Below are 57,320 nucleotides of genomic sequence, written 5' to 3' on the forward strand. Positions count from 1 at the left end.
GTGCAGGCGCCGTTCCCGCGCAGCACAGTATGTGCTTCGTTCTGAAACACTGTGTCACCCGGCCGCTACGCGCTGCAACACCCCGCTTTGCCCATGCATTGCACGCCGCTCGCCCCCAGCGTGCGTGGCACGGATATTGTGTCGTGCAGATGCGCTGGCCCAGGAGCGGCGTGGCGCGCGGGTCCGCGCGACACAGGCCTCTATCTCACCTGCAAGGATGACCTCCCGTGACCAAGCTGTTTGTGTACGAGTATCTGACTGGCGGCGGCATCGATCCCGATCTCGCCAGCGAAGGCAGTCTTGCGGACCTGAGCGCACTGATCGTCGAAGGCCGTGCCATGCGCGACGCGCTCGTCGCGGACCTGCGCGCGCTCGCTGGCGTGCAGGTCACGTTCGCCAGTTCGCGTTTCGAGCAGGTCGACGCGGCGCTTGCGCATTGCCGCGCCGTCCCGGGCGAACCCATGAGCCACTTCGTTTCGCGTGTGGCGCGCGAGCACGACTACGCGTGGGTGATCGCGCCGGAATGCGATGGCCTGCTGCGTCAGCTGCACGACGCGGTCGGCGGCGCGCGCTGGCTCGGCTGCACGGCGCAGGCCATCGATATCGCGTCGGGCAAGCGCGCGACAGCCGAATGTCTAGCGGCCCACGGCATCGCCGTGACGCCCGCGCTTTCGCCTGAACGCGGCAACGCGCCCGCTGACGCTGACGCCGCCACGAATGCTGCACGGCGCTGGGTCGTCAAGCCGGACGACGGCGCGGGCGGCCTCGACACGTTTGTCTTCGACCGCTTCGACGATGCCTGCGCCGAATACGGCGCGCGCCTTGCAGCCGGGCGCAATCCGGTACTGCAGGCCTGGGTCGACGGCGAACCGCTGAGCCTTTCGCTCATCTGTGGCGAAACGCGGGCGGAACTCATCAGCATCAACCGCCAGCAGATCGGCGTGCCGGAGCAGGCGGCGCCGGGCCGCGCGGAACGGGTCGTCGAGTTCAGCGGCGTGCAGGTCGACCAGATCGGTTTGCAGAGCGACAGGGGGCGCGTGCTCGAAGCGCTCGCACAACGGGTATTCGCCGCGCTACCGGGTTTGCGTGGGTTTGCCGGTATCGATCTCGTGTGGCATCCGCAGCGTGGTCCCGTCGTGATCGAGGTGAACCCGCGTCTGACGGCGGCCTATGCCGGTCTCTCCGCGCGGCTCGGGCGCAATCTTGCTGGCGCGCTGTTGCAGGCGCATGGCGTCACGGTGGGCGCGTCCGGAAGAGAAGACACCGCGGCGCCGGTATTCCGTACCGGCACGCACGCATGCAGGGCCGCGTCATGACGGCCGCGCGCACCGCTTGCGCGGCCGGCTCAGCCGTATTCGGCTGGGACGTCGGCGGTGCGCACGTGAAGGTGTCGCTGGCGGATTCGTCCGGCATGCTGCGCGATGTCGCGCAATGGGCGTGTCCGTTGTGGCAGGGGCTCGAACACCTGGAGCGCGCCATCGACCACGTCTTCACGCGCTGGCCGCAAGCGAACGATGCTGCCGCGCAGCACGTCATCACGATGACGGGCGAAATGGTGGACCTCTTTCCTGATCGCGCCGCGGGTGTGCGTGCGCTTTCCGGTGCGCTCGCGGCACGCCTCGGCCCGCAGACGCGCTTCTTTGCCGGCGCCGATGGCTGGCTCGATGCCGCCGCATGCGGCGACAGGTGGCGTGCAGTGGCGTCGGCGAACTGGCTCGCGACCGCGCAATGGCTCGCGACGCGCGTGCCCGATGCGCTGCTCGTCGATATCGGCAGCACGACGACGGACATCATTCCGGTTGTCGGCGGCAGGGTGGTGGCGCAAGGCACGAACGACGCCGCGCGCCTTGTCTCCGGTGAGCTTGTCTATCAGGGCGTGGTGCGCACGCCGTTGTGCGGCATCGCGCATCAGATCGTGTTTCGCGACCAGACGACGAACGTGATGAACGAATGGTTCGCGACCAGCGCCGACATCTACCGGCTGACGGGCGAACTGTGGCCCGCGCACGACCAGCATCCGGCCGCGGACAACGGCCCGAAAACCGAAGCCGCGAGCCGCGTGCGTCTCGCGCGGATGATCGGCTTCGACGCGGCCGAGGCCACCGAAACCGAATGGCGGCGCTTCGCGCAGCGCTGGCGTCACGAGCAGCTCGCGATTCTCGCGACGAACCTGTCGCGCGTGTGGATCGCGCATGCCGAGCTTGCCGGGGCACCGATCGTCGGCGCCGGATGCGGGCGTTTTCTGGCCGCGGCGCTCGCGCAGCACGACGGGCGCGATTACATCGATTTCGCCGGGCTGGCTGGCGTGACGCCGTTCTGCGCCGGCCAGGCGGATCTCGCGGAATGGGCCGCGACGTGCGCGCCGGGCGTGGCGGTCGCGCTGCTCGCGGGCATGGGCGCAAGCCGGGAGGCCGCCCAGACTGCATGAAACCCAAAGGCAGCACAGAATACGTAGCGCGCCGGCCGGGCGGAGAAAAGGGGCCGTCGATGGCATCAACCAGGAGCGAGGGCACGGGTCATGTGGGTGGTGAAAATCGGCGGAAGCCTCAGCCACGACCCGCTGTTGCGTGAATGGCTGACGCAACTCTGGGAGCTCGGCGGCGGTCGCGTGGTGATCGTGCCGGGTGGCGGCGATTTCGCCGACAAGGTTCGCCAGTACCAGAGCGAATGGTGTTTCGACGACCTGGCAGCCCACAACATGTGCCTGCTCGCGATGACACAGTACGCGATCCTGATGCAGGGGCTGCGGCCCGAACTCGTGCTGGCTGCAAACGAAGAACGCATCCGCCGCGCATTGCGTGACGGACATGTCGCCGTGTGGGTGCCGACCGGCCTGATGCGCGACGCACCCGACGAGATGACCAACTGGGACACCACGTCGGACAGCCTCGCCGCGTGGCTTTCGACGACGCTCAACGCAGAGCGCCTGATCGTCGTGAAATCCTGCGAGGTGGAGGCGGGCGCGCCGCTCGCCGCCCTGACGCAGGACGGCGTGCTGGATACGCGCTTTGTCGATCACGTCACCGACGCGAACTACGTGGTGGAACTGCTGAACCGCCGCGATGTGGCGTTGATGCGCGACCGGCTGCTGCACGTGCCGGCCGCCTGACGCGGCATATGGCGTGCGAGGCGCGTGTTACTGCGGCGCGCGATGCAGCGCATCGGCCCAGCGCGCGACGTGCCCCGGATCGAGTCGCGCCGAGCGGCCTTCGGTGCAAAGCGCCGTGCGAAAACCCGCGATATCGGGCTTGAGCGCATGGATCTGCGCGAGCTGCGCCCAGCCCAGCGAGCCCGCCACACCCGTCATCGCGCCATGCGCGCCGATCGTCGCAAGACAGCGCGCAAGCGTGGCCATATCGACGCGATCGAACAGCGCGCGACCGTCCTTGTTCGCGGTATCGAAGACGATGCCGGCAAAACCCAGCCCCGCCGCATAGTCGGACAGCGCGGCGTCGACGCCTTCATCGCACAGCAGCACCGGTACCACGGCGGCCGGCAGGTTCGCGAGATGCGCGAGGCACGCCCGCGCCGAAGGTCCCGCCGTGACACCGACCTTCACGTAATCGACGCCCGCATTGCTGACGTCGATTACGCGCGCGGCGATATCGTCGAGCGCATCGTTGGGCACGTCGCCGATTGTCGCGCTGATCGGCTTGACCGGAAACCGGCCGCGCAGCGCCTGCACGATGCGCGCGATTTCGTCGACAGGTATGCCGCCCAGCGCGCCCTCGCGGGGCTCTTTCAGATCGATGAGCTCGGCGCCGGCCCGGGCGGCATCGTGCGCTTCGTCGTACGAGCGGACGCTCGCAAGCAGTGCGGTCATGGAAGTCTCCAGAAAACGGCTTTGCTGCGGTGCATCAGGCGGCGCGCGAAGTATCCGGTGATGCGTTCGACGTCTTGCCTGCCTGCGCGCGATAACGCGCAATCGCATCCATGATCCATGCCCACGCGACACGTTCCGCGTCGCCTGCGGTTTTATCGATGGCGATCTTCAGATACGCGACTTCGTTATCGACCTTCCCGGCCGGCAGCATGAAAAGCCGGCTGACGAGAATCGCGCCTTCGACAACCGCCGCCTGCGCGCGGTTAAAACCAGGAAACGGTGCATGCGTTTCCTGATGCACAGGGCGCATGTAGAGCGTGGGGCGCTGGGTATCGTCGCGGACTTCGTCGAGTTCCAGTTCGGTGTGCGCGAGCGCGCCGTCGAGCCGCACGCTCGCCACGCGCGTGGCGGGCGAAACCGGCCACTCATACGCGTAGCCTGTCACGCAGCCCGCGAATACCCGCACGTCGGTCGTGAAGTTGATCACGGCGGCGCGGGTGGCCAGGATGTTCTCAAGCGTGGCGGAGGGTCTGAACGGCGCGAGGATCGCGCGCCCGTTTTCGAAGCGCACGCCCATGGGTGCAATGTGAGGCCGGCCGTCGCGCGCCGCAGTCGTAACGATCGTTTCGAAAATCATGGCGGGGAACGCTGGACGTTGCGGCGGACTACGAGCCGGCGGTTTGCTAACAGAAAGTTAACTGACTGACTGCAATGCCGCACGGCAGCCGCGCAAAGGCGGCGCGTGCGGGATTAACGGGTTGCGATATACATCGTGATTTCGAAACCAAAACGCATATCGGTGTAACTCGGTGTCGTCCACTGCATAGTCATCCTCCAAGGTTGGTTGGGGCTTTCGCCGCCGACACATGAAACCGCGCCGGAACGGATCAGCACCGGAAATCACGCAAGCGCCGTGCCAGAAACAGCACAGTGAAGCGGACACTGGGAACTTCGTTGCGTGGCTCGACACCCTCCGTGCCTTACTGTCGCAGAAACGCAGCAAAGTGTTTCACCATCATACGAGTTTTTGGCGGTTGTGCACGCATCGATCGCGACGCGAGCCAAAGAATCGCTTAGGGATGGCGAAGAAATTCGTGAATTCCCTTCGCGGAGGGGCACGCCTACATTGCAGACAGGGATGCGGATCGAAAGCATTGACCGCATCACGTTTCGGTCTGCATCGCCGGGTGCGTCTCCAACCATCGAGGACAGTTCATGAACGACTTCAGCAAGGCCGCCGTCGAGCCCGCAACGCGCGAACGCAATGCAGCGGATCCGCGTTCCCGCTATGCAGCCGGTGTCATGAAGTACCGCGAAATGGGGTACTGGCAACCGGATTACGCACCGAAAGACACGGACGTGATCGCGCTCTTTCGTATCACGCCGCAGCCCGGCGTCGAACCGGAAGAGGCGGCGGCCGCCGTCGCCGGCGAATCGTCGACCGCGACGTGGACGGTCGTGTGGACCGACCGGCTCACCGCGTGCGACATGTATCGCGCAAAGGCATATCGCGTGGAACCCGTGCCCGCTTCGAGCGCATCCGAGCCGCAATTCTTTGCTTACATCGCGTATGAACTCGATCTCTTCGAAGAAGGCTCGGTTGCGAATCTCACTGCGTCGATCATCGGCAATGTGTTCGGGTTCAAGCCGCTGAAGGCGCTAAGGCTCGAAGACATGCGCATTCCCGTCGCCTACCTGAAGACGTTTCAGGGGCCGCCGACAGGCATCGTGGTCGAGCGCGAACGGCTCGACAAATACGGGCGTCCGCTGCTGGGCGCAACGGTCAAGCCGAAGCTCGGCCTTTCGGGCAAGAACTATGGCCGCGTGGTTTACGAAGGGCTCAAGGGCGGCCTCGATTTTCTGAAGGACGACGAGAATATCAACTCGCAGGCATTCATGCACTGGCGCGACCGCTATCTGTTTGCGATGGAGGCGGTCAATCGTGCGCAGGCCGAGACCGGCGAAGTGAAGGGCCATTACCTGAACGTGACGGCCGGCACGATGGAAGACATGTACGAGCGGGCCGAATTCGCGAAGCAGCTGGGCTCGTGCATCGTGATGATCGATCTCGTGATCGGCTGGACGGCGATCCAGTCGATGTCCAAATGGGCGCGTCGCAACGACATGATCCTGCATCTGCATCGCGCGGGGCACGGCACGTACACGCGACAACGCAATCACGGCATCTCGTTTCGCGTGATCGCGAAGTGGCTGCGCATGGCGGGCGTCGATCACGCGCATGCGGGCACGGCGGTCGGAAAACTCGAAGGCGATCCGCTTTCGGTGCAGGGCTATTACAACGTGTGCCGCGCATCGCACAACGCGGTCGATCTGTCGCGCGGCATCTTCTTTGACCAGCCGTGGGCCGGTTTGCGCAAGGTGATGCCGGTTGCGTCCGGCGGCATTCACGCGGGACAGATGCATCAGCTGATCGATCTGTTCGGCGACGACGCCATCCTTCAGTTCGGTGGCGGCACGATCGGACACCCGGGCGGCATTCAGGCGGGCGCGGTGGCAAACCGCGTCGCGCTTGAAGCGATCGTCAAGGCGCGTAACGAAGGGCGCGACATCGTCAATGAAGGCCCGGAACTGCTCGAAGCCGCTGCGCGCTGGTGCACGCCGCTCAAGCAGGCACTCGATACGTGGCGCGACGTCACGTTCAACTACGCGTCGACCGATACACCCGATTTCGCCGCAACGCCGACCGCGGCCTGACCGTTATCTGAACTGAAGAGACCATGCCATGCGAATCACTCAAGGGACTTTTTCGTTTCTGCCGGAACTCACCGACGCGGAAATCAGTTTGCAGATCGACTACGCGTTACGCGAAGGCTGGTCCTGTTCGGTGGAATTCACCGACGATCCCCATCCGCGCAACACGTACTGGGACATGTGGGGTCTGCCGATGTTCGACCTGCGCGATGCGGCGGGCGTGCTGCAGGAGGTGAATGCGTGCCGCAAGGCGTACCCGCAGCACTACATCAAGGTCAATGCGTTCGATTCGGTGCGCGGCTTCGAGACAATGCGCATGTCGTTCATCGTCAACCGGCCGGCGGTCGAACCGGGTTTCCGGCTGGAGCGCGCGGAAGCGCAGGGACGGGTGCAGCGTTACAGCATGAAGACCTACGCGTCGGATCGCCCGGCAGGCGAGCGTTATCCGTCGTCGCAGTGAATACCGTAACCGCAGGCAACTGGAGAAGCGCACATGACCGTCGATGCCGAACTCGATCTGCCCGCGACAGTGCAGTGCGCGCAAATGCCCGCTACGCATGAGACGGTCGACCTCGTCGGTCTTTTTCGCGGCTCGGGCATTGGCGACGTGCTGGCCGAACTCGATCACGATCTGGTCGGCCTCACGCCCGTGAAAACCCGCATCCGCGAGATTGCCGCACATCTCATTGTCGAACGCGCACGCGAAACGCTGGGGATTGCAAGCGGGGCGCCGACACTGCATATGTGCTTTTCGGGTAATCCGGGGACGGGCAAGACGACGGTGGCGCTACGCATGGCTGAAGTGCTGCACCGCCTTGGCTATATCCGACGCAATCATCTCGTTTCGGTGACGCGTGACGATCTCGTGGGCCAGTACATCGGTCACACCGCGCCGAAAACCCGCGATGTGCTCAAGCGCGCGATGGGCGGTGTGCTGTTCATCGACGAAGCGTATTACCTGTACCGCCCCGAGAACGAACGCGATTACGGGCAGGAAGCCATCGAGATCCTGCTGCAGACGATGGAAAACCAGCGTAGCGATCTGGTGGTGATTCTCGCCGGCTATGAAGCGCGGATGGAGACCTTCTTTCAGAGCAATCCCGGTTTTCGCTCGCGGATCGCGCATCACATCACGTTTCCCGACTACGACGCGGCGGAACTGCTCGACATCGCCGAACGCATGCTGGCGAAGATGCACTACCGGCTCGATGACGCATCGCGCGCCGCATTCAGCGAATACCTGGATCGCCGCATCCGTCAGCCGAACTTCGCCAACGCGCGCTCGGTGCGTAACGCGCTGGACCGCTCGCGTCTGCGCCAGGCTAACCGGCTCTTCGCCCGCGCGCTGGAAGGCGGCGCGCCTGCGGATGCGGCCGCGCTGACGCTCCTCTCCGCGGAGGATATCCGGGCGAGCCGCGTGTTTGCCGAAATGACGGCAGCGCGGCCGTTGCCGGCCTGAATCGTTTCCTGAGGAGATTGCCATGCAGGACGGACGCACCACGCTCTCGAAGTTTCTTATCGATACGCTCGACCGCCAGCCCGCTTCCGTATCGGCGCCCGGCCTGTCCGCGCTTCTGATCGACGTCGCCGCATCGATCAAGACGATCTCCGGCGCGCTGACCAAAGGTGCGCTGGGCGGCAATTACGGCGCGGCGCAGTCGGTCAACACGCACGGGGAGGAGCAGCAGAAACTCGACCTCATGACCAACGAGATCTTCCTGCAGCACTGCGAGTGGGACGGCCTGCTGGCGGGCATGGTGTCGGAGGAAATGGACGAGGTTTACGCGATACCGGAAACGTACCCGCGCGGCGACTATCTGCTTGCGTTCGATCCGCTCGACGGCTCGTCGAATATCGACATCAATGGCGTGGTGGGATCGATTTTCTCGGTGACACGTGTGCGTGACGACCAGCGCGACGCGCCTGTCACGGAAAGCGCGTTCCTGCGGCCCGGCAACGAGCAGGTCGCGGCCGGCTACGCGATCTATGGACCCTCGACGATGCTGGTGCTGTCGGTCGGCACCGGCACGCATGGCTTCACGCTGGAGCGCGAAGTCGGCAACTTCGTGCTGACGCATTCCGATATCCGCATTCCAGAGGACACCGGCGAGTTCGCGATCAACGCATCGAACGAACGCTTCTGGGAGCCGCCCGTGCGCCGCTACGTGCAGGAATGCAAGGCGGGCCGCAGCGGCTGCCGCGCGCGGGATTTCAACACGCGATGGATCGCCTCGATGGTGGCGGAGGTGCATCGCATCCTGATGCGCGGCGGCGTCTTCATGTATCCGCGCGACTTCAAGACGCCCGCGATGGAAGGGCGCCTGCGTCTCCTGTATGAGGCGAGCCCGATGAGCTTTCTGGTCGAGCAGGCGGGCGGCCAGTCGATCACCGGGCGCGAGCGGATTCTCGACGTGGTGCCGGCCAGGCTGCATCAGCGTGTCCCGGTCATTCTCGGCTCGCGCAATGAAGTGGCCCGCATCGGCCGCTATCACGACGAATACGACCGCGGCGAGGACAAGCCGTTCAGCTCGCCGCTCTTCAATGAACGCTCGCTCTTTCTGCCTGAAACACCCGCGTAGCGATCGGGCAGAAACGCGCTTGCGATTCGTATGAGCAGATTACAGACTCAGGGAGACGCGCATGTCAGTCAGACATCCGATCATCGCGGTGACCGGTTCGAGCGGCGCCGGTACGACGACCGTCATGAAGAGCTTCACGCACATTTTCCGGCGCGAACGCATCAACGCGCAGATCGTCGAAGGCGATGCGTTTCATCGTTTCGACCGCAAGGGCATGCGCGAAGCGCTCAGGCAGAGCGAACGCGATGGCGCACTGAACTTCAGCCACTTCGGCCCTGAAGCGAATCTGCTCGAAGAGCTTCAGCAGCTGTTCGCGAGTTACGGCGAGGCGGGCAATGGCAAGTTTCGCCGCTACGTGCACGATGACGCCGAAGCCGCCGCATGCAACCAGGACGCGGGCACCTTCACGCCCTGGATGGACGTGCCGGAAAAGACCGACCTGATGTTCTATGAGGGCCTGCACGGCGCGGTGGTGACGGAAAAGGTGGACGTCGCGCGGCATGCGGATCTGCTGGTGGGCGTCGTGCCGATCATCAATCTCGAGTGGATCCAGAAGCTGCATCGCGACCAGACGATGCGTGGTTATTCGCATGAGGCCGTCGTCGATACGATCCTGCGGCGCATGCCCGACTACGTGAACTACATCTGCCCGCAGTTCTCGCGCACGCATGTGAATTTCCAGCGCGTGCCGACCGTGGATACCTCGAATCCCTTCACGGCGCGCGAGATTCCCAACGCCGACGAAAGCTTTGTCGTGATCCGGTTCGCGCGGCCCAAAGGCATCGATTTTCCGTATCTGCTGACGATGCTGCGTGACTCTTTCATGTCGCGCCCGAACGTGATCGTGGTGCCCGGCGGCAAGATGGGGCTCGCGATGCAGCTGATTTTCACGCCGATGATCCTGCAGCTGATCGATCGCCGCGCGCGTGCCTGACGACAGATTTCCGGTTAACTTCAAGGAGGGTGTGATGGCTTTCATCGCATTGCGACAGCTGCTGGATCACGCGGCAGAGCACAGCTATGGCGTTCCGGCGTTCAACGTCAACAACATGGAGCAGATCCAGGCCATCATGCAGGCCGCCGATGCAACCCGCAGCCCGGTGATCCTGCAGGCGTCGGCGGGCGCGCGCAAATACGCGGGCGAACCCTATCTGCGTCACCTCGTGCTGGCCGCGATCGAGGCGCATCCGGATCTTCCGGTGGTGTTGCACCAGGATCATGGCGCGAGCCCGTCCGTGTGCCAGCAGGCGATCCGTTCGGGGTTTACGTCGGTGATGATGGACGGGTCGCTCCTGCCCGACCAGAAAACGCCGGCTACGTACGACTACAACGTCGAAGTGAGCCGGCGTGTGGTCGAGGCGGCGCATTCGGTCGGTGTTTCGGTCGAAGGCGAACTCGGCTGTCTGGGCTCGCTCGAAACGGGTGAAGCGGGGGAAGAAGACGGCGTCGGTGCAGCGGGCAAACTCACGCGCGACGATCTGCTGACCGATCCGGAGCAGGCGTGCGCGTTTGTGGAAGCGACGGGCGTCGACGCACTCGCCATCGCGATTGGCACCTCGCATGGCGCGTACAAGTTCAGTCGCCAGCCGACCGGCGACATTCTGGCGATCGATCGCATCGTCGACATTCACAGGCGCCTTCCGGATACGCATCTGGTGATGCACGGGTCGTCTTCCGTGCCGCAGGAATGGCTCGCGACGATACGCGAATTCGGCGGCGAGATTTCCGCGACGTGGGGCGTGCCGGTTGAGGAAATCCAGCGCGGTATTGCGAACGGCGTGCGCAAGGTCAATATCGACACCGATATCCGCCTCGCGATGACGGGCGCGATGCGCAAGGCGATGGCATCGGCGCGCGCGGAATTCGACCCACGGCACGCGCTGAAGGCCGCGACGGCCGCGGCACGCGATCTCTGCATCGACCGCTTTCAGGCGTTCGGATGCGCGGGGCAGGCCGACCGCATCAGGCCGCTTGCGCTCGATGCGATGGCGCGGCGTTACCACTGATCTTTCGAACCGCGCAGTGCGAAAGCGGGCGTCATGCGCCAGGGCACGTGGCGCCCTGAAGGAATGGACGAATGTGCGTATTCTGGCGGTTCAGGATCCCGCTGGCTTGACTGGAACAGGAGCGCACGATGGCAACTGAATCTCCCGCAGGTGAACTGGGCGCGTTTGCGCCCGCCTTTTCGCTGCCCGCCACGGACGGACGCACGCTGACACTCGATGACGTGCGCGGCGAGCAGGGCCTCGTCGTCGTATTCATGTGCAATCACTGCCCGTACGTGCGAGGTGCGCTGCCGCATCTGGTACGGGACGCGCAGGAACTCGCGGTGCTCGGCGTCAACGTGGTCGGCATCAGTTCGAACGATGCCGCGGCGTATCCAGACGATGCGTTCGAGCGGATGGTGGAATTCGCCGCGCAATGGAAGCTGCCGTTTCCGTACCTGTACGACGAATCGCAACAGGTCGCGCACGCTTACGGCGCGGTGTGCACGCCGGAGTGCTTTGGTTACGACGCAGCGTTGAAGCTGCGTTATCGCGGGCGCGTCGACGCGTCGCGCAATGCGCCGGTTCCGGATGCAAGGCGCGATCTCTTCGAAGCGATGCGCGAAATCGCGAAAGCCGGTGAAGCTGAGGGGCCGCAGTTTCCTGCGCTGGGATGCTCGATCAAATGGAAAGCGGGCCGATAACCGCTGACTGTTAGCGTTTTTTGACCGTCACGCCGGGTGCGTGCCATGCGCTGAGGTCTTCTTCGGGGCGATCGACTTCGCAGCCCCAGTCGAGCGCCTTGTCCTGATCGAAGCGCTTGCCGAGTTGCCACGCGATTTCAGCGCGTGCGAGCTGCACGCCCATATAGAACGCGTGACCGCCGTCGGCTTCGAGCTTGAGCCCCGGATAAAGCGCAAACGGATCGCAGGCGGTTTGATGGCCGTCGCGGTTGTAGACATGGATGCCGTCGGCCGCGACCTGCACGCGGAAATTCGGATCGCGCACGGCGCTCGCCACTTCGTCGATTTCCCTGGCGTCGTACGGGAATGGGCGCTTTGCGTGCAGCGCGGAAAGGTCGCCGGAAATGCCCTTGGGCAACACCTGCGCCTCGCGGGCCGCATACATCACGCGCCGTGCAACATCGGCTTCGCGGATCGCGCGGCGCGCGTGCAGGCTGACGGACGTCGTCAGGATCGCGCTCACATGAAGTTCCGCCGCCATGCCGAGTAGCACTGCGTTGATCCCGCTCGTATCCGCTTCGGTCAATTCCGTGACGTTGCCGACGCCCATCATGATGTCGATGTGCGGATAGCGCTCGCGCAGCGCGACATAGCGTGCAATCGACGCGGCAAGACCAAACGGTATCGGATCGAGAATGGGATCGGCGAGAAACGCGCGGCCACGCTGGATCATCGCTTCAATGGCCGCATCGAGCGAAGCCGGATCGCGCGGCTCGCGTGCGACCAGAATGGGCGTCGCGGGGACTTCGTCGGCGACCCACAGTGTGTCGAGATTCAGGCTCATCAGATAATCGGCCCCCGCGCGCCCGCCGCGCACGAGTTCGTCGGTGTGCATCGAATCGACGCTCACGCGATAGCCGCGTTCCTTCAGCATGCGCACGGCGTCTTCGAGATGCGGGAACGGCGTCTCCGGCAGGCAACCGATGTCGATCACGTCCGCGCCCTGGGCCGCGTAAAGCTGCGCGCGCGTCGCGATGCCGTCGAGATCGAGCCTCGGCGCATCGACGATTTCCGCGAAAATCGCCGTGTCGTGGCGGCTCAGATCGAAGCGCCGGGCTTCGCGGCCGAAGAACTGCGGCAGGTCCTTGACCTCTTCAGGGCCGCGTTCGACGTGCACATCAAAATGCGCACGCAACGCGTCGAGGTCGCCGCGGCAGCGGCCCGGCACGACCATCCGGCTCGCGCGAAGCGGCTTCGGCACGCGGCGCAGGATCATGTCGGTGGTCATGAGGCCGGCCACCTGCAGGCCGATTTCGCGGATTTCCCACGTGAACGGCGTGGGCGCCATGCCTTCCAGCACCTGCTTCAGGCTTTTCTCGGCCAGTCTGCCCGTCAGGAAGACGATGTGATCCATGCAAGCTTGAGGTTGGACAGCCGTTGTTCGAGCGCCGCCCTGAGTTCGTCGAGCGAGCGCGCCACCGTCGTGTACTCGATCCGCGCGAGGCGCTCGACGTTCTCCAGTTCGATCGCCCGCGGGCGCACTTCGACCCACTCATGCGGGGTCTGTGTGATGACGCTCGGCGCCGTATCGCATGCGAAAACAATGCCAGGTACACATTGCTTGCCGGCCTGCGCGAAGAGATTGGTCGGCAACGTATCCGAAATGCCGAACGCGCACTTCGCGACGGTATTGCTCGTCGCGGGCGCGATGATGACGGTGTGATACTCGCCGTTGTAGATCATGCCGACGGGCACGCTGCTCGCGCTGTTGTCGCGCACCACGCGAAAATGCTCGCGTAGTTTCGCGATGGTCCAGCCGTAGAGCGGCAAGACCTCTTCGCCGGCGGCTGACAGGAACAGATCGACGCCCGGCAGTTTGAGCGCGAGGTCGATCGATTCTTCGAGCATGTGACCCGAGCCGGTCACGCACCACGCAAACCGCGCGTCGGGCTTGAACTCGTCGAGCCGGCGAGCGGGGGTGGGTGCGTTCATGCGTCGGCAGGCGAAGACCCGTCGTGAGAGAGCCGGATCTGCAGACGGTGCATCTTCCGGTACAGCGTGTTGCGGCTGATGCCGAGCCCCTTCGCGACGTTGCTGACGTTCCAGCGATGTTCGTCGAGAAGCGCCAGCACCGTTTCACGCTCTTTCAGCTGGATCGCATTGAGCGTCGAGATGTCGGCGTCGTCGCTGACATGCGGCGGTGCGGCAGCGCTGGAAAGCCCTGTTGCACGCGCATTGCCCGATGGGCTCTGCGTGCCTGTGGCGTCCATCGCGCTGGCAACACCGCGGCAGATCTCCGCGGGCAGATGTGCGCAGCGGATTTCGCCGCCATCGCACAGCGCCATCGCCATCTGCAGCACGTGACGCAACTGCCGGATATTGCCTGGCCACGCATAAGCGAGGAGCGCGCGCTGGGCTTCCGCGCTGAGCGTGGGCGGCGCGTCCGCTTCGCTTTCGAGGATGTGATGGATCAGCGCGAGCGCATCGGCGCGATCGCGCAGCGCGGGCAGATTGATTTCGATGCCGTTCAGCCGGTAATACAGGTCTTCGCGGAACTGGCCGTTCTGCACGAGTTCCATCAGGTTGCGGTGGCTCGCGCTGATCAGCTGGAAATCCACCTTGACCGTGACTTCCGAGCCAAGCGGCGTGACTTCCTGTTCTTCGAGCACGCGCAAAAGCCGCGCCTGCAGCGCCATCGGCATGTCGCCGATTTCGTCGAGAAAGAGCGTGCCGCTGTTTGCCTGCACGATCTTGCCGCGCCTGCCTTCGCGCTGTGCGCCCGTGAACGCGCCCGCGCGATAGCCGAACAGCTCGCTTTCGATCAGGTTTTCCGGCAGCGATGCGCAGTTCACCGCGACGAACGCGCCTGCGCTGTTCGGGCTGATGCTGTGCAGCGCGGTCGCGAACACTTCCTTGCCGGTGCCGGTCTGCCCACGCAGGATGATCGGAATCTTTCGCTGGATCACGCGCGCCGCGAGCTGGATCTGCGAAGCCATGCCGGGGTCGCCGAATTCCAGATGCGAGAGCTTGTCGAGCCGGCTTGTCTGGTCGCGGGCGCCGCCTGCATCTCGCGCTTCGCGCGTGTCGCGTGTCTTGACGCTCCGGTTGCGTGTGCCGGCCGGATAGTCGCGCGTGGACGGATCGGTCATCAGGATGCGTGTCGCCGTGTCGGTGGCGTCGCGCGGCGTCTGCGCGATCAGGAAGAAGCGGTTGTTGGCGCTCGCGCTGTACACGGTCACCGGATGGAACGAGCCGCGGATACTGCGCGCGATCATGTCTTCCAGCGACGAATTGAACGCTTCCTCGATGCGCTTGCCGACGAGCTCCGCGTGCGAGCGGTAATCGAGCTGGAAGAGGGCGCTGCGGCTCGCTGCCAGCACGACGCCCTGGTCGCTCACGGCGAGCTTGCCCGCATGCAGGGTGCCGACGAATTCGGGGCGGCTATGAAAATGGATCATGTGCGCGCGACGGTAGCGCGCATCGATCAGCCGGTTTTCGATCATCTGTCGCGACATGCCGACGAGCACCAGCGAATGCTGCTGCAAGAGCTTCGAGCGGCTCGTCACGTCGAGCACGCCTGCCACCGCGCCGCGATCGTCGAAGATCGGTGCGGCCGAGCACGTGAGCGACGTGTAACGCGGGTAGAAATGTTCGTGCTGGTAAACCGCAATACATTCGCGCTCGGCGAGACACGTGCCCATGCCGTTCGTGCCCGCTTCGCGTTCGCTCCACAGCGCGCCGACACGCAGGCCGTCGGCGGCCACCGCTTCGCCGAACGGAACCGACGACACCTGATGCACGATCACGCCTTCGGCATCGACCAGCACGACGGATAGCTCGGGATCGGCCAGTTGCTGGTACAGCGTGGTCATTTCGAGCTTCGAGCAGGCGATCAGGTCGCTTGCGGCATCGCGCCGCGCGGCCAGTTCCTGCTGCGTGAGAATGGGGGGCATCACGAAATGCGCGGGATCGAGCCTGAACTCGTTCAGGCAGCGCGCCCATGACTGCGCCACCGAGGCACTGGTGGGCCGCGTCGCCACCTGGTGATGGACGGTACTGAGCACTTCCCTGACATGCGTGTTGATGTCTGCAAGCGACGACATGGGGCCTTGTCTCCGTGGCGTCCGGCGCATGCGCCACGCCCGTTGCGTGACGCCTCCCCGGCGCGTATCTGTATTGGTTTCCCCCTCGCGCTGCTGTGTCTCGAGGCACGCATGCGCGTCAACCAGGCCAATTCTGTTCGGCATTCACAGGTGAACGCGCGCTTTCCAGCGAGCGTATACATACGCTGACGTCACCCTGTCAAAACTCTACAACCGATAGCGCCTGTGTTCAATAAATAGTCGTACCAGTGTGCGCCAGCGCGCCCGGAATTTGCTTGGGCTAGCAGCACGCTTCAGGGCGCGGCACGATTTCCGCGCAGTACGTTCCGTTTATGCGCCGCGTTATGCGCCATAAACGGCGCATTGTGTCCGGCGCACTGCTGAGCAATCGCCCCATCCGCGGGAACGCGCGGGTTCTAACACGTTAGAGGACACACCATGGACCGTTTCGACGCAATTCGCCATAGCGGTTTTTCCGCAGTTTCCCGCATTTCCGATGCCGCAGTGCAGCATGCGGTTGACGGATTTTCCATGACGGATGAGGTCGCGGCACCGATGGATATTGTCTATATCGAAGGATTCACAGGCCAGACGGTGATCGGCATCGACACATCGGAACTGCATGCACCGCAGCCTGTGCGCATGAGTCTCGCGATCGGCGTGCCGTCGATCCGCGCATGTGTGACGGATCGCATCGACGACACGATCAACTATGCAGCCGTGCGCGAAGCGCTGCACGGTCTGCTCAAAACGCACGGTGTGCAACTGCTCGAAGCGCTCGCGGAACGGGTCGCGCAACTGCTGATCGCGGATTTCGGCGCGCACTGGGTGCGGGTTTCGCTCGCAAAACCCGCCAAATTCGACGACGTCGAATCGGTCGGCGTGCTGATCGAGCGCAGACGTGACCGTGGCGCACGTGCCGCGGCGTTCGCGACGTGGACTTCGCTTGGTGAAGGGCTGATTCCCGACTGAGCATGAGATCGCCGGCCGTGTCATGAACGACACGGCAGCGACCGGTCCGCGAGGCCGCGCGCCTCAACGCTATTTGTTTGCCGGCGCCGCGGCTGCCGCGGTCTTGCTGACGCCACAGACCTTATAGGCCTCGGACTGCAGCGTGAGGAATTTCTTCGACTGCGCCCGCGCCCGGTCGACGCGGAATTCGGCGCCGCCTTCGCCGCCGAGCGTCGCATACTTCGCGAACGTGGACTGCTCAACGAAATCGTCATACGGCAGCGCGGCCGCGATATGGTCGATGGCGCATGAACACTTGTAGACGTTGGCGAAGTCGTGGCCGTTGTCGTCCATGCAGCCGAGCACGTATTCGACCCGTCCCTGGGTGGGATAGTCGTGACCTTGCGCCGCGTTCTGCGCGGGCGAAACCGCCGGCGCCACAGCCAGCACGCAGCACGCGAGCACCAGCAGCGCGCGACAGGGTGAAGTCATGCCGGAACCTCGTTGTCAATGCATCGATCTGCGTTCGCCGCGGCGAGGCTCGATGCGGGTCTCGCCGCCGCTCTGGCGGGTTTTGCGCCTAGTTGGCCGCGAACGGATGGGCGGCGCCGGCCTTCTTCGCGACTACCTCCGCCGCGCTTGGTTCGCCGGCTACCGCGCGCTGGATCGCTTCGCGGGTCGCCTTGTAGTTGTACTCCTGAATCTTCTTGTCGTCGTCGGCCTGCCAGTGGATGAAGACGCCGACGCATACGAACAGGTCGTCTGCTTCGTCCTTCGGGATCGTGCCGTCTTCGACGCTGTCGGCCACCGCGAGCGCGACCGCATGCTGCGCCGGGCCGAACATCTGCACGGCCTGTTTCGCACCCTTGATCGTCACCTTGTTGAACATCACGGTGTTCGGCTTGGTAAGCAGGTTCGGCGCGACAACTGCCAGCAATGACGTGAAGCCGTCTTTGTTGTTCGTTAGCGCGTGGCAGAACGCGGTCTCGGCAGCAGAACCTCGCGGTCCGATCAGCAAATCGATGTGCGCAACCTCGTTGCCGTCGCCGACCAGCGACTCTCCTACCATGACGCGGTTGATCTTGGCCATGCTGTTCCTCCAGTGATTGTGTACAGGATGTGTCGGACTGCGTTCAATTCGCGACGCCGCAAAGACGGCCGCGCAAGACGTGGAAGAGCGCCACGCTAAGCCAGGTGTTCCTAACATGTTCCGTGCCAATCGGGCCCACGATGTGTGCCGCACTGCATCACGTGCGTGTGTCCGGGCGTACCGGTTGCCCTTCAGATGCCGTTGAGTACGCCGTCGATAAAGAGCGTCGCGACCGTCAGGTCGGCGCTCGTGCCCGGATTGATGCCGCGCGCTTTCAGTTCCGTGTCCCAGCGGGCGAGCGCTTTCGCTGCCATTGCGTTGTTCGCGTGGGGCGCTTCGCGGCGCTCGAGGCGCCATTGCGCGTGCAGACGCTGTGCTTCGCGCGTGACACTTTGCGCCACCGTCTCACCGTGCTTGCGCACAATGTGCGAATCGGGCCAGCGGCTCAGGTACGTGAGAAACACATCGAGTGTGACGACGGGTGCCGGCGTTTCGTGCGGCCATTCACGCGCCGCGGCGCGGTAGATGTCGAACACGTCGCGAAAGCCTTCGGCGTATTGACGCGCGATGCTGTCGCGCGCGGCGGCGAGCATCATCGCTTCGCGCAGCGACACCGTGGGTTCCGCGTGGACCGTCTGCTCGGGCGCGTCGCCCAGACCGCCCGGGTTCGCAAGCGCGATCGCGCGGTACGCCGCGCGTGCGTCGTCGATATCGAGCGCGGCGAGGGCCGCCCCGGTGGCGGCCTGCCAGGAAGCGGCGTCGGGCGGGGCGGGCGTTGTTTCGAGCGCGGCCGCGAGCGGCGCGATCAACAGCACGATGCCAAGGTTCGTATTGCAGGCGACGCGTGCGCGCGTCAGCGTGACCGCCTCGAAAATGCGCGCGCCGATTGCTGCACTGCGGCTAAACAATGCGTTCGCTGCCGCCGTCGCGCTTTCGATGAAAAGCACCGATGTCATGCCGTGTCCTGCGCTCTCGACGCTGACGTTGCCGGGCTTCGCCGTTTCGACGTCGAGCCGGCAGGCGCGCAGGAACGCGGCCCGTGCGCGTGCGTCGGTGACTTCGTCAGACGCCTGCATGACCGCCGCCTGCGAGCGGCACGGCGTTGAGCGCTCCATCACGCGAAGCGGCGAGCTTGCGATCCAGCAGATCGTCGACGAGCAACGCGGCGATATCCTGCGACGTCACCGATTGCAGGCCGCGCCACGCCGCGACACCGTTGACTTCCAGCACGAGCGGGCACGACGCGTCGTCGGGATCGGGGATCAGATCGACACCCGCATAGTCAAGGCCGAGCGCGATCGTTGCGCGCACGGCGATGTCGGCGAGCGGGTCGTCGAGCGTAGCGGGCACACACGTGGCGCCCTGCGCGAAGTTGTGAATCCAGCCTTTCCCGCCGGTTCGCCGCATGGCCGCGACGGCACGCCCGCCGACCACGAGCACGCGCCAGTCGAAGCCCTGCGGCCCGCCATCGACATAGCGCTGCAGATACGCCACATGCCGGTACGCGCCAAGCGGCGGCAACGGTATGAGCGTGCCGCCCGCGTGAGCGTGTCCGCGCCCTCGACCAGCCACGGCGCCGAGCCGGCGCAGGCCTTTGCCCTGCGATCCGAACAGCGGCTTGAGCACGACCTGACGGCCGGCGGCGGCCTCGCGCATCAGCACGCGCTGCGCGCAGGCCGTCGATTCGGCGGCCCACGTCGCTGGCGTGGGTACACCGTGACGGTTGAGCAGGAAACTCGTCATCGACTTGTCGACGCTGCGTTCGATCGCGCGCGCGTCGTTGTAGACCGGCACGCCGCATTCGCGCAGCGCGTGCAGGATGCCGAGACGCAGCGTCACCTGTTCGAACGTGCCGCCCGCGATGCCGCGCACGAACACCGCGTCGGGCAGCGTATGGCCGAAGCCGGGCAGCGCGAGCCCGTACGGCGCCCACGTCGTGTCGATGCGGCAATCCGCGAGATCGACGCAGCGGGCTTCGACGCCGCGCGCGCGAAACGCGCGCCTGAGTCGCGTGGTGTGCCAGCCGGTCTCGTCGGTCATGATCGCGACGCGCAGGCCGGTTGACGGCACAAGGTCAGGCATGCTGCTCATGGCGTGCCCCTCGCGCCCCATTGCGCCTGCAGCAGCGCCGCGTTGACGCGTCCGCCGTGATGCGTCGCGCCGCTTTCAAGGCTGCTGACCCACACTTCCGCCGGGGCAAAGAGCGCCGCGTCGATCTGGTAGAAATCGTAGTTGAACGACGCGAAGATCTCCGCGAACGGACGCCCGTAATCGCGTGCATTCGAGGAAGGCAGTTCCGCCGCCAGACGTCTCGCAACCGCATCCTGTCGCACGGTGAGATGCACGCGCCCGCCGTACAGGATGGCGTCGTTGGTGCGGCCCATCGCCTGAATACCGTCGGGCGCGGGCGGCGGCAGCGGCGCCGCGCCGCTTGCCTCGACGACCTCGTGCAGATCGACACCGAGTACGTGCGTCTTGTGCAGCGCAACTTCGACGACGCGCGCAACGACCTGTACCGTCCCCGCTACAGCCTGTGTCGGCGTGACGATCAGCGTGAGCCGCTCTGGCGCGAGGCCGCAGTCGCGCACGACCTTGTCGATGACGACGGGCGGCGGCAGGCGGTCCACTTCCAGCACCAGCGCGCCACGGTCGTGCCGGTCGCGATAGCCGAGTTCAGTGAAGAGATCCTCCTTGCCGGCCAGCGCGCGCGCCGGTCCCGAGCCGAGCGAAAAGAACTTCTTGCCGCCCGTCTGTTCCTTCGTCGCCGAGAGGCTCCAGCCGGCGTACTGGCTACCGAGGCAGGCGATTACCGGCGACGACGTCCGCACGTCGATCGTGACCGGCCAGAACGGCTCCGCCTCCGCGTTCATGTGCGTGGTTACATGTCCGAGGCCACCCATGCAGATGCGCGCAACCAGCAGCCCGGCCTCGATGCTGCCTGGTGCCTCGATGCCCGCATCGACGATGACCGTGCCCGCGTCGGTGCGCGTTGTCGCGACACGCAGTTGTGCCGCTTCGTCGATGAGTTGCGCGACGAGCGGCGCGCTGAGTGCGTTGACGCTCAGCGCGGGCGTGGACGGCGGGCCGGACGGCGTGCCGGAAGGATCAGCCGGGGATGACGTCATGGGCGCTCTCGTGACAGGTTGCGATACGTTGCAGAAGACGCGTGCGTTCACGTTCCAGCGCATGCGGGACGTCGTCGGCCGAACGCGCGGTGACTTCCAGCGTGCAGACCGGCTGGCCGGCTTCGATGCGCGTCCCCGGCTGCGGGACGTCGCGACAGACCGGATCGTCAAGGCAGGCGTCGCTGAACGCCTGCGTGACGGTAAAGCCGTGCGGCGCGAACAGCACACGCTGGCCGGCATGGGGGCCGGTTCGATCGGGCGGCATGGCATGCCCGCGCACGAACTCGGGGAACTTGCCGTGCAGACACGCATCGATGTGACAGGCGATCAGGCCGCGCGGCCACAGTGCGGGCCACGCCCGTTCGTACAGCGCCATCGTCGACGATGGACGCGCGTTGATCTCCAGCACCTGTACCGATTCGCCGTCGAGCATGAAGTCGATACTGTTGATGCCGGTCAGCCCGACGCGCGCGACGATCGCCCGGATTGCCGCATCGACTTTTCCGGCAACGTTCCGAGGCAGATCGACGGGACCGGTCGATCCCGCATGCACGAAGGGCAGCGCGCCCGCGTTCATGACGAGCTGCTTCGCGTAGCCGACGACAACCGCTTCGCGGCGCGCCGCGATGAACAGCGCCGACATCGGGTGGCCGGTAACGAGGCGTTGAAAATAGGTGCCGGCAGCGGCTTCGTTTTGCGCGGACGCGTCGAGGGGCTTCACATGCATGCCGCCACAGCCGTTCGCATGCTTGACGAGCCAGCCGGCCTGCCCATCGGCGGGTCGCGTGAACGTCACGGCCGGATGCGCGATATCGAGCGTATCCAGCAGCGGGAAAAAGCGCTGCGGGTCGCGCACGGCGGCACAGGCCTCTGCACTGTTGCCGAGAAAATGCGGCATGTGCGGCGCGCATTGCAGTGCACCGGCAAGCGGTTCGATACCGCTGCCCGCAATGAACCCGAGCAGGTGAGGGATGCGCGCGACGCGCGCGAGTGCATCGAGGAGCCGGTCGCGATCGATCCGCAACGCGCCGCTGCCGTCGCCGATATCGAACCAGAGGCACGCGTGCTGCTGCGTATCGCGGTCGCCGAACATATCGAGCGCGATGACGTTGAAGCCGGCGCGTGCCGCCGATTGTGCGAGCATCCGCGCCGACAGTCCCACGACCGCGACGTAGGGCGTGCGCGAAAGTGCGGGCTTCACGGCCGGCTGCAATGACCCCGTCGATGGCATGAACGCGGTCCGTTCAGGCGTTGCCGGAGGCGATCGCGCGGGCTTCGTCGAACGCTTCGGGAAAGCCGAGATAGACGGGCTTGCCGCCTGTGCGCATGCGCACGAAAAGCCGGTGCTCGACCTGATACTTGACGTTGCCGATCGCGAGCGCGCCGATGCCGATCGCGTCGTGACGCGCGGAGCCCGTGAGCGGCTTGCCGTCGTCCATCACGTTCACGCCCGCGATGCCTTCGGGCGGCACCGCGTTGACGTCGGCGGCGATCAGCAGATGCTTCGCGTGCGCGAGATCGGCGGCGGTCATCAGTTGCACGCCGGCCGCTGCCGTTGCGAACACGATTTCCGCGCGGGCGAGCGCCGCATGCAGATCCGCGGGCGAGCCTGTCGCGACGCCCGAGGTGGCGATATCGAAGCGGCGGTTGATTTCGTCGCTCACCTGCGTGGCGCGTGCGCGGCTCGTGTGGCTCGCAATCACGACATCCGCGCCGAGCGAGGCCGCCATCGCCGCCGAAACGCGTCCCACGGCGCCGGTGCCGCCAAGAATCAGTACGCGCTTGCCGTCGAGTTCGGCCTTGTGTTCCTGCTTCAGATGACGCTCGACAAGTGCAACCAGCGCGGCCGCTGTCGTGTACGCGCCGCTTGGGTCCGCGAAGACGGACACTTCGAACGGCGGCACCATCGCCTGACGCGCGAGGTCGAGCATGTCGGCGGCCAGCATCACGTCGCGCCCGCCGATAAAGATGCCGGTGCGCGACACGCCTTTCGGTCCGCGCGAAAAGATCGCGTCCTGCGTGAGCTGGACGACACTTTCTTCGCCGACGTTGCAGTACGGCACGACGATCTGGTAGCCGGCGTCGGCGGCCATGTTGACGTCGAACGGGCTCATCTGCGGCGTGGCCGTGAACATGTGCAGGATATAAGGCCTTTCAGTGGCTTCGGGCATGGACGTAGGCTCGTTTCAGGTGGACGTCCCGCGCGGGGCCGGGCGACGGAACAGGGGGGCGCAACGCTCGCGGATCGCATCAGGTGAGGCGCGAGACGGCGAAGCGCGACCGCTAAGGCCGGGGCGCGTCATGGCGCGCCGATCCCGCATTGCTGCAGGTCGACGGCGCGCAATGTCGCGCCACGATTGCGGCCGGTGACAATCGAACACGCGACGCCGGGCCTGCCGCGCGTCGCTTCCTGGGCGATGGCGAGCGCGCCTGAGGCTTCTTCCGCACTGCGCACGAACGCGAAGCCGGTCGGCCCCCACGAGGTCTGACCGATGCCGGCGGTCTGCCGCGTTGCGACCGCTTCGAGCGCGGCAGCAACGGTGGGACTCGAAAACACGCCGCCCTGCACGGGCGCGAAATATTCGCCGATCGTCTGCTGCATCTCGGTGATGCCGTCGGCGAAGGCGTCGAAGTCGCTTTCCGCGATGCCGGGCAGGATGCGCAGCAGCACGAGATGACACACGTGGGCGGCGAGTGCCTGTGGAAACGGCGCGAGCGACGCGAGGCCGCGTTTTTCGGCTTCGCCATGCAGGCCTTCGCGCGTGGTGTCGTCGACGAGCAGGATGCGCCATGCGTCCGGAAACGGCTGGCGGAACAGGAGCGGAGGCGCTTCGGTATGTGCCTCGCCGGCGGGACCATGACCTTGCGCGGGTCCGCCGTCGACCAGGAAGCCGCCATGATCGAAGCCGAGCGTGCCGATGCCCGAGCGCGTGCCGCGCCCCAGCATGCGGGCGATTTCCGCGCTGCCGGGCGAGCGGCCCGCGAGGCGCGCATAGGCGGTGCCGATCGCAAGCGCGAGCTGCGTGCCCGAGCCCAGACCGGTATGCGCGCGCGGCGCACGCTGTACGTCGACGGAAACAGCGGGGCCGTCCCACGCAGCGCGCAGCGTCTCCACATAGCGTTCGACGCGCACGCGTTCAGCGTCGCTACGCGTGGCTTCGACGCGCATCGCATCCGCGAGCCGCATCGTCACGCGCGTGCCGCGTTCGTCGATGGTGAGGCCGACGCTGCCGAACGCGCGCCCAAGCGACCCGTTCGGATCGAGAAAGCCCAGATGAAGACGCGCGGGCGCGTCGATCGTCACGGCCGACAGCGGGGCAAGGCCTCCGGATTGAATCTGCATCGTGAGCGTTCCTCGTTGGCAGGGGCGCGGGCGGCCTCAGGACTGGCGACGACCCACGCCTCGCGCGAATCGCGCGCATCGTGGCGCGGATCACCTCACATCTCGCGTGTCACGCGGACCGCACGCCGGAGACTTCAAGGCAAGAGCCGTACCAGAGCCGCGCACCGGGCGTTCGCCACGTGCGCTGCGCTCAGGCCTTCGGCGCGTCGTACTTGATGTAGCGAAAACGCTGGTCGTCGGCAGGGGTGCCTTCGAGCGGGCCACCTTCACGGCCTGGCTGCCACTGGATCACTTCCTCGATTTTCGTGGCGAGCGCGAAGTCCTTGTCGGTGATGCCTTTGGCCGAGTGCGTCTTCAGCTTCACGACGACAAACGCATACGAGACGTTCAGGTCCGGGTGATGCCACGCCGCTTCAGCAAGGTGGCCGACGGTGTTCACCACCATCAGCGTGCCTTTCCAGCTTTCAGTCTTGAACTTGCGGCGCAGCCATCCATCGTCGAGGTACCAGTGCTGCAACAGACCCTGCAGACGTTGCTGGATCTCCTCGTCGGAATACACGTGTTCGGCTTGAGTCATGGTGCAGGTCTCCGTCGTCTGGCTATTCAGGGTGGATCAGAAAGCGCTGCAAGCAGTGCGCCAGTCGTCCGGCTGCGTGCTGCGCGACTGCGAGGTCTCCTTCGCGTTTTCCCTGAGCGGCGTGTGAAGCGGATGTCGCGCCCATGCACGGCGCGAAGGCGCGTTCCCGTGCTGCGTCGCCGCATGACAGCGTGTGCTTGCGGGCCAGCCAGCACGCATGACGAATCGCGTATTTGACACAGTATGTGTCGCATTCCGAATGAGCGTGTATCGCACGCGGCAGGCGGTTGCGTCACTTTCCCGCGAAAAGCGCGTGTCAGGCGCGCAAACAGCATTCCGGCATGGAATATGCGAACGCTCTCCGGGAGCAAGAACCTGGCGACGAATCAGGCGAAGCACGGTCGTTACCCGCATACGAGACAGGCGCACTCGTAGCGACACGGTAGCGCGGTCATTGACGAATCGGACGGCTTCATCAATCTGGAGGAGACATGAACGTACGCACCCTGGTTCTCGGACTGGCGGTGGTGGCGGCGACGGCCCTGAATTCATTTGTTGCACAGGCCGATTCGCAGCTCGACACGCTGATCAAGAACCCATCGAACTGGGCGGCACAGGCGGGGGATTACTCGAATCACCGCTACAGTCCACTCAAGCAGATCAACGAAAGCAATGTGGGCAAACTGCAGGTGGCCTGGACGATGTCCACGGGCGTCCTGCGCGGTCATGAAGGCTCACCGCTTGTCATCGGCGACACGATGTACATCCACTCTCCGTTTCCCAACAAGGTCATTGCAATCAACCTGAAGGATCAGACGTTCCTCTGGCAATACGAACCGAAGCAGGACACGCAGGTGATTTCGGTGATGTGCTGCGACACGGTCAATCGCGGCCTCGCCTATGGCGACGGCAAGATCTTCCTCCAGCAGGCCGATACGAAACTCGTCGCGCTGAACGCGAAGACGGGCGAAGTGGTCTGGACCGCGCAGAACGGCAATCCGAAAGCGGGTGAAACCAACACCAACGCGCCGCACGTATTCGGCGACAAGGTGCTTACCGGCATTTCGGGTGGCGAGTTTGGCGTGCGCGGCCGCCTGATCGCGTACGACATCAAGACCGGCAAGGAAGTCTGGAAGGCGTACAGCACGGGACCGGACGCGGAAATGCTGATGGACCCCGACAAGACGATGACGTGGTCGGACGGCAAGATGACGCCGATCGGCGCGGATTCGTCGCTAAAGAGCTGGAAGGGCGATCAGTGGAAGTCGGGCGGTGGCACGACGTGGGGCTGGTACGCATGGGATCCAAAGCTCAATCTTGTCTACTACGGCACCGGCAATCCGGGTACATGGAACCCGTCGCAACGTCCCGGCGACAACAAGTGGTCGATGTCGATCTTCGCGCGTGACCTGAACACCGGACAGGCGAAGTGGGTGTACCAGATGACCCCGCACGACGAATGGGACTATGACGGCGTCAACGAAATGATCCTCGTGGACATCCCGATTGCAGGGAAGACGACACCGGCGATCGTCCACTTCGACCGTAACGGCTTCGGCTATACCCTGAACCGTGAAACCGGCCAGCTGCTCGTTGCCAACAAGTACGACCCGGCGGTGAACTGGGCGGATAGCGTCGATGTGAAGTCGGGTCTGCCGGTGCGCAACGCGACCTACTCGACGCAGAAGGCCGGGCCGGACCACAACGTCAAGGGCATCTGCCCGGCTGCGCTCGGTTCGAAAGACCAGCAGCCGGCGGCCTTCGACCCGGCATCGAAGCTGTTCCTCGTGCCGACCAATCACGTCTGCATGGACTATGAGCCGTTCGAAGTCGAATACGTATCCGGTCAACCGTTCGTGGGCGCGACGCTGTCGATGTATCCGGGCCCGAACGAAAACGGCGCGATGGGCAATTTCATCGCGTGGGATGCGGCGAAGGGCAAGATCGCCTGGTCGAAGCCGGAGAAGTTCTCGGTGTGGTCGGGCGCGCTCGCGACGGCTGGCGGCATCGCGTTCTACGGCACGCTTGAAGGCTATATCAAGGCCGTGCGCATCAAGGATGGCAAGGAACTGTGGAAGTTCAAGACGCCGTCCGGGATCATCGGCAATGTGTTTACGTACGAGTACCAGGGCAAGCAGTTCGTCGGCGTCTATTCGGGCATCGGCGGCTGGGCAGGTATCGGCATGGCCGCGGGCCTCCAGAAATCGACGGAAGGTCTGGGCGCGGTCGGCGGCTATCGCGAACTGGCGAAGTACACGGCACTCGGCGGCACGCTCTTCGTGTTCGCCATTCCAGGCGGCGCTGGCGGCTGATCGCCTGATGTCTGCCCGGATGAAGTGAAGATGACGCCCGCCGCGCAACGGCTCAGGGTTGCGCGGCGGCGTTAGCGGTAGCGGCACGACAGTTGCTGCTGTCAAGGCAATTTCGTTTCGCGATGCGTGCCGCACAGGCTCATGCGCGCGAAACCCATAAACCGATGGAGACGAACGCATGAAAGGCCGATTACTCCTGCCGCTCGCGATGGCACTTGTCGTTATGCCCGCATCCTTTGCCCAGACCAGCGGTGGAGCGATGAAACCCGTGGCCTACAAGGTCGTCGACGGCAACAAGGTCGATACCGATACCTTGCAGGGCTGGAAGACGTGGCGCGCACTCGCATGTGAACGGTGTCACGGCGCAAAGCAGGAAGGCCTCGTCGGCCCATCGCTCGTTGACGCATTCAAGACGCTCGACAAGAACGAATTCCATCGCACCGTATTTGGCGGGCGCGTGGATAAAGGCATGCCGGATTTCAGCTCCAGCACGATGATGCAGAAGAACTGGGAAAACCTGTATGCGTATCTGAAAGGCCGCTCTGACGGCAAGATCAACCCCGGCGATCTGCAGGCCCTCGATGCCAAATGAAGCAAGCCATGAAGTAACACGCGATATAACAGGCGATACAACGCAGGTGGATGTTGTGTCGTGCCTCGTGAGCCGCTCGTCCCGTTCTCCCGGAGGTATCGATGTCTGATCGCAAGCTGGGCCCGCGCGCGCTCGCGCGCGTCACCGCGTTATGCTGTGCAGCACTGGCGGCGCATGCCGCGTACGCTGATCCGCCCCTGCCGAACAACGATGGCAACGATGGCGTGCTGCGCGTCTGCGCGGACCCAAACAACATGCCGCTGTCGAACAACAAGGGCGAAGGCTACGAAAACCAGATCGCCGCGCAGATGGCGAGCGATTTCGGCTACAAGCTCGAATACACGTATTTCCCGCAGCGCATGGGTTTTGTGCGGCGCACGCTGCGCGACAAGGTGCCCGATACGGAAAACTTCAAGTGCGATCTGATCATCGGCGTGCCGAAAGGCTATGACCTGACAGCGACGACGCGTCCGTATCTGCATTCCACGTATGCGATGGTGTTCACGAACCGTCCGGACCTGGCGGGCATCAATACGCCGACCGACCTGCTCAAGCTGCCGCCCGATACGCTCAAGAAGCTGCGTCTGGGCATTTTCTCGCAGACGCCGGCCGTCGACTGGCTGCTCGGCAACAACCTGATCGAGCAGGCCGTGTCGTATCAGGTACAAAGTGGCGACCCCGCTGAATTTCCGGGCGAGATGATCGAGCACGACCTGACCGCGGGCAACGTCGACGTGGTGTTCCTGTGGGGGCCGATTGCGGGTTACTTCGCAAAGCGCGCGGGCGACAAGGTGAAACTCGTGCCGTTCCCGCCGACGCCGGGCATCCGTTTCGACTATGAGATCTCGATGGGCACGCGTTACGGCGAGAAGACGTGGAACACGAAAGTCGATCAGTGGATCGGTGCGAACCAGAACAAGATCGACAGGATTCTCACGAGCTACCAGGTACCGATACTGCCGGTCGCCAGTGCGCCGACCGCTGCGCAATGACGCGCCGCACGGGGTGTGTGGCGCGCGCGGCGGGCTGCCGCCCGCTCGCGTTCGCGTGGGCCGTGGCGTTCGTCGCCGCGCTCGTACTGCCTGGCAGTGCGGCGTGGGCCGCCAGCACGACAGCCGGCAGCGATCTCGCGCCTGCCGAGAAACTCCTCTTCATGACGACGCATATGTCCGGCGTTGAAGCACAGACCGAACTCGACTACGCGTTCAATCTCTCCGGGCCGCCGGCGAAAATCAACGACACCGTCCGCGTACTTGTGACGAGCGCCGCGAACGCGAAGAGCGACGCGCATATCACCGATCGCAGCGGTAACGTCGAAGTATCCGGCGAAGGGCTGCCGTGCAATCCTGTGATCCTCTATTTTCTCGAGCACGATATCGCGGAGATGGAACAGCTGACCGGCGGCCAGCGTCGCTATTTCCAGCGCCGCGTGCGTCTTGCGCTCGCGGCGGGGCCGCCCATCACGCCTGTCGTGATGGACGTGGGCGGCAAGCCCGTCAAGGCGCAGAAGATCGTGATCCAGCCATACCTCGACGATCCTAACGCCGCGCGCTTCGCGCAATACGTGGGCAAGCGCTATACGTTCATCATCGCCGACGAGGCGGTGCCCGGACGCGTCATGTCGATCCATACGGAAGTGCCGGGCGCGAACAACGATTTCGCGCATCCGCTCCAGACCGAAACGCTGAGTTTCACCGGCGCGCTGCACAGTCTCGTGCCGCCGCCGGCGAAACCCGGCCAGCCGGCGCCGGTCAAGTCACCGCAGGCGCCGCGTGCGAGTCGCTGAACGTGAACTTCATCCGCTCCCTGACGCTGCGACAGTTGCAGATTTTCGTGGTGGCGAGCCGCTACCCGAGCTTTGCGCGCGCAGCCGAGGAACTGCATCTGACGCAACCCGCGGTGTCGATGCAGATCCGGCAGCTGGAGGACGTGGTGGGTCTGCCGCTCTTCGAGCGTGTCGCGCGCAAGCTTGCGTTGACGGAGGCGGGTGAGCGTTTCTCGCATCACGCGAGCCGCATCATCGGCGAGATCAAGGACGCCGAAGACGCGATGACCTCACTCACGCATGCCGACAGCGGCTCGATTGCGGTGAGCATCGTGAGTTCGGCGACGTACTTCGCGCCCAAGCTGCTCGCGCTCTATTCGCAGCAGTATCCGAAAGTCGACGTGCACTTTTCGGTGGGCAATCGCGAAACGCTGTTGCGGCTCCTGCAGGACAACGCGACCGATCTCGCGATCATGGGCCGCCCGCCGCCCGAACTCGGCACGACCGCCGAGCCGATGGCGTATCACCCGCATGTGATCATCGCGCCGCTGTCACATCCGCTGCGCGACGCGCGGCGTTTCGATCTGCAGGAGCTGGCGGGCGACACGTTCCTGCTGCGCGAGCCGGGCTCCGGCACGCGTGCTGTCGTCGAGCATACGTTTCGCCAGCATCTGTTCCAGCCCGCGCGCACGGTCACGCTCGGCAGCAACGAGACGATCAAGCAGGCCGTGATGGCGGGCATGGGCGTGAGCCTGATTTCGCTGCATACGTTGGCGCTCGAACTGCGCACCGGCGAGATCGCGCTCCTCGACGTGAACGGCACGCCGATCGAGCGCACATGGCAACTCGTCCATTCACGCTCCAAGCAACTGTCGCCGACGTGCCTCGCGTTCCGCCGCTTTCTGCTTGAACATGCCGAGCCGTTTCTCGAGAACGAATATGCGCAGTTCGCGTTCCGGCCGCCGAAGCGTGCCGCCGCGCGGATACTCGAAGGCGCGGCGCCAGCCGATCTGGGCCGGACAAAATGAACACCGCGCTGCGGCGTGTGATTCTCGTGGTGTCCGCAGGCTTTGCGTTGATGTTGATGATGTCCGCGGCGCAATCGGTGAGCGCGCTGAAAGTGGAGGAAATCGCGCCAGGGTTGTACGTGCATCGCGGGCACGACGATGTCGCGACGCGCGAGAACCGGGGCGACATCGCGAATATCGGTTTTATCGTCGGAACGCGGTGTGTGGCGGTCATCGATACCGGTGGAACCGCACAGGAAGGCCGCGCGCTGCGCGCCGCGATTCGTGCGGTTACGCCGCTGCCGGTCTGCTACGTGATCAACACGCACATGCATCCGGACCATATTTTCGGCAACGTGGCGTTCGAGCGCGATCATCCGGAGTTCGTCGGCAACGCGACGCTCGGTGAAGCGGAAATGACGCACGCGGAAAGCTATCTGCGTGTGCTGCATCGCGAACTGGGCACGCTCGCCGACGGCAGCACGATCGTGCCGCCGACGTTGCCGTTCAGCGGCGATCTGACGCTCGATATCGGTAACCGCGTGCTGAAACTGCGCACATGGAAAACAGCGCATACGAACAACGACCTGACGGTCTACGATGAAAGGAGTGGCACGCTGTGGCTCGCCGATCTGCTGTTTGTGCAGTGCATTCCGGTGATCGACGGCAGCGTGCTCGGCTGGCTGGCCGATATCGCGACGATCCGTCAGATGAATCCGCGCCGCGTGGTGCCAGGTCACGGCCCGATCGATACGCCGTGGCGCCCCGCGCTCGATGCGGAAGAGGCGTATCTCGCCGGGCTGGTGCGGGATGTGCGTGCGGCGATCAGACAGGGCACGACGATGCAGCATGCGATCGACACGATCGGGCTGGATCAGCGTGACAGGTGGCGGCTTTTCGACATCTATCATCAACGCAACGTGAGCACCGTGTACGCCGAGCTGGAGTGGGAACAGTAGCGCAGGAAGTGAGGAAGGGGACCATCATGAGGACGACAACGCGAACCACGGTGCGCGGTTTGCTCACCGCGCTGGCTGCACTGTCGGCGCTGGCGGGGCATCCGTCGTTCGCCGCGCAACCCGGCGACGATCCGGACAAAAACGCGCGCTGGCTCGATTTCAGGGAAGGCACGTTCAGGAGTCGTCCGATCGATACGCACGCCGACAGCGTGATCCGGTTCGATGCGCCCGCGCGTGCCGCCGATGCGGCGGTCGTGCCGATTGCGATCACCGCGCAGTTCCCGCAGACGCCCTCGCGCTACATCAGGAAGCTGTACATGTTCATCGACGAAAATCCGGAGCCGTACGTCGGCTGGTTCGAATTCACGCCGGAGTCGGGGCTCGCCAGTCTGGAAACGCGGGTACGTGTCGAGGATTACACCTACATGCGCGTGATCGCCGAAACGAACGACGGTCATCTGTACAGTTCCGTGCGCTTCATCAAGGCGTCAGGCGGCTGCTCGGCGCCGGCCGGCAAGGATGATGCCGCCGCCGAAGCGAGCGCGGGCAATGTACGCCTGCAGCCACAGGGGCCGTCGACGCCCGGCAAGCCGCAACTCGTGCAACTGATGGTGCGGCACCCGAACCGCACCGGCATGGCGATGGATCAGGTGACGCATCTGTATGCGTCGGCGTACTTCGTGCGCAAGGTCGCGGTGACGTACGCGGACAAACCCGTGATGACCGCGAACGTGAATTTTTCGATCAGCGAAAATCCGAACTTCCGCTTCTACTTCGTGCCGCATGACGGCGGCACGCTGAAAGCGCACATCGAGGACACGAAGAACAGGCAGTTCGACAGCCAGGTTGCGATTGGTCCGCATGCGGCCGTGCAGCAAACGTCGTCGACGGCGCCTTGAGGAGGGCGGGCTTGTTCCGGCAGCGCATCTGGATCTCCGCTTTCGTGGCGTGTGCAGCCATGCGGGTTGCGCACGCGGATGCCACCGTCGAGAAAGCGCCCGCGCAGCCGCCGCATCCGTTGACGGTGCCCGCACCGGTTCAGCTCGCGCAGGGCGTCTATGTGATGGAGGGCAACGGCGAAGCCGTCGCGCCTGCCAATCGCGGCGTGGTCGCAAACAATGGCTTTATCGTCGGCCCGCGCGGCGTGACGGTGATCGATACAGGTTCGTCGTATCGCTATGGCCGCGCGATGCTCGACGCGATCCGCACGGTTACGCCGTTGCCGGTCGAGCGCGTGATCATCACGCACCAGGCGCCGGAATTCGTATTCGGCACCGCGGCGTTTCGCGACCGCGATATCCCGATCCTCGCGCATCGGCGCGCGGCCGAACTGATTCGCGACCGATGCTGGATCTGCCTGAAGAACCTGCGGCGCACGCTCGGTGAAGATGAAATGGCAGGCTCGCGGGTGACGGTGCCCGACCAGACAGTCGACAGCACGACGACGCTCGATTCCGGCGGCCGCGCACTCCAGTTGCTATATTTCGGTCCGGCCAGCACGCCGGGCGACCTCGCCGTGCTCGATACGGCGACGGGCGTGCTGTTCGCGGGCGGACTGGTCAGCATCGGTCGCATTCCCGAACTGCGCAACGAGAGCATTCCCGGCTGGCTCGCCGCGCTGAGGCAGATCGCATCGCTCGATGCGCATATCGTGGTGCCGGGTTTCGGGCCGCCCGTGCCGCCCGCTGGCATCGCGAAGACGGGTGAGTATCTGCGCGAGCTCGATGCGGGTGTGCGCCGCGCGTATGCGTCGGGCGTCGGACTCAGCGAAGCGATGCACACGGTCCAGACGCCGGACTTCAGACAATACCGGCTGTACGCCACTGCGCAGCCGGCGAACGTGCAACGGCTGTATCTGCAACTGGAAAAGCAGTGATGTCACGCGGTATTGACGCTAAAGAGGCGTAACGTGTCGCGGTTGCGGCAAGCGCTTTTAACAGACCCCCAACGGAGACAGGATCATGGCAAAACTCGTCGTGCTTTACAAAAACCCGGCCGACAAGGCAGCGTTTGACGCGCATTACGAAGCGAAGCACGTGCCGCTCGCGAAGAAAATTCCCGGGCTGCAGAAGTACGAAATCAGCACCGGGCCGGTCAAGCTGCTGGGTGGCGAGTCGCCGTATTACCTGATCGCCTTGCTGCACTTCGAATCGGTGGATGCGCTGATGCATGGCCTCGGCACGCCCGAAGGCAAGGCGGCGGCGGGCGACCTTGGCAACTTCGCCCAGGCCGGCGCGGAACTGCTGGTCATGGACGCGAAGGAAGTCTGAGCCGGCTGCCGGGTTAGAGGCAAAGGCCGCCGCCGCGCGCTATCCTGCGAAGTCGACGTGTGGCCGGCCTGTCCTGAACGGTTTGACAGGCGGCGCGAACCGGCGAACGCCGGTCCGCGGGACAGGATGTCCCGGCCCGCGAAAAGCGCGGGTTGCCGTAGCCAGCACGTTGGAAAGCTGTATAAATATACAGTATAGTGTGCGTTTGAAGCCCCTCGCGCCATGCGCGCCGCGTGGCTCTTTTGCACTTCCATTCGCGGCGGCGCAGGCGGGCCGCGGCACTGGCCAAACTCATTCAGACGGACAGATAAATTGTCATCTAATGGTACGAACCGCGGAACGATCCGCATCCGCGGCGCACGTCAGCACAACCTCAAGAACCTCGACCTCGACCTGCACACCGGCGAAATGACCGTCGTGACCGGACCGTCCGGCTCCGGCAAGTCGAGTCTCGTGTTCGACACCTTGTACGCGGAAGGGCAGCGGCGCTACGTCGAAACGTTCAGCGCCTATGCACGGCAATTCCTCGACCGCATGGACCGCCCGCAGGTAGACCGCGTCGACGGCGTGCCGCCCGCCATCGCGATCGACCAGACCAATCCGGTGCGCAGTTCGCGCTCGACGGTCGGTACGATGACCGAGCTCAACGACCATCTGAAGCTGCTGTACGCGCGCGGCGCCGAACTCTTCGACCGCGTGACGGCGCAGCCGGTGCGGCACGATACGCCGGAGACCGTCTACGCCGATCTGATGGCGCGTACCGCGGGCACCGATCCGCGGCTCGCGATCACGTTTCCGGTCGAATTGCCCGACACCGCGACGCAGGCCGAAGTCGAGCAGTGGCTCTCGGCGAGCGGCTACACGCGCGTGCAGGCGCAGCGCGACGTGGTGTCGCCCACGGGGGCGCGCAAGGTGCTGGATGTGGTCGCCGATCGCTTCCGCCTGCATCAGACCGAGAAGGTGCGCGCGCTCGAGGCCATCGAGGCCTCGCTGAAACGCGGCGCCGGGCGGGTGAACGTCTACGTGCTGCCACAGATTCCCGAAGAAAGCGCCGAGCCGCAGATCTGGCGTTTTTCCACCGGTTTGCACAGCCCGGAGAGCGACATCCGTTACGCCGATCCGCAGCCCGCGCTGTTCTCGTTCAACTCGGCGTATGGCGCGTGCGAAACGTGTCGCGGTTTTGGCCGGGTGATCGGCGTCGATCTGGGCCTTGTAATTCCCGATGAGCGGAAGACGCTGCGCGGCGGCGCGATCAAGCCGATGCAGACACCCGCGTGGAAGGAATGTCAGGACGACCTGATGCGCTACGCCGCGAAGGCCAGCATTCCGCGCGACACGGCGTGGTCGTCGCTGTCGCAGGCAGAGCGTGACTGGGTGATCAACGGCTCGCCGGACTGGGATGGGAAGTGGCAGACCCAGTGGTATGGCGTGAAGCGCTTTTTCGCGTATCTCGAATCGAAAGCGTACAAGATGCACATTCGCGTGCTGCTGTCGAAATACCGCAGCTACACGCCGTGCGAAACGTGCGGCGGCGCGCGCCTCAAAACGGAATCGCTGCTGTGGCGTCTCGGCACGAAGCCCAACGCCGACGCCGTACTCGATGCCGCGAACCGCTTCCTGCCGGTCGGCGTCGACTGGTCGCGCGCGCAGCTCGAAGCGCTGCCGGGCCTGACCGTCCATGACCTGATGCTGCTGCCGATCGAACGCATCCGGCGCTTCTTCGACGACATCACGCTGCCGGGCGTCCTGCTCGACGACGCGCTCAAACTGCTGCTGGCCGAAGTGCGCACGCGCCTCAAGTATCTGTGCGACGTGGGTCTCGGCTACCTGACGCTCGACCGTCAAAGCCGCACGCTCTCGGGTGGCGAAGTGCAGCGGATCAACCTGACCACCGCGCTCGGCACGTCGCTGACCAAAACGCTCTTCGTGCTCGACGAGCCGAGCATCGGGCTGCATCCGCGCGACCTGAACCGCATCGTCGAGGCCATGCACCGGCTGCGCGATGCGGGCAACACGCTGGTGGTCGTCGAGCATGATCCTTCGGTGATGCTCGCGGCCGACCGTCTGATCGACATGGGGCCAGGCCCCGGCGAGCGCGGTGGCACGATCATCTTCGACGGCGCGCCCGACGCGATCCGCACGGCGGGCACGCTCACGGGCGAATACCTGGGCGGGCGCCGGCATGTGGCGGATGCGTCGCGCTGGTCGCGTCGTCCGGTCGAGGCGGGCACGCCGCGCATCGTGCTGGAAGGCGCGCGCGAACACAATCTGCAGGACGTGACGGTCGAAATTCCACTGCAACGTCTCGTCTGCGTGACGGGTGTGTCCGGCTCGGGCAAGTCGACGCTGCTGCAGGACGTGCTGTATCCCGCGATGGCGCGGCATTTCGGCAAGGCGACGGAATCGCCGGGCGCGTTGCGCAGTCTCGAAGGCGCGGACAGCGTGAGCGACGTCGTGTTCGTCGACCAGTCGCCGATCGGCAAGACGGCGCGCTCGAATCCGGCGAGCTACGTCGGCGCGTTCGACGAAATCCGCAAGCTGTTCGCGAAGGCGCCGCTCGCGGCACAACGCGGCTACACGGCGGGCACGTTCAGCTTCAACTCCGGCGACGGGCGCTGCCCGACCTGCGGCGGCTCCGGTTTCGAACACATCGAGATGCAGTTCCTGAGCGACGTCTATCTGCGTTGCCCGGATTGCGACGGTCGTCGCTATCGCGCCGAAGTGCTCGAAGTGAAGATCGCGCGCGGCAATCCGGCGCGCGCGCTTTCTGTGGCGGACGTGCTCGAACTCACGGTGCACGAAGCCACCGAATACTTCGCCACCGATGCCGAAGTGCTGCGCGTATTGCAGCCGATCGTCGATGTCGGGCTCGAATACGTGAAGCTCGGGCAGCCGGTGCCGACCCTCTCGGGCGGCGAGGCGCAGCGTCTGAAGCTCGCGGGCTTTCTCGCGGAAACCGCGCAGGCGAAGACACCGCGCGGCGCGAAACAGACAATTGCGGCGGGCAAGCTCTTCATGTTCGACGAGCCGACCACGGGTCTGCACTTCGACGACATCGCGAAGTTGATGCAGGCGTTCGGCAAGCTGCTGACGGGCGGTCATTCGCTGATCGTGATCGAGCACAACCTGGACGTGATCCGCGCGGCCGACTGGATCATCGATCTCGGTCCGGAAGGCGGCGACGGCGGCGGCCGTCTGCTGTGCGCCGGCACGCCGGAGGAAGTGAAGGAGTGCGCGGAGTCGCATACCGGCCACGCGCTGCTGCACTACGACGAATCGATGGGCGTCGAAGTCGCGCCCGCCTCGCAGGGCGTACCGTTGCAAACAGCCTTGACGGCGGCGCGTGCGCGTCGGGCGGTGGAAGGCGAGGACGTCGTGCGGATCGTGAACGCGCGCGAACACAACCTGAAGTCGCTCGATGTCGACATTCCGCATGGCAAGTTCAACGTCGTGACGGGTGTGTCCGGTTCGGGCAAGTCGACGCTCGCGTTCGATATCCTGTTCCACGAAGGCCAGCGGCGCTATCTGGAATCGCTGAATGCGTATGCGCGTTCGATCGTGCAGCCCGCGGGGCGGCCTGAAGTCGATGCGGTGTACGGCATTCCGCCGACGGTCGCCATCGAGCAGCGTCTATCGCGAGGCGGCCGCAAGAGCACGGTCGCGACGACCTCCGAGGTGTGGCATTTCCTGCGGCTGCTGTACGTGAAACTCGGCTTGCAGCACTGCATTCATGACGGCACGCCGGTCACCGCGCAGAGCGTCGAATCGATCGCCGCACAACTGCTGCGCGATCACAAGGGCCAACATGTCGGGCTGCTTGCGCCGCTGGTTGTGAACCGCAAGGGTGTCTATACCGACCTCGCGAAATGGGCGAAGGCGCGCGGCAATACGCATCTGCGCGTCGACGGCGAATTCGTGCCGGTCGACCCGTGGCCGAAGCTCGACCGCTTTCGCGAACACACGATCGAGTTGCCGGTGGCGGATCTCGTCGTATCGGCGGATCACGAAGCGCAACTGCGCCGCGCGCTCGACGACACGCTCGAAGCCGGCAAGGGCGTGATCCATCTGCTCGCGCCGCTCGACGGTCTGCACGCCGCGATGAACGGCAAGGGTGGCAACGGCGCGACCGGGCATGTCGGCGAAGTGAAGGTGCTGTCGGTGAAGCGCGCGTGTCCGGCATGCGGCACGAGCTATCCGGAACTCGATCCGCGGATGTTCTCGTACAACAGCAAGCACGGCTGGTGCACGACATGCGTCGGCACGGGCCTCGCGCTTACGCGCGAACAGCGCGCCGCATATGACGACACAGTGGTCGTCGATGACAACCGTGGCCGCGAGCAGAGCCTGCCATCGGAAGAGCAGGAACCGGAAGGCGTGGGCGACGAGCCGTGTCCGGATTGCAGCGGCACGCGGCTGAATCCGGTCGCGCGCGCAGTGACGTTCGACGGGCAGCCGATCGTCGACGTCGCGCAGTGGACGGTGTCGCAGACGCGTCAGTGGGTCGACTCGCTCGAACTCACCGGACGGGAAGCGGGGATCGCGCGCGACGTCGTGAGCGAGATCGGCAGCCGCTTGCAGTTCCTCGAAGAAGTCGGGCTCGGGTATCTGAGTCTCGATCGTGCGGCGCCGAGCCTGTCGGGCGGCGAAGCACAGCGTATCCGGCTCGCCGCACAACTCGGCAGCAACCTGCAGGGCGTTTGCTACGTGCTGGATGAACCGACCATCGGCCTGCATCCGCGCGACAACCAGATCCTGCTGAACGCGCTGCGCAAGCTCGGCGAGAAGGGCAACACGCTTGTCGTCGTCGAGCACGACGAAGACACGATCCGGCGTGCCGATCACATCATCGACATCGGTCCGGGCGCGGGCAAGCGCGGCGGCAATCTCGTCGCGCAGGGCGGCGTGAAGGACCTCGCGGCACAGGCGGATTCGCTCACCGGGCAGTTCCTCGCGAACCCGATCACGCATCCGTTGCAGCCGCGCCGGCCGGTTACGCCGGCGCGCAGGAACGCTGCAGCGGTGCCGGAGAACTGGCTCACGGTGCACGGCGGCAAGTTGCACAATCTGCAGGACGTGACGGTCGGCATTCCGCTTGCGCGACTCGTCGCCGTCACAGGCGTGAGCGGTTCCGGCAAGTCGACGCTCGCCCGTGACGTGCTGATGGCGAACATGCTCGACGCAGTGGGCCGCTCGGTGCTGTCGTCGCCGGCGACGAAGCGGGCGCGCAAGGCCGCACAGGTCGAAGCGCCAACGAAGCAGTCGCGCGCGAGCGTGCTCGCGCGCAGTGCGCCACGACCGGCGCTCAACGTGACGCACGCGTGGCAGGGTTGCGAATCGATGACCGGCTGGGAAACCATCGACCGCGTGCTCGAAGTCGACCAGACGCCGATCGGCAAGACGCCGCGCTCGTGTCCGGCGACGTACATCGGCGTGTGGGACGCGATCCGGCGTCTCTTTGCCGATACGCTCGAAGCGCGGGCGCGCGGCTACACGGCTTCACGCTTTTCGTTCAACACCGGCGACGGGCGTTGCCCGGCGTGCGAAGGCCAGGGCGTGCGCACGATCGGCATGAGCTTTTTGCCGGATGTGAAGGTGCTGTGCGATGTCTGTCACGGCCAGCGCTTCAATCCCGAGACGCTCGCGGTGACGTGGCGCGGCAAGAACATCGGCGACGTGCTGACGATGGAGATCGATGAAGCGGTCGGGTTTTTCGCGCCGCTGTCGAATATCGCGCATCCGTTGCAGCTGATGAAGGACGTGGGGCTCGGTTATCTCACGCTCGGCCAGCCGTCACCCACGCTTTCCGGCGGCGAGGCGCAGCGCATCAAGCTCGTCACCGAACTGAGCAAGGTGCGCGACGACATCACGCGTCGCGGGCAGAAGGCGCCGCACACGCTGTACGTGCTCGATGAACCGACCGTCGGCCTGCATATGGCCGATGTCGCGAAGCTGATTCGCGTGTTGCACCGGCTCGTCGATGCGGGGCATAGCGTGGTGGTGATCGAGCACGATCTCGACGTGATCGCCGAAGCCGACTGGATCATCGACCTTGGGCCGGAAGGCGGTGTGGGTGGCGGCACGATCGTCGCGGCGACGTCTCCGGAAGGGCTCGTGCAGGTGAAGGCGAGTCACACGGGTCGTGCGCTCGCGCCGGTGCTCGCGCGCGAGCGCAACGCGGCTGCGCTAGAGGAACAGGGCGCCGTGAAGATCGGGTAAGCGAAAGGAGGGTGCGCGGCCGCGCGGTTGGCGGCCGGTGTGCCGCGTTGAACTGATTCAGGAAGGACAGCATCGGGGCCGCCTGCGTGAAGCATGCGGCCCCGATGTCTTTACAGCGCGCCCTGTTTTGTCGCGGCGCAGGCCGGGTTCGCGACGCCATTCGCGGAAGCCTTGCCGGTCGTGCATTCGCGCGCGGCGATCTGCTTGCGCCAGCCGTCGAGGATCGTATCGGCAAGGGCGTTGTAATCATGGCCGAAGTGATGCCCGCCGGGAGTGCGGATGACGCTCGCGCCGGTTTTGGCGAGTGCCGGGCACAGCGTGTCCGTTTCGTCCTCGCCGTAGATGCACTGCACGATCGCGGGCGGCACCTTCGCCACTTCCGGCATCGCGGGCAGCGCTTCGCTGCTGGCCGGCATGCCGAGCCAGCCGCTCACGCGGATCTGGAAGTCGGCGTCGTGCGCGAAGCCGAGCAGCGCCATCTGCGAGACCTTCGCGCGCAGCGCTTCGGGCAGGCGGTTATACGCAAACGGCATCACGTCCGCGCCGAACGAATAGCCGATCAGCGCGACGTGACGCGTATGCCAGCGCGCGCCGTACGTTTGCATGATGCGTGCGAGATCGTGGCTCGTCTGCTCCGGCGACTTCGTGCTCCAGAAGTAGCGCAGCGCGTCCACGCCCACTACCGAAACATTCTTCTTTTGCAGCGCTTCGGCAATCGTCTTGTCGAGATCGCGCCAGCCGCCATCGCCGGAAATCACGATCGCGAGCATGTCCGTCGGACGCGCGGCGGGCAATTCGATCAGCGGCAGATCGGATACGTCCTCGTCGCCCGTGGCGTGCGCGCGCAGATGCGGCGAGAGCAGGGCGACCATCGCGTCGGCTGTCGACGTGTTCGCCGCAAGCCGGCGCACCGGCACGGGCTTGCCGCCGATCGGCGCGGGCGCGTCGATGGCAGCCGAGGTCGTTGCCGCCACTTCGACGAAGCCAGGCAGGCCGTTGCCACGGCTGATCGTCGGATCGGGCGGGCAGGCGTTGAAGCGGGCGTCGAGTTTCGCTTCGGGATCGACCGATGCCGCACCCGAAAGCGTGTTCGAAGGCGCCGTGGAGATCATCCGCGTGGCAAGCGTGCCGCCTTCGCCGGTGCCGGCGACGACCGGCAGGAAGTAGCGGCTCAACTGCGCTTCACGCTGCAACTGGTGGCTGATGTTTTCGACGTCGCCGACGAGGTTGTGGCAGGCCTCCGGCTTCGTCCATTGTGTGGCGACATAGCGCGACGTGTCGACGCCGACGACCATCGCGCCTTCTTTCGCGAGCGCCTCGGCGGCCTGCTGGTCGGTGGGGCGCCAGCCGTCCGCCTTCGAGAACAGCACGACGAGGCCGCGCATCGCGCCCGAAGGCCGCGTGACCGTGACGTTGCCAAAGCGGCCGCCGGATACGGTGGTGACCGGCGCGGCCGCGGTGGTGGTGGCGCTGACGGAAGGGGGAGTGGCTGCAACCGCATCGGACGATGCAGAAGCGAACAGGCCCGAGGACAATCCCAGGGCCAGGGTGATGCTCAACAGTTTCATGAACGCCAGCCTTCGGCGAGAAGTGAGAGATCGGCGAGGGTCAGCACGACGCCAACCGAACCGGACGCCGCGAGGTAACGCGGCTCCCAGGTGGGCTGGAACTTGCTCTTGAAGCCCCGCAGACCGCGGAAGTTATAGAAGCGGCAACCGAAACGCCACATCAGACTGGCGAGACGATGCCACGGTGAAGCGAGCGGCGTCGGGTTCATGCCCGACAGCGGCGCCATGCCGAGACTCAGGCTGCGGAAATTTTCCTGCTTCAGATGCAGCGCGAGCTTGGTGAACAGATACTCCATCGCGTATGGCGACGCATCCGGCGCATGGCGCATCACGCCAACGGTTGCGTCCAGATTCAGATCGGTCGTCATGAACGTGACGAACGCGACCGGCGCGCCCTGCTGACGAACCAGCATGACGGATTGCGCGGCAAGGTAGTCGTCGGTGAAAGCGGCGACCGAGAAGCTCTTTTCCTTCGCGGAACGGCTGTCGAGCCACGCATCGGAAATGCCGCGCAGCGTTGGCAAGAGGCCCGGCACATGCGGTGGTTCGTACATCTCGACCGTCAGACCGTCGCGCTCGCCGCGCTTTAACGCATAGCGCAGGTGCGTGCGGTGCGAGCCGGCAAGTTCGAAGTCGCTCAGCACGATGCGCGCTTCTTCGCCGAGTTTCATCAGCGAAAGGCCGGCATCGAGATAGAGCGGCAGCGCGTCGGCGCGCACCTGGTAGAACGCCGCGCGGCCACCGTGCGCATGCGCGAGCGCCATGAATTCACCGATCAGTTCGACCCATTCCTCGCGCGGTCCAACCGGATCGTGCAATGCGGCCCACGTGCGGCCGTGCTTCGCGTACATCAGGAACGCCTCGCGCGACTTCGAAAACAGGAAACTCTTGTCGCCCATCAGCGCGAGGCCGGCGTCGCTGCGCTCCTGCGCGCGCACGATTTTCGCGGCGTCGACGAGGTCGACTGCGGGCGGCTTCACGAAACGGCCCGCAGCCGGACGCAGCAGTTGCCAGAACGCGATGACCGCGGCGAACAGGCACGCGCCGAACGTCGCGCGCAGTGCGCGCGGGGCGCGTTCGTCGAACGCGAAGGCCCACCAGAGGTCGCGGCTGTACTGCACGTCGCGGAACGCGAAGAACAGCACCCACGACGCGACGATCATCACGATACCGACCGACACGAGCCAGGTCGCCGTAAAGCGCTCGCTGAAGAGCGACGACGAGCGGTTGAAGCGTCCACGCGTCGTGGCGAGCAGCACGATCAGCACGCTCAGCACGCCGGCCTCGACGAACGCGAGACCCTTGGTCAGCGAAAGCGCGAGGCTCGCGACGGCGAGCAGCATCGTGAGCCACCATGCGGCATCGAGCCGGCGCAGCAACCCGCGTGCAACGAACAGCAGCAGCACGCCAAGCAGGCTCGCGATCAGCTGCGAGCTTTCGAGGACCCACAGCGGCAGCACGGCTTGAAGCAGCGCGAGGCGCTTGCCGAACGCGGGCGTCGCGCCGGAAATCACCAGCATGCCGCCGACCGCGAACGTGACGACGCTCAGGAAGAGCGGCGCCAGCTGCGTGATGTGCTGCGAGTTGCGCGACGTAAAGCGCGCCTTGAGCGCATGACCTTCGAAGCCGGCGAGGAGGGCCGACGAAAGCAGAAGCGGCACGCCGAAGTAGATCACGCGATAGGCAAGCAGGGCGGCGACCATGGCGGGCGTCGGCATCGTGCTGCCGAGCGCGAACACCATCGAAGCCTCGAACACGCCGAAGCCGCCCGGCGTATGGCCGATCATGCCGAGCAGCATCGCCACCGAGAAAATCGCGATGAAGTGTGCAAAGCCGATGTTCGTGTGCGGCAGCAGCGCCCACAGCGCGATGCTGGCGGCGGCGACATCGGCGGCGGCGAGCGCGAGCTGCGCGACGAGGTCGCGCCGCGCGGGCACGTCGAGCTTGAGCGGACCGAGCTGGACCTGGCGCGCAACACGCGGGCACATCGCGATCAGCACCGCGAACAGCGCGACGACGGCGAGACCGGTGCAGACCAGCAGCCCGGGCGAAAGATGCGTCATGCGGCTCATCGAACCTGCGGCGTACAGCATGCCGAGGCCCGAAAGCAGCACGAGGGAGAGACCGAGCGTGACGCTCGTGAACAAGGTGATGCGGCCAACCTGCGCCGGCTTGATGCCTTCGGCGCCGTAGATGCGGATACGCACGGCCCCGCCCGTCAACGCGCCAAAACCGGTGGCGTTGCCGAGTGCGGACGCCACCGTTGCGCCGATCCACAGCACCGGGCGCGACACGCTGGCGCCAATCGAGCGCAGCCCGACCGCGTCGCGGGCGACGAGCACAACGTAACTGGCGGCTGTCGCGACGAGCGATGTGATGAGCGCCTGCGGCGGCAGATTGCGCAGGCTGCGGACGACGGCGTAATAGTGGAGGGTTTTCGACAGATGCTGGAAAACCAGCAGAACGATGGCGCAGACGACCAGCGCGAGGGCGGGAACGGCGATGCGGCGCAACGGCAGGGACTTCAGCCCGCCTGGAGCGACCGGGCCGAGCACGCGCGAGAAGCGGTGGAAGAAGCTCGGTTTTCCCTGATGCACCGTGTCGGTGCGTGCCGACACTTTATTTGAACCGATACTGCTCACTTGCCTACCCCATTGAAAGCCATGCGTATTATAACGGCAAGGTCGTCAGAAAGTTGACGCGGCAAGCGGCAATCTGGTGCAAATACGTACTAAATTTGGGAAAGTGCCGAGGCGCCCGCAGGGCGGGCGCCGGACGCACGCTTTCGGGGGCCTACCCGTGCTGTTCGAGATGCCGCTGGATGTCCTTCGGGGCCATTTTGGAGATATCGCCGGAAATCTCGTCAAAGACCAGTTTGCGCGTCTCCTCGGTCATATGCCGGCGCACGAGGCCGAGAAACCGGGGCTCGATCGCAAGGCGCAGGCGCGTGAAGCGCTGCTGCAGGCGCCCCTTGTCCAGATAATCGACGAGCATGCGGGCGAACTGGTCACGCGCGGTGTCGTCGGGGCTGTTCTGGGCGGGCATCGCGTTCTGGCCGGGTTCGCCGTTGCGCAGCGACGGGTCGCGTGTGCGGGCCTGCGGGTCGGTAAAACCTTCGATTTCACGCAGATCGAGCTTGAGCCCGTTGGTCTCGAAAATACGGGCACGATTGCCGTCCGCGACGACAACCCAGGAAATCGTGGTCATGCTTTCCTCCTTTTAAGGGCGTGAGGGCGCACGAGAAACAATAGCGCTCCGCGCGCCCGCCTGCCGGGTTTTCGCCAGGGGCCGACGCCAGTCGGGACACAGCGCGACGCGGGCACCGGGCGAATGAAGCGTACGCTTCAAAGCTGGCTCGCGGTAGCCGTTGTCGTGACCGGATCAGGTCGGCTCCAGACCGCGTTCCATACAGGTCGACAGCCGCGCGCATCTCACGTTCCTGCGAATCTTTCGTCGTCCAGCGAGGCCGGTGGTTACTCACGGCGGAATGCCCCATTGCGCGAGACTGCATCTTTGACCCACGCGTTTGGCGTGATGTGACACAAGCAAGGCGAAGGGCAGCGCACTTTTAGCCCGGCCCTGTTTCTATTCCGTATGCGTGCTTTTAGCGCCGCATGCGCGGATCACCAGCGCGACGACCTGTTCGGTCGCGTCGTCATAAGCCTTTTTAGACAGCGCGCGTTTGCCTGCCAGTGCTTCGATCTGTGCGTCGAAATCCGCATAGTGCTGGGTCACCGCCCAGATCATGAAGAGGAATGCGCGTGCGTCGATGGGCGCGAGGAGTCCGCGCGCGATCCAGTCGTTGATCACAACGACACGCGTTTCCATCCACGGCTTCACGCGACCCGCCAGGATGTCCTGCATGTGCGTCGCGCCACGAATGATTTCGTTGGCCCACACCTTCGATGCGAGCGGGCGGCGCTGCGACAGCTCCATCTTCGCGCGCACATAACCGCCGATGGCTTCCACCGGATCGTCGCTGCTGTCGAACGTATCGGCGGCGCGGTACCACTCCTCGAAGATGTCGTCGAGCACGCGCCGGTAAAGCGCAAGCTTTGTCGGGAAGTAGTAATGCAGGTTGGCTTTAGGCAGGCCAGCGCGTTCCGCGATCATCGCCGTGCTCGTACCTTCAAGACCGCGCTCCGCAAAAACGGCTTCGGCGCAGGCAAGCAGATGCGCCTCATTCGTATTGCGGATGTGTGCCTTGCGCCGCCGCATTGGCTTTGCCGCTTCTGCGTTTTCGACGCTCGTCACTGGCGCATCGTCGCTTTTCATCATGGCCTCGTTTGGCGCGGCTGCCGCGTCGCGCCTCATTGTAGTCGTAATGCGGCGTGCGAATACGGCATGTCGCACGAATGCGAATGGCGGTCCGTGCGTCATGTTGCAATGCAATGGCACGCTTTTCGCTCAAAGAGAAGTCATTGAAATATAGCCGGTAATCGTCTACAACCTGTCCAACTGGACAGGATTGGGCGGGCAGGGAAAACACGTAGACAGGACCGCGCGGGACGCGCGCACGATGTGCACCGCAGGCGGGCGAAATGCCCCACGACATGTCAGCGATGCACCGCGTTTAACTATGCAACCGCGCTTTTGAATCGCCGATTCGCTGAGGAGAAAGACTGATGAACGCAGTGACCGAAAGAGGGCTCGACGTATCGATCAAGGTGAACGGTCAGCGTCTATGGGACAGCCTCATGACGATGGCGAAGATCGGCGCAACACCTAAAGGCGGCGTCTGCCGCCTGGCGCTGACGGACCTCGATCGCGAAGGGCGCGACCTGATCGTGAGCTGGGCGAAAGAGGCCGGCTGCACGGTGAGCGTCGACCAGATGGGCAATGTCTTCATGCGACGCGCGGGACGCAACCCGTCGGCGCTGCCGGTCATGACGGGTTCGCATGCGGATTCGCAGCCGACGGGCGGCCGCTTTGACGGCATCTACGGTGTTCTCGGCGGCCTCGAAGTGATCCGCAGCCTGAACGACTATGGCATCGAGACGGAACATCCGGTCGAAGTCGTAATCTGGACGAACGAGGAAGGCTCGCGCTTTGCGCCGGCCATGGTCGCATCGGGCGTGTTTGCGGGCGTCTTCACACTCGACTATGGGCTCTCGCGCAAGGACGTCGACGGCAGGACGATTGGCGAAGAACTCAAGCGTATCGGCTATGCGGGCGACGTGCCGTGCGGCGGGCGCCCGGTTCACGCCGCGTTCGAACTGCATATCGAGCAGGGGCCGATACTCGAAGCGGAACACAAGACGATCGGCGTCGTAACCGATGCGCAGGGTCAGCGCTGGTACGAGATCGTGTTGACCGGCCAGGAAGCGCATGCGGGTCCGACGCCCATGCCGCGCCGACGCGACGCACTGCTGGGCGCTTCGCGCGTGGTGGATCTCGTGAACCGTGTCGGGCTGAATCATGCGCCCTTTGGATGTGCAACGGTCGGCATGATGCAGGTCCATCCGAACTCGCGGAACGTGATTCCTGGACGCGTATTTTTCACGGTCGATTTCCGTCATCCCGACGACACCGTTCTCGCGCAGATGGATGCGGAACTGCGTGAAGGCGTCGCGCGCATTGCGGGCGAAATCGGCCTTGAAACGCAGCTCGAACAGATTTTCTACTACAAGCCGGTTGCCTTCGACGCAGCGTGCGTGAAGTCGGTGCGCGCGGCGGCTGAACGCTTCGGCTATCCGAATCGCGACATCGTATCGGGCGCGGGCCACGATGCCTGTTATCTGGCGCAGGTGGCGCCGACTTCAATGGTGTTCGTGCCCTGTGTCGACGGCATCAGTCACAACGAAATCGAAGACGCGAGGATCGAATGGATCGAAGCGGGCGCGAACGTGCTGCTGCACGCGATGCTCGAACGCGCGTGCGAGCCGGCTTCCTGAACCTCAGCGGATAGACGCACTTTAAAGGTTGTTTCCTGATTTCGACGCTGGCTTCCTCGCTAAAGGCGAAGCCAGCGGGAACGTGTTGTTTCTCTTGCCGAAGGAACGCGCATGGCTACGAAGGAAACCGGCGATATCGCCGCAGGCCGCCTACAGGCCGACCAGCTCGCGTGTCAGTTCACCGACGTCGCGCCCCTGCTTGAACCCGGCGCGGCGGCGATTGCCGCGAGTCGCTGTCATTACTGCTACGACGCACCGTGTGTGAACGCGTGTCCGACACAAATCGATATTCCCGGCTTTATCCGCAAGATCGGCAATGGCAACCTTAAGGGCGCTGCGGTCGACATTCTTTCTGCGAATCCTTTAGGCGGCATGTGCGCCCGTGTGTGTCCGACGGAAATCCTGTGCGAAGGCGCTTGCGTACGCAACCATCAGGATGAGCAACCCGTTGCGATCGGCGCACTGCAGCGACACGCAACCGACTGGGCAATGGCGCGCGATCTCAAGCTGTTCACGCGCGCGGCGGAAACCGGCCGGCATGTGGCGGTGGTCGGCGCGGGCCCGGCCGGTCTCGCGTGTGCACATCGGCTCGCGCTCGAAGGTCATCGCGTGACGCTTTTCGATGCGCATCCCAAGGCCGGTGGCCTTAACGAATATGGTATCGCCGCGTACAAGACGGTCGATGAATTCGCGCAAAGAGAAGTCGACTGGCTGCTGTCGGTGGGCGGCATCGAATTGAAGACAGGCGTTGCGCTCGGGCGCGATGTCACGCTGGATGCGCTTCGCCAGCAGCACGACGCCGTGTTTCTTGCGGTGGGTCTTGCGGGCGTGAAGGCGTTGCAGATCGAAGGCGAAGCGCTCGCAGGCGTGGAGAACGCAGTCGATTTCATCGCGCGTCTGCGTCAGTCGAACGATCTTTCGACGCTGCCGGTAGGGCGTCGCGTGGTGGTGATTGGCGGCGGCAACACGGCGATCGACGCAGCCGTGCAGAGCCGCAAGCTCGGCGCCGAAAGCGTTTCGATGGTGTACCGGCGCGGCGTCGATGCGATGGGCGCGACGTGGGCCGAGCAGGAATTCGCGCAGACGCAGGGCGTATCGATTGTGCTGTACGCGCAACCCGTACGTCTGCTCGGCGATCGAAAAGCGGTAACAGGTGTCGAATTCGAGCGCACGCGTGAAGTGGACGGACGCCTCGCAGGTACAGGCGAACGCTTCACGATTGCCGCCGATGTCGTGCTGAAGGCCATTGGCCAGACGCTCGTCGCCACGGGCCTCGACGCTGAAATCCTGACCACCGACGGCGCGCGCATCGAAGTCAATGAAGAACGGCACACGTCGCTGGATAACGTCTGGGCAGGCGGCGACTGCGCTGCGACAGGACTTGACCTGACCGTGCAGGCAGTTCAGGACGGCAAGCTCGCGGCGGCATCGATCAGCGGCGTGTTCGCACGCACGGCAAAGCGCGCGGCGTAGCAGCACGTAGCAAGGAAGGCGCGGGCCTCGACGCCACGCGCAGCGATAAAAAGCGTTTCACCCCACGGAGCCAGACATGGCCGATCTTCGTTGCACCATCGCCGGCATCACGTCGCCGAATCCTTTCTGGCTGGCCTCAGCGCCGCCCACCGACAAGGCTTATAACGTCAATCGCGCATTCGAGGCGGGCTGGGGTGGCGTCGTGTGGAAGACGCTGGGTCTCGACCCGCACGTCGTCAATGTGAGTTCGCGCTATGGCGCGGTGCAGTGGAACGGCCAGCGTATCGCGGGCCTGAACAACATCGAACTGATCACCGACCGTCCGCTCGACGAAAACCTGCGCGAAATCGCGCAGGTCAAGCGCGACTGGCCCGATCGCGCGATGATCGTCTCGTTGATGGTGCCGTGCAACGAGCGCGACTGGAAATGGATCCTGCCGCTCGTGGAGGACACCGGCGCCGATGCAGTCGAACTGAACTTTGGCTGCCCGCATGGCATGAGCGAGCGCGGCATGGGCGCGGCGGTCGGGCAGGTGCCCGAATACATCGAAATGGTCACGCGCTGGGTGAAGGAAGGCTCACGTCTGCCGTGCCTCGTGAAGCTCACGCCGAACATCACCGACATCCGCCTCGGCTCACGCGCCGCATACAAAGGCGGTGCCGATGGCGTGTCGCTCATCAATACGATCAACTCGATTGTCGCCGTGGATCTCGACGCGATGGCGCCGATGCCGACGGTCGACGGCAAAGGCACCCACGGTGGCTATTGCGGCCCGGCGGTCAAGCCGATTGCGCTAAACATGGTCGCTGAAATCGCGCGCGACGTGGAAACGCCGGGCCTGCCGATCTCGGGCATCGGCGGCATCACGACGTGGCGCGACGCAGCCGAGTTCATGGTGCTGGGCGCAGGCAGCGTGCAGGTGTGTACCGCCGCGATGCACTACGGTTTTCGCATTGTGTCCGATATGGCGGACGGCCTCTCGAACTGGATGGACGAAAAAGGCTACGCAACGCTCGACGATATTCGCGGACGCGCCGTGCCGAACGTCACGGACTGGAAATTCCTGAACCTGAGTTACGACATCAAGGCGCGCATCGACCAGGACAAATGCATCCAGTGCGGTCTGTGTCACATCGCGTGCGAGGACACCGCGCATCAGGCGATCCTGCGCGAGAAGGACGGTGTGCGCCATTTCGAAGTGGTCGATTCGCAATGCGTCGGGTGCAATCTGTGCATGCATGTGTGCCCGGTCGATGAGTGCATCACGATGGAGCGCGTCGACGCGGGCGCATATTCGAACTGGACGACGCATCCAAACAATCCTCCCGCGGTGACCGCCGCCACGGATGAATCCGAAGCACCGGCACCGGTATCCGCGCACGCGGCCTGACGGTTTGCATGAGCGCTGGACGCATCGCACCACATGACGATGCGCCAGTTTTTCGACAATGGGAGAGTCATCGATGAATCAGTCTGTGGGAACCAGCGATTCGCTACTGCAACCGTCGGCACGCAACAGTTCGCTCTATAACGACGATCTCGCGCCAACCGGCAAGTCGCAGCGTACCTGGAAGTGGTATCACTTCGCGGCACTGTGGGTCGGCATGGTGATGAACATTGCGTCATACATGCTCGCAGCAGGTTTGACGGAGCAGGGCATGTCGCCGTGGCAGGCTGTCGTGACGGTGCTGCTCGGCAACCTGATCGTGCTGGTGCCGATGCTGCTGATCGGTCACGCAGGCGCGAAGCACGGCATTCCGTATGCGGTACTGGTGCGCTCGTCGTTCGGCACGCAGGGCGCGAAACTGCCTGCGCTGTTGCGTGCGATCGTTGCCTGCGGCTGGTATGGCATCCAGACCTGGCTCGGCGGCAGCGCGATCTACGTGCTGCTCAACATTCTCACTGGCAATGCACTGCAGGGCACGCCGCTTCCGTTCATCGACATTTCGATCGGCCAGGCCGCATGTTTTCTCGCGTTCTGGGCGTTGCAGATCTACTTCATCGTGAACGGCACGGATTCGATTCGCTGGCTCGAAAGCTGGTCGGCGCCGATCAAGGTCGTGATGTGTATCGCGCTGGTGTGGTGGGCGACATCGAAGGCTGGCGGCGCGGGTTCGATGCTCTCGACGCCTTCGCAATTCGCGGCCGGCGGCAAGAAGGAAGGCCTGTTCTGGATCACGTTCTGGCCGAGTCTGACGGCGATGGTCGGATTCTGGGCGACGCTCGCACTGAATATCCCCGACTTCACGCGTTTCGCCAGGACGCAGCGCGACCAGATGGTGGGCCAGGCGATCGGCCTGCCGGTGCCGATGGCGTTGCTGTCGGTGATCTCGGTGGTGGTCACGTCGGCGACTGTCGTGATCTACGGCAAGGCGATCTGGGACCCGATCGATCTCACGAGCCGCATGACGGGCATCGGCGTTGGCATCGCGCTCGTCATCCTGACGCTCGACACGATGTGCTGCAATCTTGCCGCGAACCTCGTCGGCCCGGCTTATGACTTTTCGAGCCTCTGGCCGAAGGGCATCTCGTACAAGACGGGCGGCATGATTACCGCCACGATCGCCATCGTGATGATGCCGTGGAAGATTCTCGCGACCACGCAGGGTTACATCTTCACGTGGCTGGTCGGTTATTCCGCGCTGCTCGGGCCGGTGGCCGGCATCATGATGGTCGACTACTTCCTGATTCGCGGCACACGTCTCGATCATCACGAACTGTTCGATGAAAACGGCGAATACGCGTACACGGGTGGCTGGAATATCGCGGCGGTGGTCGCGCTCGTGATCGGTGTGCTGCCTAATCTGCCGGGTTTCCTGCACACCGCGTTTCCCGCCGCGTTCCCGAACGTGCCTGAGATGTTCAATACGCTTTATACGTATGCGTGGTTTGTGGGCCTCGCGCTGGCGGCGATCGTCTATGGCGTGTGGATGAAACTCGGCAAGCGTGCAAGTCCGCGTATCGCGCGCGCATAAGCGGGTGGCGATGAAGTGCGGCGTTTGAGAGTCAACTGAAGGAGACGGCAGCATGGCAACCCTGATTCGTGGCGGGACGGTAGTCGACGCCAACCAGACGTATCGCGCCGACGTGTTGTGTCATGACAGCGCGGATGGCGGCACGATCGCGCAGATCGGTGTCGATCTCGCAGTGCCCGCCGGCGCGACCATCATCGATGCCGGCGGGCAGTACGTGATGCCAGGCGGCATCGATCCGCACACGCACATGGAACTGCCATTCATGGGCACCACCGCCAGCGACGACTTCTATAGCGGCACGGCCGCGGGCCTTGCGGGCGGCACGACGAGCATCATCGACTTCGTGATTCCGTCGCCGCGTCAGCCGTTGATGGCGGCGTTCAACGAATGGCGCGGCTGGGCGGAGAAGGCCGCATCCGATTACGGCTTTCACGTCGCGGTGACGTGGTGGGACGAATCGGTGCATCGCGACATGGGCACGCTCGTGCATGAACACGGTGTGTCGAGCTTCAAGCATTTCATGGCCTACAAGAACGCGATCATGGCCGACGACGAGGTCCTCGTGAACAGCTTCGCGCGCGCGCTTGAACTCGGCGCGTTGCCTACGGTGCACGCGGAAAACGGCGAACTGGTGTTCCAGCTGCAGCGTCAGTTGCTGGCACGCGGTTTCACAGGACCGGAGGCGCATCCGTTATCGCGCCCGCCGGAAGTGGAGGGCGAAGCGGCCAATCGCGCGATCCGTATTGCCCAGGTGCTGGGCGTGCCGGTGTACATCGTGCATGTGTCGGCGAAAGACGCACTCGAAGCCGTGATCCGCGCGCACAGTGAAGGCCAGCGTGTGTTCGCCGAAGTGCTCGCAGGGCACCTCGTGATCGATGAAGCGGTCTATCGCGACACCGACTGGGGACGCGCGGCCGCGCACGTGATGAGCCCGCCGTTTCGTACGAAAGAGCATCGCGATGCATTGTGGCGCGGCCTGCAGGGCGGCCATCTGCACACGACTGCGACGGATCACTGCGTGTTCTGCGCTTCGCAGAAAGCGATGGGACGCGAAGACTTCACGAAAATCCCGAACGGATGTGGCGGCGTCGAAGACCGCATGTCGATTCTCTGGCATCACGGTGTGAATACCGGTCGTCTTACGCCGAACGAGTTCGTACGCGTGACATCGACGAACGCCGCGCAGATTTTCAATCTGTATCCCCGCAAGGGCGCGGTCGAAGTGGGCGCCGATGCGGATATCGTTGTCTGGGACCCGCAGGCGTCGCGCACGATTTCGGTCAAGACCCATCATCAGAACGTCGACTTCAACGTGTTCGAAGGGATGAACGTGCAAGGCGTGGCGACGCACACGCTCACGCGCGGTCATGTGGCCTGGGCTAACGGCGATCTGCGGGCGGAGCGCGGCGCGGGGCGTTATCTGAAGCGGCCGCCCAATCCGGCGTATTTCGAGGCGATCCGGGTGGCCAACCGTCTTAAGGCCGTGGAGCCGGTTGTGCGTTAAGCGTGTGCGGATATCGCTGCACGTCGTGCATTGCAATAAAAAAGCCGGATGACCCATCGGGGCATCCGGTTTTTTTCATGTGCCTGGGAGGCGGCTTACAGCACGGCGCCTGCGGGTGCCAGCGTCGCAACCAGCACGGCGGCGATGGCCTCGATGCCGTCGCGGTCCTCCTCAGTGAAGCGGGCCGGTAACGGGCTGTCGATATCCAGCACGCCGAGCACCGCGCCATCGGGCATCACGAGCGGCACGACCAGTTCCGAGCGCGACGCCGAATCGCACGCAATGTGGCCCGCAAACGCGTGAACGTCCGGCACGAGTTGCGTCTCGCGGGTTTGCGCGGCCGTGCCGCATACGCCGCGGCCCATTGCAATGCGCACACAGGCGGGCTTGCCCTGGAACGGCCCGACGACGAGTTCGCCCTCTACGAGAAAGTAAAAACCCGCCCAGTTCACATCCGGCATCGCGTTAAAGAGCAGCGCGGACAGATTCGCCGAGTTGGCGACGAGATTTGTTTCGCCCGCGAGAAGCCCGCGTGCCTGCTCAGTCAGTTCGTGATAGAACTCGCGCCTGGGCAACGCGGTGGAGACGGTTCCCTGAAACATGATCGTATGTCCTGCGTAGTCGGTGCATGAAAGGCGCCGGTGCCTGGCGCCGGGCCGCATTCCCGCGGTCGGGTTCGTGATTCTCCCACCTTTGGCGCGATTCTGCCTCGCAGCATGAAAGCTCCACGCATGGCGCGGTTTCGCGTCTGTAAGCATCCTGGGCGGCCCGCCACGCGTTTATCCGTCAACGCATACAATAGTTCGGCATGCTTTCATGCATCGGGGCGTCGTGACGTTTCGCGCGTTCCGGCTGCAGCGCGACGCCCAGCACGTACGACGCTCAAAAGGACGTTCATGGATCACCTCGAATCGCTGCGTATCTTCTGCACCGTGGTTGAAGTCCGCAGTTTTACGCGTGCGGCGCAGGTCCACGGTCTGTCGACGCCGGCCGTCTCCCGCTCGGTGAGCGAACTCGAAACGCGCCTCGGCGTTCGCCTTTTTCAGCGCTCGACGCGCCATATCTCCACAACTGAAGTCGCCGAGCAGTTTTTCAAGGGCTGTTCGCGGCTGCTGGCCGAACTCGACGTGCTGGAAGCGCAGGCGCGTCACGGCGTCAGCGAGCCCACGGGCGTGCTGAGAATCGTCGCGCACACGACTGTCACGGTCAATCTGCTCGTGCCGCTGATTGCCGGCTTCAAGAAGGAATATCCCACGGTGCATCTCGATCTCACGCTCAGCGAGCGGCCCGTCGATCTGATCGAAGAGGGCTACGATCTCGGCATTCTGCTGCCGTTCATGCTGACGAGCGACCAGATGATTACGCGTCCGCTGACGCGCATCGCGATGGTCGTGGTGACGTCGCCGGAATATCTGAAGACGCATCCGCGCCCCGACACACCGGACGATCTCGCCCGGCACGAGTTCGTCGCGCTGTCGCCGTCGATCCAGGGTTTGCCGTTGCGCTTTCGGCGTGGTGACGAAGAGACGTCGGTCGAACTGAACGTCGAGATATCGACAAATAACGCGACGCTGCGCAAGGAGATGGTGCTCAACGGCTTCGGGCTTGGCGCGTTGCCGCGCTCGCTGATCGAAGGCGAACTGCGCGATGGACGGCTCGTGCCGCTGCTGGAAAACTACGAACTGGTCGACAGCGATCTCGAGTTACGGCTCGCGTACAGCAACCGCAAGTTCATGCCCGCGAAGGTACGTGCATTTGTCGACTACGCGACAACCTTCTATGACGTTGCGCCCGTTGAGGACACGTCGCACGCCGAGGCTGCGCGCTAGCCCGCGCGTCAGTAGGTGCACGGGCCGTCAGGCAGCAGCTTCGTGAGGCGTTGCGCGACGTGCGCGCGCGCGGTGTGTTCGGCGGCTTCTTCGTCGTGCGCTTCGAGCGCCTTGAGAATCGCCGCGTGTTCATCGCGATTGCCCGCAAGCTGCTCGAAAGTGGCGGTGCGTTTTCCGCACATTGCCTGTGTCTGTGCGTAGAGGCTCCGCAGTGCTTTCGTAATCGCCGGATTTTCGCATCCCGCGAGAAGTGCCTCGTGGAAGTCGCTATTGGCCTTGTCGTACGCGGTGCGGCCCTTGCGTTCGAGCGCCGCGGTCTGCCGTGCCACTGTGCCCGCGAGTTCCGCGAGCGCAGCGTCGCTCATGCGGCGCGCAGCGAGCCGCGCGGCCATGCCTTCAAGCGCTTCGCGCGCTTCGAAAACCGCGCGCACGCGTTCCGGCGCGAAGCCCACAAGGAAAACGCCCTGACGTGGCGATACCTCGACGATGCCTTCGGCCTCCAGACGCGCCACTGCGGTCCAGATTGGCGAGCGGCTTACGCCAAGATCGCGGGCGAGTTCTTCAATGCTGATTTTCTCGCCCGGCGCGTAGCGGGTGCCCCCAAGGAGTAGATCGCGAACGGCTGCGTGGGCGTCGCCCGCAAGCGTCGTGCGGCGCAGTTTGCGCGGCGCCGTGCTCATGCGGCACGCCCATGCGCGTGATTCTGCGCATCCGCTTTCAGCCGCCGGTGTGCAATATGTAGCGCTTTGCCGACGGATATGACGCTCGATGCGAAACCGGGCAGCGTTTCGACTGCTGTCGGACAACCTGCGATTGCGTCGGGATGGGAGCGCGCCCTGGCCGTGCGGCGCGTGATGTTGGCGGTGAGCGGCTGCGAACGATCCGCAGCCGCTGTATCATTCGGCGCGCCGTGCGCCTCGAAGCGGGCGGGCACGGCTTTGTTCTGTGTTTCGGCATGCATCATCACGGAGACCCGGATTTTCACTATTCGTGTTTCATGATACGTTTCACTGCGAAAAAAACAAGGCGCTGGCAGAATCTGAGGTTTCGAGGCGGCTTGCTCGCCTTATAACCAGTAGAAATATCCACCGTCTTCGAAATGCTTTGTGGAAATAAGACCTGTTTGCTACAGTCCGCTGCGCTCTTCGGCCCGGTAGCATGGCGAACACGCAATGCACGCTGAAGCTGGACACACAACTCCAAGAGGGACTCATTCATGAAATCGATTCGCTCCATTCTGTTGATCGGCCTGCTGCAGGCCGCCGCTGCAACTTCGGCGTTCGCGGCCGACGGCCTTGCACAGATCAAGTCGGCCGGCGTCTTCAAGATTGGCACGGAAGGCACGTACGCGCCGTTCACGTTCCATGACGCGTCGAACCAGCTGACGGGCTTCGACGTCGAGATCGGCCGCGCGATCGCGCAGCGCCTTGGCGTGAAGGCCGAATTCGTCGAAGGCAAATGGGACGGCCTGATTGCTGGCCTCGACGCAAACCGTTATGACGCCGTCATCAACGAAGTGTCGATTACCGATGCCCGCAAGGCGAAGTACGATTTCTCGAGCCCGTACATCACGTCGCACGCGGCGCTGATCGTGCGCTCGGACAACACGACCATCAAGACGTTCGACGACCTGAAGGGCAAGAAGTCGGCGAACACGCTGACCAGCAACTTCGGCAAGATCGCGCTCGCGCATGGCGCGGAAGTGGTTGCCGTACAGGGCTTCAACGAATCGGTCGACCTGCTGACGTCGGGCCGCGTCGATGCGACGGTAAACGACTCGCTGTCGTTCCTCGATTTCAAGAAGCACAAGCCGGACGCGAAGGTGAAAATCGCCGCGCTGGATAACTCTGCCGACAGCGACCAGTCGGGTGTCCTGATCCGCAAGGGCAATCCGGAACTGCAGGCCGCGATCAACAAGGCGCTCGCCGACATGAAGGCTGACGGGACTTACGACAAGATCTCGATCAAGTACTTCGGTAAAGACG

50 protein-coding genes (1 of these 50 cut by a window edge) are annotated in these 57,320 nt (G+C 64.5%); 29 read left to right on the forward strand and 21 right to left on the reverse strand.

Annotation, left to right across the window (positions count from 1 at the left end; all coding sequences use genetic code 11):
* Positions 1–227 precede the first annotated feature (227 nt).
* From LPA36_RS12535 to LPA36_RS12545, 3 genes are all read left to right on the forward strand, one after another.
* The gene (locus LPA36_RS12535; RefSeq protein ID WP_228876885.1) at positions 228–1,316 is read left to right on the forward strand and encodes an ATP-grasp domain-containing protein; all 1,089 of its coding nucleotides are present in this window, start codon (positions 228–230) and stop codon (positions 1,314–1,316) included.
* Positions 1,313–2,428, forward strand: coding sequence for a hydantoinase/oxoprolinase family protein (locus tag LPA36_RS12540; protein WP_228877501.1), 1,116 nt, complete (start codon positions 1,313–1,315; stop codon positions 2,426–2,428). The genes LPA36_RS12535 and LPA36_RS12540 overlap by 4 nt, the downstream gene beginning before the upstream one ends.
* 90 nt (positions 2,429–2,518) lie before the next feature.
* Positions 2,519–3,109 carry an amino acid kinase family protein gene (locus LPA36_RS12545; RefSeq protein WP_228876886.1) on the forward strand — a complete coding sequence of 197 codons (591 nt, stop codon included), beginning with the start codon at positions 2,519–2,521 and terminating at the stop codon, positions 3,107–3,109.
* A 27-nt stretch (positions 3,110–3,136) separates the two neighbouring features.
* On the opposite strand, the gene LPA36_RS12550 is transcribed toward LPA36_RS12545, so the two are convergent.
* The 3 genes from LPA36_RS12550 to pqqA form a co-directional block, all read right to left on the reverse strand.
* Positions 3,137–3,823, reverse strand: a complete 687-nt coding sequence (locus tag LPA36_RS12550) for a (5-formylfuran-3-yl)methyl phosphate synthase (protein WP_228876888.1) — start codon at positions 3,821–3,823, stop codon at positions 3,137–3,139.
* 34 nt (positions 3,824–3,857) lie between these two features.
* On the reverse strand, positions 3,858–4,460 hold the full coding sequence (locus LPA36_RS12555) for a DUF447 domain-containing protein (RefSeq protein WP_228876894.1): 603 nt from the start codon (positions 4,458–4,460) through the stop codon (positions 3,858–3,860).
* 113 nt (positions 4,461–4,573) lie between these two features.
* A complete protein-coding gene (pqqA, locus tag LPA36_RS29440; RefSeq protein WP_013342881.1) occupies positions 4,574–4,648 on the reverse strand; it encodes a pyrroloquinoline quinone precursor peptide PqqA in 75 nt (24 codons plus the stop codon).
* A 390-nt stretch (positions 4,649–5,038) separates the two neighbouring features.
* Here pqqA and LPA36_RS12565 point away from each other — a divergent pair, with 390 nt between their 5' ends.
* The 7 genes from LPA36_RS12565 to LPA36_RS12595 all read left to right on the forward strand — a co-directional run bounded on the left by LPA36_RS12565 (position 5,039) and on the right by LPA36_RS12595 (position 11,803).
* Positions 5,039–6,538, forward strand: a complete 1,500-nt coding sequence (locus tag LPA36_RS12565; RefSeq protein ID WP_228876896.1) for a ribulose-bisphosphate carboxylase large subunit — start codon at positions 5,039–5,041, stop codon at positions 6,536–6,538.
* A gap of 28 nt (positions 6,539–6,566) precedes the next feature.
* On the forward strand, positions 6,567–6,995 hold the full coding sequence (locus LPA36_RS12570; RefSeq protein WP_228876897.1) for a ribulose bisphosphate carboxylase small subunit: 429 nt from the start codon (positions 6,567–6,569) through the stop codon (positions 6,993–6,995).
* Positions 6,996–7,079: 84 nt separating this feature from the next.
* Complete coding sequence (cbbX, locus tag LPA36_RS12575) at positions 7,080–7,994, forward strand: CbbX protein (RefSeq protein WP_228877503.1); 915 nt, start codon at positions 7,080–7,082, stop codon at positions 7,992–7,994.
* Positions 7,995–8,016: 22 nt separating this feature from the next.
* On the forward strand, positions 8,017–9,114 hold the full coding sequence (locus LPA36_RS12580; RefSeq protein ID WP_228876899.1) for a class 1 fructose-bisphosphatase: 1,098 nt from the start codon (positions 8,017–8,019) through the stop codon (positions 9,112–9,114).
* 61 nt (positions 9,115–9,175) lie between these two features.
* The gene (locus LPA36_RS12585) at positions 9,176–10,048 is read left to right on the forward strand and encodes a phosphoribulokinase (protein WP_228876901.1); all 873 of its coding nucleotides are present in this window, start codon (positions 9,176–9,178) and stop codon (positions 10,046–10,048) included.
* A 34-nt stretch (positions 10,049–10,082) separates the two neighbouring features.
* A complete protein-coding gene (gene fba / locus LPA36_RS12590) occupies positions 10,083–11,120 on the forward strand; it encodes a class II fructose-bisphosphate aldolase (protein WP_228876903.1) in 1,038 nt (345 codons plus the stop codon).
* 128 nt (positions 11,121–11,248) lie between these two features.
* Positions 11,249–11,803 carry a thioredoxin family protein gene (locus LPA36_RS12595; RefSeq protein ID WP_228876905.1) on the forward strand — a complete coding sequence of 185 codons (555 nt, stop codon included), beginning with the start codon at positions 11,249–11,251 and terminating at the stop codon, positions 11,801–11,803.
* Between the two features lie 10 nt (positions 11,804–11,813).
* On the opposite strand, the gene LPA36_RS12600 is transcribed toward LPA36_RS12595, so the two are convergent.
* From LPA36_RS12600 to LPA36_RS12610, 3 genes are read right to left on the reverse strand one after another with little or no spacing between them, the layout of a single operon-like run.
* Positions 11,814–13,196 (reverse strand): DUF6513 domain-containing protein, encoded by a 1,383-nt coding sequence (locus tag LPA36_RS12600; protein ID WP_228876907.1) that lies wholly within the window; start codon positions 13,194–13,196, stop codon positions 11,814–11,816.
* Positions 13,175–13,774, reverse strand: coding sequence for a flavoprotein (locus tag LPA36_RS12605; protein WP_228876909.1), 600 nt, complete (start codon positions 13,772–13,774; stop codon positions 13,175–13,177). Before LPA36_RS12605 ends, LPA36_RS12600 begins: the two co-directional genes overlap by 22 nt.
* Positions 13,771–15,885, reverse strand: a complete 2,115-nt coding sequence (locus LPA36_RS12610) for a sigma-54-dependent Fis family transcriptional regulator (protein ID WP_228876910.1) — start codon at positions 15,883–15,885, stop codon at positions 13,771–13,773. Before LPA36_RS12610 ends, LPA36_RS12605 begins: the two co-directional genes overlap by 4 nt.
* A gap of 438 nt (positions 15,886–16,323) precedes the next feature.
* Here LPA36_RS12610 and LPA36_RS12615 point away from each other — a divergent pair, with 438 nt between their 5' ends.
* Entirely contained in the window at positions 16,324–16,857 is a 534-nt protein-coding gene (locus LPA36_RS12615; RefSeq protein WP_228876912.1) for a dihydroneopterin aldolase, read from the forward strand.
* Positions 16,858–16,926: 69 nt separating this feature from the next.
* Here LPA36_RS12615 and LPA36_RS12620 read toward each other — a convergent pair whose 3' ends face one another.
* The 9 genes from LPA36_RS12620 to LPA36_RS12660 all read right to left on the reverse strand — a co-directional run bounded on the left by LPA36_RS12620 (position 16,927) and on the right by LPA36_RS12660 (position 24,971).
* Positions 16,927–17,328, reverse strand: a complete 402-nt coding sequence (locus tag LPA36_RS12620; RefSeq protein WP_228876913.1) for a hypothetical protein — start codon at positions 17,326–17,328, stop codon at positions 16,927–16,929.
* Between the two features lie 88 nt (positions 17,329–17,416).
* Positions 17,417–17,926, reverse strand: coding sequence for a formaldehyde-activating enzyme (gene fae / locus LPA36_RS12625; protein ID WP_228876914.1), 510 nt, complete (start codon positions 17,924–17,926; stop codon positions 17,417–17,419).
* A 191-nt stretch (positions 17,927–18,117) separates the two neighbouring features.
* Positions 18,118–19,002 carry a triphosphoribosyl-dephospho-CoA synthase gene (locus LPA36_RS12630; RefSeq protein WP_228876916.1) on the reverse strand — a complete coding sequence of 295 codons (885 nt, stop codon included), beginning with the start codon at positions 19,000–19,002 and terminating at the stop codon, positions 18,118–18,120.
* Positions 18,989–20,017 (reverse strand): ATP-grasp domain-containing protein, encoded by a 1,029-nt coding sequence (locus LPA36_RS12635; RefSeq protein WP_228876917.1) that lies wholly within the window; start codon positions 20,015–20,017, stop codon positions 18,989–18,991. Before LPA36_RS12635 ends, LPA36_RS12630 begins: the two co-directional genes overlap by 14 nt.
* Positions 20,014–21,051 (reverse strand): methenyltetrahydromethanopterin cyclohydrolase, encoded by a 1,038-nt coding sequence (gene mch / locus LPA36_RS12640; protein WP_228876918.1) that lies wholly within the window; start codon positions 21,049–21,051, stop codon positions 20,014–20,016. Before mch ends, LPA36_RS12635 begins: the two co-directional genes overlap by 4 nt.
* A complete protein-coding gene (locus LPA36_RS12645) occupies positions 21,032–22,195 on the reverse strand; it encodes an ATP-grasp domain-containing protein (protein ID WP_407674278.1) in 1,164 nt (387 codons plus the stop codon). The genes mch and LPA36_RS12645 overlap by 20 nt, the downstream gene beginning before the upstream one ends.
* 100 nt (positions 22,196–22,295) lie before the next feature.
* Complete coding sequence (locus LPA36_RS12650) at positions 22,296–23,222, reverse strand: NAD(P)-dependent methylenetetrahydromethanopterin dehydrogenase (RefSeq protein ID WP_228876924.1); 927 nt, start codon at positions 23,220–23,222, stop codon at positions 22,296–22,298.
* A gap of 128 nt (positions 23,223–23,350) precedes the next feature.
* Positions 23,351–24,394, reverse strand: a complete 1,044-nt coding sequence (locus LPA36_RS12655) for a beta-ribofuranosylaminobenzene 5'-phosphate synthase family protein (protein WP_228876925.1) — start codon at positions 24,392–24,394, stop codon at positions 23,351–23,353.
* A gap of 190 nt (positions 24,395–24,584) precedes the next feature.
* Positions 24,585–24,971, reverse strand: coding sequence for a 4a-hydroxytetrahydrobiopterin dehydratase (locus LPA36_RS12660; protein WP_228876926.1), 387 nt, complete (start codon positions 24,969–24,971; stop codon positions 24,585–24,587).
* Here LPA36_RS12660 and LPA36_RS29445 point away from each other — a divergent pair.
* The 11 genes from LPA36_RS29445 to uvrA all read left to right on the forward strand — a co-directional run bounded on the left by LPA36_RS29445 (position 24,970) and on the right by uvrA (position 40,092).
* Entirely contained in the window at positions 24,970–25,098 is a 129-nt protein-coding gene (locus LPA36_RS29445) for a hypothetical protein (protein WP_267478601.1), read from the forward strand. The genes LPA36_RS12660 and LPA36_RS29445 overlap by 2 nt on opposite strands.
* Positions 25,099–25,462: 364 nt before the next feature.
* Positions 25,463–27,283: a methanol/ethanol family PQQ-dependent dehydrogenase gene (locus tag LPA36_RS12665; protein ID WP_228876927.1), complete on the forward strand. Its 1,821-nt coding sequence runs from the start codon at positions 25,463–25,465 to the stop codon at positions 27,281–27,283.
* Between the two features lie 178 nt (positions 27,284–27,461).
* Entirely contained in the window at positions 27,462–27,875 is a 414-nt protein-coding gene (locus tag LPA36_RS12670; protein ID WP_228876928.1) for a c-type cytochrome, read from the forward strand.
* A gap of 101 nt (positions 27,876–27,976) precedes the next feature.
* Positions 27,977–28,867 carry a quinoprotein dehydrogenase-associated putative ABC transporter substrate-binding protein gene (locus LPA36_RS12675; protein ID WP_228876930.1) on the forward strand — a complete coding sequence of 297 codons (891 nt, stop codon included), beginning with the start codon at positions 27,977–27,979 and terminating at the stop codon, positions 28,865–28,867.
* Positions 28,864–29,661 carry a hypothetical protein gene (locus tag LPA36_RS12680; RefSeq protein ID WP_228876932.1) on the forward strand — a complete coding sequence of 266 codons (798 nt, stop codon included), beginning with the start codon at positions 28,864–28,866 and terminating at the stop codon, positions 29,659–29,661. Before LPA36_RS12675 ends, LPA36_RS12680 begins: the two co-directional genes overlap by 4 nt.
* A gap of 2 nt (positions 29,662–29,663) precedes the next feature.
* The gene (locus tag LPA36_RS12685; RefSeq protein WP_228876933.1) at positions 29,664–30,668 is read left to right on the forward strand and encodes a LysR family transcriptional regulator; all 1,005 of its coding nucleotides are present in this window, start codon (positions 29,664–29,666) and stop codon (positions 30,666–30,668) included.
* Positions 30,665–31,606 (forward strand): quinoprotein relay system zinc metallohydrolase 2, encoded by a 942-nt coding sequence (locus tag LPA36_RS12690; RefSeq protein ID WP_228876935.1) that lies wholly within the window; start codon positions 30,665–30,667, stop codon positions 31,604–31,606. The genes LPA36_RS12685 and LPA36_RS12690 overlap by 4 nt, the downstream gene beginning before the upstream one ends.
* A 26-nt stretch (positions 31,607–31,632) precedes the next feature.
* A complete protein-coding gene (locus LPA36_RS12695) occupies positions 31,633–32,505 on the forward strand; it encodes a quinoprotein dehydrogenase-associated SoxYZ-like carrier (RefSeq protein WP_228876936.1) in 873 nt (290 codons plus the stop codon).
* An 11-nt stretch (positions 32,506–32,516) separates the two neighbouring features.
* Positions 32,517–33,482, forward strand: coding sequence for an MBL fold metallo-hydrolase (locus LPA36_RS12700; RefSeq protein WP_228876938.1), 966 nt, complete (start codon positions 32,517–32,519; stop codon positions 33,480–33,482).
* 85 nt (positions 33,483–33,567) lie between these two features.
* Positions 33,568–33,876 (forward strand): EthD family reductase, encoded by a 309-nt coding sequence (locus tag LPA36_RS12705; protein ID WP_228876939.1) that lies wholly within the window; start codon positions 33,568–33,570, stop codon positions 33,874–33,876.
* Between the two features lie 222 nt (positions 33,877–34,098).
* The gene (gene uvrA / locus LPA36_RS12710) at positions 34,099–40,092 is read left to right on the forward strand and encodes an excinuclease ABC subunit UvrA (protein ID WP_407674268.1); all 5,994 of its coding nucleotides are present in this window, start codon (positions 34,099–34,101) and stop codon (positions 40,090–40,092) included.
* Between the two features lie 110 nt (positions 40,093–40,202).
* On the opposite strand, the gene LPA36_RS12715 is transcribed toward uvrA, so the two are convergent.
* From LPA36_RS12715 to LPA36_RS12730, 4 genes are all read right to left on the reverse strand, one after another.
* Positions 40,203–41,633: a virulence factor family protein gene (locus LPA36_RS12715; RefSeq protein WP_407674279.1), complete on the reverse strand. Its 1,431-nt coding sequence runs from the start codon at positions 41,631–41,633 to the stop codon at positions 40,203–40,205.
* Positions 41,634–41,656: 23 nt separating this feature from the next.
* Complete coding sequence (gene mprF, locus LPA36_RS12720; RefSeq protein ID WP_407674269.1) at positions 41,657–44,278, reverse strand: bifunctional lysylphosphatidylglycerol flippase/synthetase MprF; 2,622 nt, start codon at positions 44,276–44,278, stop codon at positions 41,657–41,659.
* Between the two features lie 175 nt (positions 44,279–44,453).
* Complete coding sequence (locus tag LPA36_RS12725) at positions 44,454–44,867, reverse strand: host attachment protein (protein WP_228876945.1); 414 nt, start codon at positions 44,865–44,867, stop codon at positions 44,454–44,456.
* Between the two features lie 378 nt (positions 44,868–45,245).
* On the reverse strand, positions 45,246–45,974 hold the full coding sequence (locus LPA36_RS12730; protein ID WP_228876946.1) for a TetR/AcrR family transcriptional regulator: 729 nt from the start codon (positions 45,972–45,974) through the stop codon (positions 45,246–45,248).
* A 311-nt stretch (positions 45,975–46,285) separates the two neighbouring features.
* Here LPA36_RS12730 and LPA36_RS12735 point away from each other — a divergent pair, with 311 nt between their 5' ends.
* The 5 genes from LPA36_RS12735 to hydA all read left to right on the forward strand — a co-directional run bounded on the left by LPA36_RS12735 (position 46,286) and on the right by hydA (position 53,506).
* Positions 46,286–47,554, forward strand: coding sequence for a Zn-dependent hydrolase (locus tag LPA36_RS12735; RefSeq protein WP_228876947.1), 1,269 nt, complete (start codon positions 46,286–46,288; stop codon positions 47,552–47,554).
* A 111-nt stretch (positions 47,555–47,665) separates the two neighbouring features.
* Entirely contained in the window at positions 47,666–49,027 is a 1,362-nt protein-coding gene (locus LPA36_RS12740; RefSeq protein ID WP_228876948.1) for an NAD(P)-dependent oxidoreductase, read from the forward strand.
* A 76-nt stretch (positions 49,028–49,103) separates the two neighbouring features.
* Positions 49,104–50,417, forward strand: a complete 1,314-nt coding sequence (gene preA, locus LPA36_RS12745) for an NAD-dependent dihydropyrimidine dehydrogenase subunit PreA (RefSeq protein ID WP_228876950.1) — start codon at positions 49,104–49,106, stop codon at positions 50,415–50,417.
* A 73-nt stretch (positions 50,418–50,490) separates the two neighbouring features.
* Positions 50,491–52,002 carry an NCS1 family nucleobase:cation symporter-1 gene (locus LPA36_RS12750; RefSeq protein ID WP_228876956.1) on the forward strand — a complete coding sequence of 504 codons (1,512 nt, stop codon included), beginning with the start codon at positions 50,491–50,493 and terminating at the stop codon, positions 52,000–52,002.
* 52 nt (positions 52,003–52,054) lie between these two features.
* The gene (gene hydA / locus LPA36_RS12755) at positions 52,055–53,506 is read left to right on the forward strand and encodes a dihydropyrimidinase (RefSeq protein WP_228876958.1); all 1,452 of its coding nucleotides are present in this window, start codon (positions 52,055–52,057) and stop codon (positions 53,504–53,506) included.
* Between the two features lie 95 nt (positions 53,507–53,601).
* On the opposite strand, the gene LPA36_RS12760 is transcribed toward hydA, so the two are convergent.
* A complete protein-coding gene (locus tag LPA36_RS12760; RefSeq protein WP_228876960.1) occupies positions 53,602–54,108 on the reverse strand; it encodes a GAF domain-containing protein in 507 nt (168 codons plus the stop codon).
* Between the two features lie 294 nt (positions 54,109–54,402).
* Here LPA36_RS12760 and LPA36_RS12765 point away from each other — a divergent pair, with 294 nt between their 5' ends.
* The gene (locus LPA36_RS12765; protein ID WP_228876961.1) at positions 54,403–55,335 is read left to right on the forward strand and encodes a LysR family transcriptional regulator; all 933 of its coding nucleotides are present in this window, start codon (positions 54,403–54,405) and stop codon (positions 55,333–55,335) included.
* An 8-nt stretch (positions 55,336–55,343) separates the two neighbouring features.
* On the opposite strand, the gene LPA36_RS12770 is transcribed toward LPA36_RS12765, so the two are convergent.
* A complete protein-coding gene (locus LPA36_RS12770; RefSeq protein ID WP_228876963.1) occupies positions 55,344–56,015 on the reverse strand; it encodes a GntR family transcriptional regulator in 672 nt (223 codons plus the stop codon).
* Between the two features lie 536 nt (positions 56,016–56,551).
* Between LPA36_RS12770 and LPA36_RS12775 the strand changes: the two genes are divergently transcribed.
* On the forward strand, positions 56,552–57,320 hold the 5' portion of the coding sequence (locus tag LPA36_RS12775) for an amino acid ABC transporter substrate-binding protein (RefSeq protein WP_228876965.1). It continues 11 nt past the right edge of the window; 769 of the gene's 780 nt are visible here — the first part of the coding sequence; the start codon lies at positions 56,552–56,554; its stop codon lies beyond the right edge, outside the window.

The organism is Paraburkholderia saeva, from assembly GCF_907164555.1.
GTDB classification, from domain to species: Bacteria; Pseudomonadota; Gammaproteobacteria; order Burkholderiales; family Burkholderiaceae; genus Paraburkholderia; species Paraburkholderia saeva.

Excerpts from the sequence above, each read along its gene's own strand:
- LPA36_RS12645 (WP_407674278.1), bottom strand. The coding sequence starts at position 22,195 with ATGCTCGCACAATCGGCGGCACGCGCCGGCTTCAACGTCATCGCGCTC.
- LPA36_RS12620 (WP_228876913.1), bottom strand. The coding sequence starts at position 17,328 with ATGACTTCACCCTGTCGCGCGCTGCTGGTGCTCGCGTGCTGCGTGCTG.
- LPA36_RS12760 (WP_228876960.1), bottom strand. The coding sequence starts at position 54,108 with ATGTTTCAGGGAACCGTCTCCACCGCGTTGCCCAGGCGCGAGTTCTAT.
- LPA36_RS12670 (WP_228876928.1), top strand. The coding sequence starts at position 27,462 with ATGAAAGGCCGATTACTCCTGCCGCTCGCGATGGCACTTGTCGTTATG.
- hydA (WP_228876958.1), top strand. The coding sequence starts at position 52,055 with ATGGCAACCCTGATTCGTGGCGGGACGGTAGTCGACGCCAACCAGACG.
- LPA36_RS12605 (WP_228876909.1), bottom strand. The coding sequence starts at position 13,774 with ATGAACGCACCCACCCCCGCTCGCCGGCTCGACGAGTTCAAGCCCGAC.
- LPA36_RS12730 (WP_228876946.1), bottom strand. The coding sequence starts at position 45,974 with ATGAGGCGCGACGCGGCAGCCGCGCCAAACGAGGCCATGATGAAAAGC.
- LPA36_RS12555 (WP_228876894.1), bottom strand. The coding sequence starts at position 4,460 with ATGATTTTCGAAACGATCGTTACGACTGCGGCGCGCGACGGCCGGCCT.
- LPA36_RS12545 (WP_228876886.1), top strand. The coding sequence starts at position 2,519 with ATGTGGGTGGTGAAAATCGGCGGAAGCCTCAGCCACGACCCGCTGTTG.
- LPA36_RS12610 (WP_228876910.1), bottom strand. The coding sequence starts at position 15,885 with ATGTCGTCGCTTGCAGACATCAACACGCATGTCAGGGAAGTGCTCAGT.
- LPA36_RS12740 (WP_228876948.1), top strand. The coding sequence starts at position 47,666 with ATGGCTACGAAGGAAACCGGCGATATCGCCGCAGGCCGCCTACAGGCC.
- LPA36_RS12600 (WP_228876907.1), bottom strand. The coding sequence starts at position 13,196 with ATGGATCACATCGTCTTCCTGACGGGCAGACTGGCCGAGAAAAGCCTG.
- LPA36_RS12565 (WP_228876896.1), top strand. The coding sequence starts at position 5,039 with ATGAACGACTTCAGCAAGGCCGCCGTCGAGCCCGCAACGCGCGAACGC.
- LPA36_RS12725 (WP_228876945.1), bottom strand. The coding sequence starts at position 44,867 with ATGACCACGATTTCCTGGGTTGTCGTCGCGGACGGCAATCGTGCCCGT.
- LPA36_RS12705 (WP_228876939.1), top strand. The coding sequence starts at position 33,568 with ATGGCAAAACTCGTCGTGCTTTACAAAAACCCGGCCGACAAGGCAGCG.
- LPA36_RS12675 (WP_228876930.1), top strand. The coding sequence starts at position 27,977 with ATGTCTGATCGCAAGCTGGGCCCGCGCGCGCTCGCGCGCGTCACCGCG.
- LPA36_RS29445 (WP_267478601.1), top strand. The coding sequence starts at position 24,970 with ATGGTGCAGGTCTCCGTCGTCTGGCTATTCAGGGTGGATCAGAAAGCG.
- LPA36_RS12690 (WP_228876935.1), top strand. The coding sequence starts at position 30,665 with ATGAACACCGCGCTGCGGCGTGTGATTCTCGTGGTGTCCGCAGGCTTT.
- LPA36_RS12585 (WP_228876901.1), top strand. The coding sequence starts at position 9,176 with ATGTCAGTCAGACATCCGATCATCGCGGTGACCGGTTCGAGCGGCGCC.
- preA (WP_228876950.1), top strand. The coding sequence starts at position 49,104 with ATGGCCGATCTTCGTTGCACCATCGCCGGCATCACGTCGCCGAATCCT.
- LPA36_RS12595 (WP_228876905.1), top strand. The coding sequence starts at position 11,249 with ATGGCAACTGAATCTCCCGCAGGTGAACTGGGCGCGTTTGCGCCCGCC.
- fae (WP_228876914.1), bottom strand. The coding sequence starts at position 17,926 with ATGGCCAAGATCAACCGCGTCATGGTAGGAGAGTCGCTGGTCGGCGAC.
- LPA36_RS12580 (WP_228876899.1), top strand. The coding sequence starts at position 8,017 with ATGCAGGACGGACGCACCACGCTCTCGAAGTTTCTTATCGATACGCTC.
- mch (WP_228876918.1), bottom strand. The coding sequence starts at position 21,051 with ATGACGTCATCCCCGGCTGATCCTTCCGGCACGCCGTCCGGCCCGCCG.
- LPA36_RS12570 (WP_228876897.1), top strand. The coding sequence starts at position 6,567 with ATGCGAATCACTCAAGGGACTTTTTCGTTTCTGCCGGAACTCACCGAC.
- LPA36_RS12695 (WP_228876936.1), top strand. The coding sequence starts at position 31,633 with ATGAGGACGACAACGCGAACCACGGTGCGCGGTTTGCTCACCGCGCTG.
- uvrA (WP_407674268.1), top strand. The coding sequence starts at position 34,099 with ATGCGCGCCGCGTGGCTCTTTTGCACTTCCATTCGCGGCGGCGCAGGC.
- LPA36_RS12655 (WP_228876925.1), bottom strand. The coding sequence starts at position 24,394 with ATGCAGATTCAATCCGGAGGCCTTGCCCCGCTGTCGGCCGTGACGATC.
- LPA36_RS12615 (WP_228876912.1), top strand. The coding sequence starts at position 16,324 with ATGGACCGTTTCGACGCAATTCGCCATAGCGGTTTTTCCGCAGTTTCC.
- fba (WP_228876903.1), top strand. The coding sequence starts at position 10,083 with ATGGCTTTCATCGCATTGCGACAGCTGCTGGATCACGCGGCAGAGCAC.
- LPA36_RS12650 (WP_228876924.1), bottom strand. The coding sequence starts at position 23,222 with ATGCCCGAAGCCACTGAAAGGCCTTATATCCTGCACATGTTCACGGCC.
- LPA36_RS12770 (WP_228876963.1), bottom strand. The coding sequence starts at position 56,015 with ATGAGCACGGCGCCGCGCAAACTGCGCCGCACGACGCTTGCGGGCGAC.
- LPA36_RS12665 (WP_228876927.1), top strand. The coding sequence starts at position 25,463 with ATGAACGTACGCACCCTGGTTCTCGGACTGGCGGTGGTGGCGGCGACG.
- LPA36_RS12630 (WP_228876916.1), bottom strand. The coding sequence starts at position 19,002 with ATGCAGGCGTCTGACGAAGTCACCGACGCACGCGCACGGGCCGCGTTC.
- LPA36_RS12550 (WP_228876888.1), bottom strand. The coding sequence starts at position 3,823 with ATGACCGCACTGCTTGCGAGCGTCCGCTCGTACGACGAAGCGCACGAT.
- LPA36_RS12635 (WP_228876917.1), bottom strand. The coding sequence starts at position 20,017 with ATGAGCAGCATGCCTGACCTTGTGCCGTCAACCGGCCTGCGCGTCGCG.
- LPA36_RS12750 (WP_228876956.1), top strand. The coding sequence starts at position 50,491 with ATGAATCAGTCTGTGGGAACCAGCGATTCGCTACTGCAACCGTCGGCA.
- LPA36_RS12765 (WP_228876961.1), top strand. The coding sequence starts at position 54,403 with ATGGATCACCTCGAATCGCTGCGTATCTTCTGCACCGTGGTTGAAGTC.
- LPA36_RS12540 (WP_228877501.1), top strand. The coding sequence starts at position 1,313 with ATGACGGCCGCGCGCACCGCTTGCGCGGCCGGCTCAGCCGTATTCGGC.
- LPA36_RS12735 (WP_228876947.1), top strand. The coding sequence starts at position 46,286 with ATGAACGCAGTGACCGAAAGAGGGCTCGACGTATCGATCAAGGTGAAC.
- LPA36_RS12660 (WP_228876926.1), bottom strand. The coding sequence starts at position 24,971 with ATGACTCAAGCCGAACACGTGTATTCCGACGAGGAGATCCAGCAACGT.
- cbbX (WP_228877503.1), top strand. The coding sequence starts at position 7,080 with ATGCCCGCTACGCATGAGACGGTCGACCTCGTCGGTCTTTTTCGCGGC.
- LPA36_RS12680 (WP_228876932.1), top strand. The coding sequence starts at position 28,864 with ATGACGCGCCGCACGGGGTGTGTGGCGCGCGCGGCGGGCTGCCGCCCG.